The organism is Asticcacaulis sp. AC466 (assembly GCF_000495815.1).
In the GTDB taxonomy this organism is placed as follows: Bacteria; Pseudomonadota; Alphaproteobacteria; order Caulobacterales; family Caulobacteraceae; genus Asticcacaulis.
In genome coordinates, this window is the sequence record NZ_AWGE01000020.1 from 1 (window position 1) to 57,671 (window position 57,671).

The 57,671-nt window shown below is 57.5% G+C and carries 44 protein-coding genes (1 of these 44 running past the window's edge); 31 read left to right on the plus strand and 13 right to left on the minus strand.

Features of this window, described 5'->3' with window-relative positions; all coding sequences use genetic code 11:
* On the plus strand, positions 1–426 hold a 426-nt coding region (locus AEAC466_RS39940; protein WP_023459561.1), incomplete at its 5' end, for a response regulator.
* 139 nt (positions 427–565) lie between these two features.
* Here AEAC466_RS39940 and AEAC466_RS39945 read toward each other — a convergent pair.
* The 4 genes from AEAC466_RS39945 to AEAC466_RS39960 all read right to left on the minus strand — a co-directional run bounded on the left by AEAC466_RS39945 (position 566) and on the right by AEAC466_RS39960 (position 6,303).
* Positions 566–1,690, minus strand: a complete 1,125-nt coding sequence (locus tag AEAC466_RS39945) for a hypothetical protein (RefSeq protein WP_023459562.1) — start codon at positions 1,688–1,690, stop codon at positions 566–568.
* On the minus strand, positions 1,687–2,625 hold the full coding sequence (locus AEAC466_RS39950; RefSeq protein WP_023459563.1) for a hypothetical protein: 939 nt from the start codon (positions 2,623–2,625) through the stop codon (positions 1,687–1,689). Before AEAC466_RS39950 ends, AEAC466_RS39945 begins: the two co-directional genes overlap by 4 nt.
* Before the next feature lie 371 nt (positions 2,626–2,996).
* Entirely contained in the window at positions 2,997–4,646 is a 1,650-nt protein-coding gene (locus tag AEAC466_RS39955; protein ID WP_023459564.1) for an EAL domain-containing protein, read from the minus strand.
* A 184-nt stretch (positions 4,647–4,830) separates the two neighbouring features.
* Positions 4,831–6,303 carry a methyl-accepting chemotaxis protein gene (locus AEAC466_RS39960; protein WP_023459565.1) on the minus strand — a complete coding sequence of 491 codons (1,473 nt, stop codon included), beginning with the start codon at positions 6,301–6,303 and terminating at the stop codon, positions 4,831–4,833.
* Between the two features lie 420 nt (positions 6,304–6,723).
* On the opposite strand from AEAC466_RS39960, the gene AEAC466_RS39965 reads away from it, so the two are divergent.
* Together AEAC466_RS39965 and AEAC466_RS39970 are read left to right on the plus strand one after the other, a co-directional pair.
* Positions 6,724–8,910 carry a methyl-accepting chemotaxis protein gene (locus tag AEAC466_RS39965; RefSeq protein ID WP_023459566.1) on the plus strand — a complete coding sequence of 729 codons (2,187 nt, stop codon included), beginning with the start codon at positions 6,724–6,726 and terminating at the stop codon, positions 8,908–8,910.
* 271 nt (positions 8,911–9,181) lie between these two features.
* A complete protein-coding gene (locus AEAC466_RS39970; RefSeq protein WP_023459567.1) occupies positions 9,182–9,706 on the plus strand; it encodes a response regulator in 525 nt (174 codons plus the stop codon).
* A gap of 34 nt (positions 9,707–9,740) precedes the next feature.
* Here AEAC466_RS39970 and AEAC466_RS45050 read toward each other — a convergent pair whose 3' ends face one another.
* The 5 genes from AEAC466_RS45050 to AEAC466_RS44635 all read right to left on the minus strand — a co-directional run bounded on the left by AEAC466_RS45050 (position 9,741) and on the right by AEAC466_RS44635 (position 12,742).
* Positions 9,741–9,884 (minus strand): hypothetical protein, encoded by a 144-nt coding sequence (locus AEAC466_RS45050; RefSeq protein WP_235074337.1) that lies wholly within the window; start codon positions 9,882–9,884, stop codon positions 9,741–9,743.
* Between the two features lie 469 nt (positions 9,885–10,353).
* A complete protein-coding gene (locus tag AEAC466_RS44625) occupies positions 10,354–10,743 on the minus strand; it encodes a hypothetical protein (RefSeq protein WP_155913799.1) in 390 nt (129 codons plus the stop codon).
* A gap of 13 nt (positions 10,744–10,756) precedes the next feature.
* Positions 10,757–11,623, minus strand: a complete 867-nt coding sequence (locus AEAC466_RS44630) for a hypothetical protein (RefSeq protein ID WP_155913801.1) — start codon at positions 11,621–11,623, stop codon at positions 10,757–10,759.
* 236 nt (positions 11,624–11,859) lie between these two features.
* Complete coding sequence (locus tag AEAC466_RS0122760; protein ID WP_023459571.1) at positions 11,860–12,345, minus strand: RcnB family protein; 486 nt, start codon at positions 12,343–12,345, stop codon at positions 11,860–11,862.
* A 238-nt stretch (positions 12,346–12,583) separates the two neighbouring features.
* Positions 12,584–12,742: a hypothetical protein gene (locus tag AEAC466_RS44635; RefSeq protein WP_155913803.1), complete on the minus strand. Its 159-nt coding sequence runs from the start codon at positions 12,740–12,742 to the stop codon at positions 12,584–12,586.
* Positions 12,743–12,838: 96 nt separating this feature from the next.
* Between AEAC466_RS44635 and AEAC466_RS39985 the strand changes: the two genes are divergently transcribed.
* The 6 genes from AEAC466_RS39985 to AEAC466_RS40010 all read left to right on the plus strand — a co-directional run bounded on the left by AEAC466_RS39985 (position 12,839) and on the right by AEAC466_RS40010 (position 19,674).
* Positions 12,839–13,522, plus strand: coding sequence for a response regulator transcription factor (locus AEAC466_RS39985; RefSeq protein WP_023459572.1), 684 nt, complete (start codon positions 12,839–12,841; stop codon positions 13,520–13,522).
* Positions 13,519–14,871, plus strand: coding sequence for a sensor histidine kinase (locus tag AEAC466_RS39990; RefSeq protein WP_081714709.1), 1,353 nt, complete (start codon positions 13,519–13,521; stop codon positions 14,869–14,871). Before AEAC466_RS39985 ends, AEAC466_RS39990 begins: the two co-directional genes overlap by 4 nt.
* A gap of 125 nt (positions 14,872–14,996) precedes the next feature.
* The gene (locus tag AEAC466_RS39995; RefSeq protein WP_023459574.1) at positions 14,997–16,034 is read left to right on the plus strand and encodes a serine hydrolase domain-containing protein; all 1,038 of its coding nucleotides are present in this window, start codon (positions 14,997–14,999) and stop codon (positions 16,032–16,034) included.
* Positions 16,035–16,056: 22 nt separating this feature from the next.
* On the plus strand, positions 16,057–16,893 hold the full coding sequence (locus AEAC466_RS40000; protein ID WP_023459575.1) for a pepsin/retropepsin-like aspartic protease family protein: 837 nt from the start codon (positions 16,057–16,059) through the stop codon (positions 16,891–16,893).
* Between the two features lie 110 nt (positions 16,894–17,003).
* Complete coding sequence (locus AEAC466_RS40005; protein WP_162148969.1) at positions 17,004–18,110, plus strand: AraC family transcriptional regulator; 1,107 nt, start codon at positions 17,004–17,006, stop codon at positions 18,108–18,110.
* A gap of 52 nt (positions 18,111–18,162) precedes the next feature.
* Positions 18,163–19,674, plus strand: coding sequence for a S41 family peptidase (locus AEAC466_RS40010; protein ID WP_023459577.1), 1,512 nt, complete (start codon positions 18,163–18,165; stop codon positions 19,672–19,674).
* A gap of 22 nt (positions 19,675–19,696) precedes the next feature.
* On the opposite strand, the gene AEAC466_RS0122765 is transcribed toward AEAC466_RS40010, so the two are convergent.
* Positions 19,697–21,580, minus strand: coding sequence for a putative bifunctional diguanylate cyclase/phosphodiesterase (locus AEAC466_RS0122765; protein WP_023459578.1), 1,884 nt, complete (start codon positions 21,578–21,580; stop codon positions 19,697–19,699).
* 449 nt (positions 21,581–22,029) lie between these two features.
* On the opposite strand from AEAC466_RS0122765, the gene AEAC466_RS40015 reads away from it, so the two are divergent.
* From AEAC466_RS40015 to AEAC466_RS40060, 10 genes are all read left to right on the plus strand, one after another.
* A complete protein-coding gene (locus tag AEAC466_RS40015; protein WP_023459579.1) occupies positions 22,030–23,040 on the plus strand; it encodes a zinc-binding alcohol dehydrogenase family protein in 1,011 nt (336 codons plus the stop codon).
* A gap of 44 nt (positions 23,041–23,084) precedes the next feature.
* On the plus strand, positions 23,085–24,407 hold the full coding sequence (gene fucP, locus AEAC466_RS40020) for an L-fucose:H+ symporter permease (protein WP_081714711.1): 1,323 nt from the start codon (positions 23,085–23,087) through the stop codon (positions 24,405–24,407).
* The gene (locus AEAC466_RS40025; protein WP_023459581.1) at positions 24,404–25,447 is read left to right on the plus strand and encodes an aldo/keto reductase; all 1,044 of its coding nucleotides are present in this window, start codon (positions 24,404–24,406) and stop codon (positions 25,445–25,447) included. The genes fucP and AEAC466_RS40025 overlap by 4 nt, the downstream gene beginning before the upstream one ends.
* A gap of 105 nt (positions 25,448–25,552) precedes the next feature.
* On the plus strand, positions 25,553–26,272 hold the full coding sequence (locus AEAC466_RS40030) for a hypothetical protein (protein ID WP_023459582.1): 720 nt from the start codon (positions 25,553–25,555) through the stop codon (positions 26,270–26,272).
* Positions 26,269–27,933, plus strand: coding sequence for a hypothetical protein (locus AEAC466_RS40035; protein ID WP_023459583.1), 1,665 nt, complete (start codon positions 26,269–26,271; stop codon positions 27,931–27,933). The genes AEAC466_RS40030 and AEAC466_RS40035 overlap by 4 nt, the downstream gene beginning before the upstream one ends.
* Positions 27,920–28,873 (plus strand): AAA family ATPase, encoded by a 954-nt coding sequence (locus AEAC466_RS40040; RefSeq protein WP_023459584.1) that lies wholly within the window; start codon positions 27,920–27,922, stop codon positions 28,871–28,873. The genes AEAC466_RS40035 and AEAC466_RS40040 overlap by 14 nt, the downstream gene beginning before the upstream one ends.
* Before the next feature lie 3 nt (positions 28,874–28,876).
* A complete protein-coding gene (locus tag AEAC466_RS40045; protein WP_023459585.1) occupies positions 28,877–30,193 on the plus strand; it encodes a DUF58 domain-containing protein in 1,317 nt (438 codons plus the stop codon).
* A gap of 13 nt (positions 30,194–30,206) precedes the next feature.
* Positions 30,207–31,274 carry a stage II sporulation protein M gene (locus AEAC466_RS40050; protein ID WP_023459586.1) on the plus strand — a complete coding sequence of 356 codons (1,068 nt, stop codon included), beginning with the start codon at positions 30,207–30,209 and terminating at the stop codon, positions 31,272–31,274.
* Positions 31,274–32,218, plus strand: a complete 945-nt coding sequence (locus tag AEAC466_RS40055; RefSeq protein ID WP_023459587.1) for an RDD family protein — start codon at positions 31,274–31,276, stop codon at positions 32,216–32,218. The genes AEAC466_RS40050 and AEAC466_RS40055 overlap by 1 nt, the downstream gene beginning before the upstream one ends.
* Before the next feature lie 131 nt (positions 32,219–32,349).
* Complete coding sequence (locus tag AEAC466_RS40060; protein WP_031239344.1) at positions 32,350–33,672, plus strand: UDP-glucose dehydrogenase family protein; 1,323 nt, start codon at positions 32,350–32,352, stop codon at positions 33,670–33,672.
* Between the two features lie 139 nt (positions 33,673–33,811).
* On the opposite strand, the gene AEAC466_RS40065 is transcribed toward AEAC466_RS40060, so the two are convergent.
* Both AEAC466_RS40065 and AEAC466_RS40070 read right to left on the minus strand, forming a co-directional pair.
* The gene (locus AEAC466_RS40065; RefSeq protein ID WP_162148970.1) at positions 33,812–35,959 is read right to left on the minus strand and encodes a TonB-dependent receptor; all 2,148 of its coding nucleotides are present in this window, start codon (positions 35,957–35,959) and stop codon (positions 33,812–33,814) included.
* Positions 35,960–36,021: 62 nt separating this feature from the next.
* Positions 36,022–36,372 (minus strand): hypothetical protein, encoded by a 351-nt coding sequence (locus tag AEAC466_RS40070; protein WP_023459590.1) that lies wholly within the window; start codon positions 36,370–36,372, stop codon positions 36,022–36,024.
* Between the two features lie 385 nt (positions 36,373–36,757).
* Between AEAC466_RS40070 and AEAC466_RS40075 the strand changes: the two genes are divergently transcribed.
* From AEAC466_RS40075 to AEAC466_RS40100, 6 genes are all read left to right on the plus strand, one after another.
* Positions 36,758–38,785: a TonB-dependent receptor gene (locus tag AEAC466_RS40075; RefSeq protein ID WP_023459591.1), complete on the plus strand. Its 2,028-nt coding sequence runs from the start codon at positions 36,758–36,760 to the stop codon at positions 38,783–38,785.
* Positions 38,786–39,348: 563 nt separating this feature from the next.
* On the plus strand, positions 39,349–42,021 hold the full coding sequence (locus tag AEAC466_RS40080; protein ID WP_162148971.1) for a TonB-dependent receptor: 2,673 nt from the start codon (positions 39,349–39,351) through the stop codon (positions 42,019–42,021).
* A gap of 112 nt (positions 42,022–42,133) precedes the next feature.
* Complete coding sequence (locus tag AEAC466_RS40085; RefSeq protein ID WP_023459593.1) at positions 42,134–42,655, plus strand: RNA polymerase sigma factor; 522 nt, start codon at positions 42,134–42,136, stop codon at positions 42,653–42,655.
* Positions 42,639–43,688, plus strand: coding sequence for a FecR family protein (locus AEAC466_RS40090; RefSeq protein WP_023459594.1), 1,050 nt, complete (start codon positions 42,639–42,641; stop codon positions 43,686–43,688). The genes AEAC466_RS40085 and AEAC466_RS40090 overlap by 17 nt, the downstream gene beginning before the upstream one ends.
* A gap of 344 nt (positions 43,689–44,032) precedes the next feature.
* On the plus strand, positions 44,033–46,723 hold the full coding sequence (locus AEAC466_RS40095; RefSeq protein WP_023459595.1) for a TonB-dependent receptor: 2,691 nt from the start codon (positions 44,033–44,035) through the stop codon (positions 46,721–46,723).
* A 97-nt stretch (positions 46,724–46,820) separates the two neighbouring features.
* A complete protein-coding gene (locus AEAC466_RS40100) occupies positions 46,821–48,452 on the plus strand; it encodes an FAD-dependent oxidoreductase (protein WP_023459596.1) in 1,632 nt (543 codons plus the stop codon).
* Here AEAC466_RS40100 and AEAC466_RS0122770 read toward each other — a convergent pair.
* Positions 48,444–49,061, minus strand: coding sequence for an FMN-binding negative transcriptional regulator (locus AEAC466_RS0122770; RefSeq protein ID WP_023459597.1), 618 nt, complete (start codon positions 49,059–49,061; stop codon positions 48,444–48,446). The two genes, AEAC466_RS40100 and AEAC466_RS0122770, sit on opposite strands and share 9 nt — an antisense overlap.
* Before the next feature lie 328 nt (positions 49,062–49,389).
* Between AEAC466_RS0122770 and AEAC466_RS40105 the strand changes: the two genes are divergently transcribed.
* From AEAC466_RS40105 to AEAC466_RS40130, 6 genes are all read left to right on the plus strand, one after another.
* Entirely contained in the window at positions 49,390–50,790 is a 1,401-nt protein-coding gene (locus AEAC466_RS40105) for a P1 family peptidase (RefSeq protein WP_023459598.1), read from the plus strand.
* A gap of 115 nt (positions 50,791–50,905) precedes the next feature.
* The gene (locus AEAC466_RS40110; RefSeq protein WP_081714714.1) at positions 50,906–53,071 is read left to right on the plus strand and encodes a TonB-dependent receptor; all 2,166 of its coding nucleotides are present in this window, start codon (positions 50,906–50,908) and stop codon (positions 53,069–53,071) included.
* Positions 53,072–53,131: 60 nt separating this feature from the next.
* On the plus strand, positions 53,132–54,469 hold the full coding sequence (locus AEAC466_RS40115; RefSeq protein ID WP_023459600.1) for a peptide MFS transporter: 1,338 nt from the start codon (positions 53,132–53,134) through the stop codon (positions 54,467–54,469).
* Between the two features lie 12 nt (positions 54,470–54,481).
* Complete coding sequence (locus AEAC466_RS40120; protein ID WP_023459601.1) at positions 54,482–55,471, plus strand: LysR substrate-binding domain-containing protein; 990 nt, start codon at positions 54,482–54,484, stop codon at positions 55,469–55,471.
* A gap of 183 nt (positions 55,472–55,654) precedes the next feature.
* Positions 55,655–56,824, plus strand: coding sequence for a serine hydrolase domain-containing protein (locus AEAC466_RS40125; RefSeq protein WP_031239350.1), 1,170 nt, complete (start codon positions 55,655–55,657; stop codon positions 56,822–56,824).
* Positions 56,824–57,671, plus strand: partial view of an aspartate aminotransferase family protein gene (locus AEAC466_RS40130; protein WP_023459603.1) — the 5' portion only. 541 nt of this gene lie beyond the right edge of the window; only the first 848 of its 1,389 coding nucleotides appear in the window; it begins with the start codon at positions 56,824–56,826; its stop codon lies beyond the right edge, outside the window. Before AEAC466_RS40125 ends, AEAC466_RS40130 begins: the two co-directional genes overlap by 1 nt.

Sequence of the window (57,671 nt, forward strand, 5' to 3'; positions counted from 1 at the left end):
ACAAAGAACATTTTGATCGTAGAAGACAGCAGCACCCAGGCACACGCGATTGGCGCGATGTTTCAAAAGCTTGGCGCACACGCCGAGAGTGTTGCCTCCCACGCGGAAGCCTATGAAAAACTAAGGACCTCCGTCTTCGATCTGCTTCTTCTGGATATTTTTCTGGAGGAGGATAATTCTTTGGATCACCTGCACGAGTATAAGGCGATGCAGCCGGATCTCAATATTGCTGTCATGACCGCAGGGGACTATTCAGATAATGGCAGCATTAGCGATGCCATTAATCGTGCCCGCAGGGCTCATGTCGATTACATACTCGCCAAACCCTTCAAGCTGATTGATCTGGAACATCTTTGCAAGGAGTTGGCCAGCAAGCAGATGAACGCCATGATCAGCATTGAAGCCGATACCGTCTTTATCCGATAGGCTGCTCAAGCCGACTATAGATGTTCAGGTCGCCGTCGAACGCCTCTATCGGGGTGGTACTGCGATATGCGTCACTATATGAAGAAAACGCTTTTTTGACGCTGGGCCATCAGGCAAAGCTGGCTGGCCCTGTCAGCGTCTATTTGTCGACGAATACGCAGGCAAGACTCTCTTCGAAATCGATCAGCAATTCCGCGAACTCAAGCAAAGAGAGGCGGTGCGTGCGGCTCGATCCCATGCGGTAGGACCAAAACGACGCGATGTGGCTTAGGACGCCGACGTTTTCGCCCAATTCGAAAAACATGGCCGGACCATTAATCAAAAAGGTTCGGAACGGTGTTGGGTTCAGGTCCTTCGTCAGCGCCGCAAAAGCGGAATCGTAGTTTTCCAGAATCTTGCCGACGCTGGTCAGTGTCGCCATGATATCTTTGGCAATGCGGGGCCGCGCTGTCGTGATATATTCCTTCAGGTCGGCGTCGGTAAACCCTCGGGGTTGATATTTGGCCAGCCCCTCGATCACCCGCCCCAATTCTTCCCGTAAGGCAATATATCGCCATTTGAAGTATAGAAATCCGCGCCAGGAGAACAGCCCTTCTGAGAATTCATTTGAATTAAGTCTCAGAGTGGCGCGCAAGGGATCAAGCTCGCTGTCCACGTTGTCCGACAGGATCTTGCTGGCAAACTGCATGGAGGCGGTACTCTGCGAGTCGCCGAATGCGATCCGCACAAGTTTGTCGATCTCGTCGTTGGCGAACGACATCATCGACGCAATGTCGCTTTTCGATATGACGAAATAGCAGCCGGCCGGATGGACGCCCTGTCGGGCGAGACACTCTTTGAGTATGAAGGGGTCAAGGGAGGGGAGGGCGTCGATCATCTTCAGAATGCGCAAATCACTCTGAATGTCCATCGCGCTTCCGCCACAAACCTCCCTTAGAATACGTTCGAAGCCGACCTGGTCGACAAACAACGCGCCTCCGCCCAATCTCAGATCGGTTGAATCAAAGGGCAGAATGACTTTTGTTGCGGTACGGCGATCCCGCGTGAAGGCTTCCAGTTCATTGGGCCTCAAGGTGTGTTTGACCAGTATCGCCTTATTTAGGGTCGGATGCTGAAAAAACGGATTTCTTTTGTATTCGGGCTCTTCGTTGGCGTGATGATGAACATAGGCGAGATTCAGTATGCGGGACGTGGACGCGGTCTCGGCGATATTGGCGAGGTTGCGGAATTCGCGCGTATTGCCTTTGGGCCGGTGACCGCTCATGTGTCGCCATCCAGGCTTGAGAGACTGTCCTCGAAGTCCATGAGGATATCGGCATAGTCTTCGACATGAAGGCGCGACTTTAGATCCGTCTGGCCCATGCGATACTGCCAGAACGATGCGATGTGGCCTAGGATGGCGATACTTTCGCCCAGGGCATAAAAGAGTTTGGGCCCATCCAGCAGAAAGGTCCTGAAACGTGACGGGTCGGCGCGATCGACCAGTCCGGCATAGGCCTGGTCATAGACGGCGAGGCTGCGGCCCACGTGGATCATGGTCTGGCCTATACTCCGCCCCAAGCGCGGTCGGGCTTCCTCCAGATAGGCTTTTACCGCGTCATCAGGCTTGCCCGCCGGTTGGTAGGTTGACAGGCCAGAAATCACGGTGCGCATCTCCTCCTGGAGCTCAAAGAACCGCCATTTGAAATACAGGAAGCCGCGCCACGAAAAAATGCCTTCGGAAAATTCGGCATCCGACAAACGCAGGGTGTGCTTTAGGGGCATCAGTTCCTGGTCAAGCTCGTTCGACAAAATCTTGGTGGCGAGTTTTAGGGAGGCCCCATTGATAGTGGAGCCGAATGCGCGTTTTACCAGCCTCTCGATTTCCGCATTGGCGAAGCCGATCATGCGCTGGATATCGGCAGGTGAAATCTTGAGGTAGCAATGGGCCGGCTTAAAACCGTTGCGCGCCAGCAGTTCCCTGACCAGGAAGGGATCGAGGGCGGGAATTGAGTCGAGCAGACCCAAAATTTGCACATCCGGATTCACCGCCACATCCGAATTCGAGGCGAGTTGCGATTTGCAGAAGGAGTCAAAGCCGCGTTGACCGACAAAAACCGATGCGCCCCCGAGTTTGAGATCGGTCGGATCAAATGGCAGAATGATTTTCGTCGCGGTGCGGCGTGGCCTCGGAAAAATCTCCAATTCGTTCGTGCGCAAGGTGTGTTTTATCAAGATCGCTTTGTTAAGCCGCGAGTCCCTAAAAAACGGCCGTCTTGCGTAGTCGGACTCATTTGCGGCGGCGAGGTGTATCTGGGACAGATTTAGAACGCGACTGGTTGAGGCAGTCTCTCCAAGGTTGACAAGACTGCGCAAGTCGCGCCCCAGCTTTCTGGGAGCTGCACTGGTCGCTGCTCTTGACCTGCTCATGGGTAGTCTCTCTTATATGAAGGTGCAGCGAAGCTGCGGGACAATGCCGCGCGCTGGCCACCTGGTTTCACAGCAATTAACGCTTACACGTACTATTGGGGCCGAACGCGCCCGTCGGAAAAGGCCTGTCCGAAAAGGCCGTCAGTAAAACTGTACCGCAGTCATCCCCACGTCTCTTTGTATCCCTGGCGCCTGGCCGGCGGAGCCATGGCCCGTGGGGGAATGACTTTCAGCGGCTTGCCCAGAAGATAGCCTTGCCCGTACCTGAGTCCCATCGACTTGGCCAATTGCAAGATCTCTTCCGTTTCGATCATCTCGCCTATTATGCTGGCGCCGAGGTCATCGCATAGGACCTTGATTGAGTGTATAAGGGCGCGCTGCCGCTCATTTCTGACGGCGGCTTGAAGGAAGTTGCCGTCGATTTTGACGTAGTCGACCTCGAGGGCGCGCAAATAGTTATAGCCGGCAGCTCCAGCGCCGAAATCATCGAGGCACAGGTTGAAGCCGCGGCGCCTTACGCCGCCAAGAAACGTAGCTGCCGTGTCCAGATCGGTAATCTGACTGGATTCGGTTATTTCGAACAGCAGCCGTTCGCTCAGCGCTCGCTCGCTTGCCAGCCGACTCATCAAGGCGTGCCTGAAGCCGTCGTTTTCGATCGATGCACCGGAGATATTTACCGCAAGGGATATGTCTGAGCGTCCCTCAAGAACCCTTATTGCCTGATCGATTGTGGCGAGATCGAGCTCCTGGACCAGGCCGATTTCTTCGCTGAACCGCACCGTCTCGTAAGCGGATTGGCCGTTGTCAAACCGTACCAGAGCTTCGAAGTGATGTACGGTGCGCGTTTGCAGGTCCTCGACCGGCTGGAAATGCAGTTCAAATTGGCGTTGCGTAATCAGGTCCCGGGTGTGACTGTACCGGCCGACCGTGGCTTCGAGGGCAGCGGACAGACCCGATTGAAATCTTTTGAGGTCGGCCTCATTACCGGTCGCAAAACTCTGCAGGGCGTAGGAAATGGCCTTGAACGCGCTTTCCGGCGTCAGGTCGCCGGCATCGATCTGGATATTCACAACGCGCGAGGTGACATTCTTTTTTGTGCCGGCCATTTTCAGGGCATCTGAGACACTGACATCCAGCCGCTGTTGAACGTCATCCGCTCGGGTCGTGCCGGACGTTACGACGGCAAACTGATCAGGGCCAAGTTGACCCGCCAGATTGCCGCTCAGCGCATTGGCGCGCAAAACGGCGCCGACTTCGGCCAACACCTGCGCCGATTTGGTTGCGGGCAGGCCTTCCAGGGCATTTGCCAGCCCCGGGAGGTCGATAAGCTGCATGGCCTTCGGAGAGGCGGCCTCATCGGCCGCTTGACCGACGACAACGGAAGCCAGGTCGCGAAATTCCTCAAGGGAGAGCAGGCTCGTGACGGGATCGATTTGAGGCACCAGCCGAGCGAGCAGGGCCGACAATAAGGTCAGAGTGATAAATAGGGTTTGCCCGTCGGGAAAATGACAGGCGCCGATATTCACCCGAATAGCGCTGCCGTTGGCCTGACGCAACCTGACGACGACAGGTTCGATGCGCCCTGACTCCCAGGCCTTGGCCAGCAAGCGGGCCACAAGGGGGCGGTCTTGCTCTACGAATAGATCCACGAAGGGTTCGCCTGCGCTCTCCCCCTGTAGCAGGGTCTGTGTGGCGCCAAAGGTCGACAGGGTTCTGGAGTCGCGGTCAACCTCTACCAATATATCCGCCGCAGCCATTGCGAAGGCCAGAAACCGGTCACGTTGTGCTTTAAGCTTCAACAGGTCTGACATACGGAGGTAGAGGTCCTGATAACGACGAAACGGCGGCCAAATGCCACCGTTCCTCAAAAATCGTATTATATAGTTAAATGGGGGTAAATTTTTCTGCCGTTATGCGAGCACTTCCCTATTTTTGAAGGAAGTGGGGGGCAGGTTTACGGTAATCACGCGCTGCGATTTAGACAGCTGACGCCGCCTATCCCAATGCGCGAGCCGACTCGCTCACGCTTCTGGTGGATTGATCGACTTGTGCAGCAGCGCTCGCAATGGTCGTGGCGTTATTTGTGATGGTTTCCACGCTGTCGGCTGCCAGCTGCATATTGGAGGCGATGTCGCGCACCACAGCCGACTGTTCGGTCATGGCGCCGGCGATCCCGGTTGAAATATTGTTGATCTGGCCAATGACGTCCGTGATCTGACTTATCGCATCTACCGCGTTCTGTGTGGAATTTTGGACGCCTGCGATCTGGCTGCGAATTTCGTCGGTCGCCTTTGAGGTCTGGGAAGCAAGAGTCTTGACTTCGGACGCGACGACCGCAAATCCCTTACCGGCCTCGCCGGCCCGGGCGGCTTCTATGGTGGCATTGAGGGCCAGGAGATTTGTTTGCGAAGCGATATGGTTGATGAGGACCACAAACTCCCCGATATTTTGCGTTGCTTCAAACAGGCCTGACACGATCTCGGTCGTGTCCGTAGCCTTCTGCACCGCCGCCTGCGATACCTGGAGTGCCAGGTGGACTTGTTGGTTAATCTCGGAAACCGAGGCCACGAGTTCCTCCGCCCCGGCGGCGACGACCTGTACGTTTGACGAGGTCTGTGTGGAGGCTGTAGCTGTTCCCGACGCGAGCTTGGCGACATCGGTAATGGCGACCGTTATTTCACCCAGATCCCGACTGATGCCCACCTGGATTTTTTCGCGGCGCATGCGCTCGTGAACCTGCGGGGTAATATCGGTGGCGAATTTAACGACTTTGAACGGAACGCCCTTGGCGTCAAATATGGGGTTGTACGAGGCCTGAATCCAGACCTCCCTACCGTTCTTGCCAATGCGCAGATACTCCGCAGCCTGGAACTCTCCGCGCCTCAAAGCATCCCAAAATTGCTTGTATTCGGCGCTGTCGCGATAGGCAGCGTCAACGAACATTGAATGGGGTCGGCCCTTGATCTCCGATAGATCGTATCCCAAGGCTGTGAGAAAGTTCTGGTTCGCGTCCAAAACGACCCCGTTTAAATCGAAATGGATGACCGCCTGCGCCTTGTTTATGGCAGCAATCTGGCCTTCGAATTCGGCCGTCTTCAGCTTTTGTGTTGTCACATCGGTGGCAATCTTGACGACCTTGAACGGTTTGCCGTGCCTGTCGAGAACCGGATTGTAGGAGGCCTGGATCCAGACTTCTTTTCCATTCTTGCCGATGCGCAAATATTCAGCCGTGTCGAACGTGCCTTGGTTCAATCTACGCCAGAACTGCTTGTAGTCTTCCGTCTGGGCATAGGCGCTGGAAACGAACAGGCTATGATGTTTGCCTTTGATTTCATCAAGCCTGTACCCCATGGCCGTCAGGAAATTGTCGTTGGCCGTCAGGATGGTGCCGTCCATGGCAAACTCGATCAGCGCCTGCGACTTAGAAAAGGCCGACAATGTCGCCTCGGCCTGCGAATTCTTAAACATGCTCAATACCTCAAACTCATTAGCCGGCTAACAATGTTATGGAAAAGCTAACAATTCATTTCTTTTGAAAACGTAGTGAAGACGAGATCTGTTTTTCTTAGTTGACACTGGTTTTCACGGATAAATTCCAATTGTATTGAATTGATACATATCGATATGTTTAAAGTATTTAATGGTATTATATTAAATTCGCGGTTGAATTCTTTCTTGAAAGATATAATATAAATTCCATACATATATACTTGTATCATATTTTAACGTATCTGATATTTCGTAACATGTCGCAAATTGCGTCAATCCGGCATTTTTGTAAGTATTTTGGCCATTTTTATTATGGCTGAATAGGTTTCCCTTAAGGCCATATTAATTTTGTGGGATTGATGGTTCCTCCACGCCATTGCCAGGCGGCTGGAGGAGCAAATGAATATTCACTCTGTTAAAACCAAGATCGTGGCCTTGTCGGCGCTGTGCCTGTTAACGGCGACGGGGGCATTGGTCGGCTATGGTGTCTTTTCGTCAGGGAAAACGACACATTTTGTAAATGAAAACGTCCAGGGATTGCTGGACCGCAGCAGTAGCGAGTCCCTTACCCGGCTGGCCTCTGCTCAGGCGGGAATGGTCAGAACGGAAGTCGACACAGCCTTCTCCTCGGCTCGAAATATGGCGCGCAGTCTTGAGGTTGTCGCGGGTCCCGACGGTGCCCCAAAAGGCGAGAGGCGTCGCCAACTGAATGACATTCTGGTCGGCGTCCTAAAGGACAACCCGCGCTTTAACGGGACCTATAGTGCGTGGATGCCAAACGCGATCGACGGTGCAGATGCCGCATATGTTAATCGAAAAGATGTGGGTTCGGACGCAACGGGGCGGGCTTTGCCGTATTGGACCCGAAACGGCCAAGGTCTGGTCGCCATCCAGCCCTTGGTGGAATATGACAGTCACGACCTCCACTCTAATGGATTGGTGAAGGGCGGGTGGTTTATCGGGCCGCAAACGACCGGACATGAAAGCATCCTCGCGCCCCTGCCTTACATCGTGCAAGGCCGTAACGTCTTCTTGGCAACCATGTCGGTCCCCATCACGATCGGGGGCCAATTTAAGGGTGTGGCCGGCGCCGATTTTGACCTGTCTTTCGTTCAGGCCTTGGCCTTGGATGTCAAGAAGTCGATCTACGACGGCAAGGGCAATGTTACGATTGTTACATCAGATGGTCTTGTCGTAGCGTCCAGCGCTTTTCCGGATGCGATAGGTAAGTCCATTCAAAGCTATGATCCCCTGGCCTGGAACGCCATAGATGGCATAAAGGCTGGCAAATCCACCGTGAACTATGACAAACAGCACGACGATATGCGGGTCTATGCCCCGGTGCAGCTGGGGCGCAGCGGGCAATATTGGTCCGTCATTATTTCGGTTCCGCGCACCGTCGTCATGGCGGATGCCGACAGGCTGTCGAATTCGCTCAAAAAACGTGGTGGCAGCGATGTGATGTGGGAGCTGATTTGCGCGGCCGTTGTCGCGGTGCTGGGTGTGATCGTTATTGCTATTATGGCAAATAACGTCGCAAACCCCATCGCGCGCCTGACGGAAGCGCTTGGACGGCTGGCAATGGGTGAAAAGCTGCGTGAAATCGTAGGCGCCGAGCGTCGTGACGAAATTGGCGACATTTCACGCGCGGTGGATCGTATTCGCGTCGTGACGGAAGAGGAAGCCCTGCAGAAAGCCGCGGGCGCCGAGGCTGAGCGTATAAAGCAAGATCAGGATCGGCGCGAGATCATGCTGAAGCTGGCGAATGACTTCGAGCGTTCCGTGGGTGGCATTGTGACCCTGGTGTCGAGCGCGGCCACCGAAATGCAGGCCTCGGCTCAACAGCTGTCCACAACCGCGCAACAGGCATCGGCTCAGTCGATCGCGGTTTCGGCGGCGGCGGAAGAGGCGGGGGCAAATGTCACCTCCGTGGCGTCCTCGGCTGAGGAGCTTGGCGCGTCGGTCAACGAAATCAGCCGCCAGGTCGAGACGTCGGCGACCATTTCATCTGAAGCCGTGCGAGAAGCGAGCGGCGCCGTCAAAATCGTGGAGGAATTGAACGAAGTGACGGCCAGTATCGGCGGCGTGGTCGACCTGATCGCAGGGCTGGCCAGCCAGACAAACCTGCTGGCCCTAAACGCCACCATAGAGTCGGCGCGCGCGGGAGAGGCTGGAAAGGGCTTTGCCGTTGTCGCGTCCGAAGTCAAGGCTCTGGCCGGGCAGACAGCGAGTGCGACAACCGAGATATCGGCCAAGATAGCGCATATCCAGGAAGCGACCGCCAAGGCCGCCTCGGCTATCGCCAATATTTCAGGCACGATCCAGAATATCAATCAGACCAACACGATAATCGCTTCGGCCGTCGAGCAACAGACGGCGGCAACGCAGGAAATCGTTCAAGCCGTCAACCAGGCGTCAATTGGCACGCAGGAAGTGACCTCCAACATTACCGGCGTTGCCTTGGCGGCGGAGCAGACCGGCACCTCGGCCACCGAGGTATTGAATGCGTCGGCTGAACTGGCTCAGCAGGCGGAACGGCTGCATCATGAAATGGACAAGTTCCTCGCAACAGTGAGGGCGGCATAAGGGTGAACCGCCGGCGCTCACGCGCCGGCATTAGCCTCGGTTTGCGCGCCAAGGCGCGTCGGCCATCATCCGCGAAGGGGGCACGGAAATGAACCCGCCTCGCCGTCTTAACCTTCCATGAAGAGTCAGGGTTCAGTCTGGGTAACGTGCAAGCGATTTGGAACCGCTGGACAACAGGCTTTGGTCGAGTATTACGCTGTCTCGTCTATGTCCGCACCCTGGCCTGCCTGAGAGGACTACCAGTAGTTAGAAGCGTTCGGGGATTAAATTAATGAAAAAGACTGAAACGGAAACGGCCGGTCCTGTAGATTTGTCGCTCCTGAATGTTCTGGTCGTGGATGACAGTCACAATATCAGGAAAATCGTCTCGGAAATCCTTCGAACCATGGGGGTGAGAAACGTCAAACAGTCTTCGAGCGGCATCGAGGCTTTTGAAATTCTGAAAACGTCTCCCATTGATTTGATGATCCTAGACCTGGTTATGGACCAACTGGATGGTATAGAGACGGCGAAACTTTTGCGCCAGAGCTCCGATAGCCCCAACAGAACCCTGCCGATCATCATGATTACCGGGCACACGGTCCGCAGCAATGTCACCAAGGCGCGCGATGCGGGCGTGAACGAAATCATCGCTAAGCCCTTTACAGCCCAAGTTCTTATGGACCATGTTCAGCGCGTCATGAGGAGCAAGCGGGAGTGGATTAGTATTCCGAGCTTTACCGGTCCTGACCGGCGACGCGGAACCCGGCCGGGCTATGCCGGACCGTTCCGAAGGTCGACAGATCAGACCGAATAGGGCGTTGCGTCGCAAAGATCACAACATGCTCTAATTAGGCCAGACAGGGGGGCGGTGTGCTCGCCGTCGCGTGAGCCTGTCTTGACGGGACATACACAAACAGGCCGCTCGATCCGCGCAGGATGGCTGCCTGATCGCGAAGCACCGCGCCTTCCAGTTGCCCGACGGGCGGCTTCATAAGGCCGCGCATCGATCTGCGCCAGAAACTGTACCTTGGTGACCATCTGCCCTTCGGTAAAGGCGACGGATCGCAGAATACCGCTGATTTGGGTGTGGACCACGACCGTTGCGGCAGGTGTGACGGTGCCCAGGGCGTTCAGATAGACGGGCAGATCGCCCTTAGCCGCAACATAATCGCCGACAGTGGGCTTGCCGCTGCGCGTAGATTTAGGCGAGGCCGTTGGTGCATTATGAGACGTAATGTAGTCTACGCCGCAATAGCGACCAGGAGGATGATCACCGGCTACAGCCAGGTGCCCAAAGTCGTTTTCCGATCCAGACTCGGAAGGGTATGAGGCGTAGGGGTCGAATGAGACGCGTTGTCTTGTTGAAGGTCGTTATCGATCACGTCTTCGTACCCCTAAAAAGGACGATATGTCGTCACATCACCTGCTTCGACGGATTATCGAGATTGGCGCCATGTCAGCTTACGGCATATTATTTTCGCTAAATGGCTTATCCGCCCGAGGCGGCTGAAATTGAGACTGAAAGCCAACCTTTCGGAGGACTGGTAAGTCCGACAGTCTAAAAAACGGCGTCTGATGCTTGAGACTGAGACCGACGACTGTCAGGAACAGGGCGCAAAGCGTGAGAAATGTTCCCGGAAAGTAAGGCAGGATATTGATGCCTATCAGACTGATCAGGAAATCGCAGATCATGACGGTGATGAAAAGGCCCTGAAGCCAGGCGAATACCCGGACGTTGAGGTCTTTCGCGACCATGACGACCAGGGCCATGGCCGGGTAGAGCAGGTAAAGGTCATAATCGTATTCGTACAGGCGCGGATTGATAAGTTGTACGAGGCCGAGAGCGAGCAAGACGCGTTCGCTGTCACAAAGCTTCGCCGTCTCCGCGAGGACGAGGCCCGCACCGACCATAAGGCTTGCGAAGAGACCGTAAGCCAGAATAACAAGGGGCGTGTCCGGACGCAGACCCAAATACCATACGCAGGCCAAAAAGCCCCGGCCAGGCTGCGCCTGAAAGACGGTGGTGTGGAGCGCTTCCTGCCATTGCGCGCCATACGCGCCACCGGTCAAAATAAGCGCTGTCAGAGCCGCGACACCAAAAACAAGCGCCGGAACAAAGGCCGTCAGACGCGTTTTCAGGGGGGCGTTCTTCGAACAACAGGACGATCAGGGCTGCCAGGAAGAAAGGTTTGACGAGGGCACAACCAATGACAACGATGATAAAAAGCCAGCGGTATGTCTTGAGCCTGAGTATGGCCGCGATGATCAGGCCGTGCAAAATCGCTCCCACGTTTCCGCTGGCCAGGGGGCTGCCGCGAACCGCCATAAGCGCGAAAAGCTTCATGGTCATGGGCACGCGCGGCGTAGGTTTCAGGACGGCATACCACAAAATAAGCAGGGTAAAGGGAATGAACAGCGCCATCCCGGCTAGGCGCGCCCCGTCGGGGCCGAGCGCTTGCACTACCGGCGCGACCGCATATCCGATTTGGGGGGCGTAGACGAAGCGCGCGGGCACAAGACCGCTGCACACTGGCGTGAGGCTGTACGGAGAGTGACCTGCCGCGATTCTGGTCGCGCCGCATAGAAGCGCGTCAAAATCACCGAACCACCAGCCGCCTTTGGCAAGACGCCCTAAAATGGCACTTAAAGCCGGTTCGAGACTGAGAAGGGCTAAGACACCGAAGGCAATTTTGTCGGAACTCCACCTAAAGGCAGTCTTGGTGTTTGGCATGCGGTGCGGCGCTCCTGAACGGGGCTGAACTGGGGTCAATCAAGGCCGGCAAGACACAGCATCGCACCTGTCCGGCCCCTCTGTATTTCTTTAAGGCTCGCACTCAGGCCGGGTGACCATAATGTGCCTTTTGACAACGTCTTGCTGAACGATGCCAATATTGGTGTCATCCATGACAGGTAAATGACACACGTGGTGTTCGGTCATGCGCCCACAATCGTCACCACCAGAAAGTGCTAGCGGAACGTATCGTAGACCACCTGGACAATTTCGCCCGTATGGATGTCTACAAGAATGGCATCGGGACCGTACCTGACCCACTCGTAGCCGATAGGGGGTACATCCAGGGCGAAAAGCCAGTAATCTGCGAGCCAATACTCTTCCGCCCAGTATGTCCGAGGCAATATTTGACCGTAATAGAAGCGGCTATATTTCCACCCGGCGGGCGCATGGTATGGGCCTATGTGAAAATTATGGACGGCTTGGAAATTGTGTGTGTAGCCGGGACGGTCGAAGGTTCGCGGGCGTACGTCGATGCCGTGGGGACGGTCCAGGCGCGAATAACCCATGGGGTCGCGTTGGCTTTCAACATGCCGCTGTGCCTGGCCGTCCATGTGGCGGTGTTCCTGTGCTTCGCTGGTTCCCGCTTGGGCGGTCAGAGCCAAGGCGATGGCAAGGCCGAGGGAAGAGGCTGTTTTTTTCCCCTTAGGCGACAGTATCATAACACTTCTCCTTATTACGGTGAGGCGCGGAGTGTGACGCGCCTGTAGCGATGTCGAACAAGGTTAGACCGCCGCATCTCTCGCAGAACTCGCGTGAATTTTAATTTTATGAAAGGTTCGGGCAACGGAGGAAAATGTTACTCCGGCATTGCACTGGCGGTAAGATGTAGCGATGGTCGAATACACTCTGGAACAGAGCGGCGAGCGCCGTTCCGGTTCAGTCAAATCGGGATAGGGTCTAGAACAGGGTGCGCCAGATCATCCGGCTGAAAGCGGCAATGGCTGCTACTAGGACAATGACGGCGGCTGCCCGTGGCGCGTTAAAACACACACCGACTGCCGTACCGGCAGCGAGTCCCAGTAAACAGATGGCCAGTTCGGTTCGAAGCGGTCGCAATGTGCAATTCCTGGGTCAAGTCTTGCACCTTAATCAACCAGACTATCAAATCCTTGGGATATGCCTTACATTTGTGTAAAGTCGCGGAAATGATGAATGCCCTACCGAATACTTGTTGTCGATGACGATCCAAACGGCGCGGAATTCGTTACCAAGGGTTTGCGTCAGGCCGGATATACGGTCGAACAGGTCGGAAATGGCCCGGATGCCCTCCATATGGCCATTTCCGAGCCCTTTGATGCGATTGTTCTGGACCGTAACCTGCCGGGCCTCGACGGCCTGTCGGTGCTTCGGGCGCTGCGGGCTGCGCACAAGGATATACCGGTTCTTATTCTCTCCGCCCTGGCCCATGCGGATGAGCGGGTGAATGGTCTTCGTGCCGGCGCCAATGACTATCTGGGCAAGCCGTTTTCCTTTCTGGAATTCGAACTCAGACTCGAAAACCTTCTGAAATCGAAGGGCAATGGCACCGCAGAGACCTCGCTGACATGTGCCGACCTGGAAATGGACTTGCTGTCACGGCGCGTATCGCGCGGCGGCAAGGTCATTGACCTTTTGCAGCGCGAATTTCAGATCCTGGAACAGCTGTTGCGGCACAAGAATAAGATCGTGACGCGTACCATGCTGCTCGAACAGGTGTGGGATTATCGCTATGACCCACATACGAGTCTGATCGACACGCACATAAGTCGTCTCAGAAAAAAAGTCGACGATGGTCATCCTGTGCCGCTATTGCACACCGTGCGCAGCGTTGGATATCGCCTGGCGGACACACCATGATGTCGCGACTTACCAGAGCGTGGCCTTTGCGGGGGCTACTGCTCATCTTCGCGATCATTCTGGCTGTTGGTCTGGCCTATAGTGTTGCCGTCGAATTTGTCGATGCCAGGGGAAAGGCCCTGATTTCGCTTCAAGAGAGGAACGCAGCTAAGGATGAACTGGACCTCTTCTCGATCGTCGACCGCGCCGAAGGCCGGCATGGACTGATCCTCGAAGTATCGCAGCAGGCGGAGTTGAACGGAAGAACCAGTGTATTTGCGCTCAAGGATGCAAATGGCGCTCTTATTGCCGGCAATCTGAAAGCCTGGCCCGCCTCACTCGAAAATAATGCATTCTGGCTTGCCCGTCGGAATGTCGAAGGGCGTAGTGAACTGCGTATATCAACCCGTCGCCTGTCCGATGGCATGGTCGTATTGGTCGGTCATGACAATCAGGCGCTTGAAAGCTTTCAAGATACGGTCATCGGGTCGGTATGGGTCGCCATCGCCATCGTTGCCGTGACATGCATTCTTATAGCTATGGCCATCACATCGCTGATAATGGCGAGGGTCCGGGAATTGTCGGCGACTGCGCAAAAAGTGTCGTCTGGAGATTTTCAGGCCCGGGCAAGGGATAGAAGGGGGCACGGTCCTTTCGATCAGATCGCGCGTGCGCAGAACATGATGCTCGCACGAATCGAAGACTTGATAACCGGTTTGCGTATCGTCACCGACAGCCTGGCGCATGATCTGCGCACCCCCCTGGCGCAGACCCGCAAATATATAGAAGACGGAGTCCTGAGCGGTGGCCTGCAAGACAAGCAGAACGCCCTTGAAGCCGCGCTGACCGAGGTGGACCGGACCATCTCGACCTTTTCCAGCCTTATCGATATTGCCCGAGCAGAAGGCGGGTTATCACGCAACGCCATGGAGGCGGTAGCGCTCTCGCCTCTCGCCCAAGGTGTCTATGACCTCTTTCAGCCCTTGGCCGAAGAGCGCGCCATCCACTTCAATTTGCAGGTCACAGCGGTGCATATCCACGGACATCGCACCTTGTTGATGCAGGCCGTTTCTAATCTGGTCCATAATGCGATAAAATACGCTCCTGATGGGGGACAGGTTGATCTGGAAATCAGTGCCTACGGTGACGGTGCTCAAATTTTGGTCGCCGACAATGGTCCCGGCATAGCGCCGGAGGAACGGGATGATGCCGTGCGACGGTTCACGCAGGTCGGTGTCGACACCCGGCCCAAAGGCCTGGGTTTGGGGCTGGCCATTGTAGAGGCGGCCGCGCGTCTGCATAATGGAAAGTTAATCCTTGAAGACAACGCCCCGGGGCTCAGGGCCTGCATCATTCTGGCGGGACATTAAACCGGAGGAGGGGGCGGATCTGGTGATCGGTGTTCGGCGGTTGAAAATTACCGAATGTTAAATTGACGGCGGATCAGATGGAGGCGCTATTCGTCCCTGAGCGATAATAGGGATCGGACAAAGCCATGAAGTCGCTGATTGCCGTGGTGTTCCTATCGGTGGTGGCAAGCCTTACGCCCGCCGTGTCTATGAGCGAGCCCACATTCGACGGCGTGCTGGTGCGCTTCGATCAGGACGCGCACCCCGACCTGAAGGGTGTAGTGGTCTTGCGCGACGGACACGTCGTCGCTGAACGCTATTACAACGGCGAAACGCCAGACTCGCTGCATGACATCCGTTCGGCGGGCAAGAGCATCACCTCGCTTCTGGTGGGTATCGCCATCGATCGCAAGGCAGTCCACGGCATAGACGATTCGGTCGCCATGTACTGGCCTGAGGCGAAGGGTAGCCCGGTGGGAGAGGTGCCGCTCCGGGACATTCTGACCATGCGCTCAGGCCTGGCTGCGTTCGATGAAGACCCGGCGTCGCCGGGTAACGAAGACAGGATGGATGACGCCGCCGACCCGCTTGCCTTCGTCCTGTCCGTCCCGCGTGCCGATCAACCGGGGATGCGTTATCGCTACAATTCCGTCACCGCATACACAGCCGGCGTGGTGGTCGCCAAAGCCACAGGCAGATCATTGGAGACCTTCGCCAGTACCGCCTTGTTCGCGCCGCTTGGCATCACGCGCTGGCACTGGGCGTCGGATGCGTCCGGCTATACGAAAGGACAGGGCAATCTGTCGCTGACGACACGCGATCTTGCCAAGATCGGGGAGATGGTGCGCGCAGGGGGCGTTTATAAAGGCCGCCGCATTGTCAGCGCAGCCTGGCTTACTGATGCCTTGTCGCCCAAGGTCAGCATTTCGGATACCGATCCTTATGCGGATGGCTACGGCTATTTCTGGTACGCCAAGAGCCAGCAAATCAACGGCCAACCGGTCACCGTCTCATTTGCGTCAGGGAACGGCGGGAACAAGATCTATATTGTGCCCAGTCGGCACATGGTCGTCGCCATCACATCGAGCGCCTACGGAAAAGGCTACGGGCAGAAGCGCTCAGAAGCCATTCTGAAAGCAATCCTCGCCGAACCGGATTCGACCTGGATAAAGGTCGCGAAATAAGCACACATGGGACCCAGAAAAAATGCTTGATACAATTCCTTTTGAATATGCGTCTGCCCAGGCGCCCTTACTAGTCGTCAAGGGCCAACTCGGTGAGAGCCGAGCCCCGGTGTCGGTTGTGCTCGACACGGGCGCGGCTGCGCCCTTTTCGCTATTCTTAAGCACAAGGGCGGCGAAATCGCTGTCGCTTGAAATGTCCGATGAAATAGTTCCGGAGACATCGACCGCGGTCGGAAGCAAACGCCAGAGCTACAGAACGGCTGACCTGCCATTTTTTTCACTTGGGCCTGTGAAACTGGTTCATACCCCAGTTGCCGTCTTGCCTATGATCGACAACATGGCGGGCCAGATCGGGCATCCGGTCGATGCCATCATCGGCTACCAATTCCTTCGTGATCGCAGATTTTCAATCAACTACCCCACGCGCAAGATCGATCTGTCGGCGCCCGCGCCGTCTGAGGGTGAGGCCCTCACCTTCACCCTCGCGGCAAAAAAGCCGATCATTCTCGTCCAGGCAAAGGTCAACGGGGAGGGGCCATTCACTTTTGAGATAGACACCGGCGCCACTGTGACCAGCCTGTCGCCAGAGACCGCCGCCCGCGCCCACATTACGCCCACAGGAGAAGGTGTCCTCGGTGGAGCAGGCGGGGCGGTGACCGTTAAGCGCGCGGATGCAAACCTGGCTGTGGGAGCGGTCAAATTCGATCTGAAAAACGTGACTGTAACGGACAGTCTGGCCGGCATCAGCGCCGCCGCCGGCAGCCAGATAGATGGTATTGTGGGGTTGGACTATTTTTACCGCACCACCCTGACAATCGACTACCCCAATGCAAAGGTTTGGGTCACCTTACCGAAGTAGACGGCGATTTATATCACTTTGCGTATGCACGGTCCGTCCGAATTTCAGAATTTGACGCGTGGGGTTAGGTGTGGGTCTATAATCCGTAAGCGGCGTCACGGATGGGTGCGATGACTCTCTATTCTGTAATTCTCTCTATCGGCGCGGCAAACGGCGCGGTCTTGGCGGCGCTCATCCTGCGGAGTCGCCACAACCGTTTCGCCAATGCTGCGCTGTCAATGCTTCTGGGCGCGGTTCTGCTGAGCGTACTCGTCTACATTATTGGCTACGCTGGCGCCTATGACAGATGGCCATGGCTCACCTTTTGCCCGCTCGATTGGTCACTCTCGTTCGGCCCCTTGCTTTGGATCTATGTTGTTTGCCTGACGACGGGTATTCGTCCAAACGGCCTCGGTTATCATTTTGCGCCGTTGGGTGCGCATTTGGCATATCAGGTGGTGTGTTTCGCGTTGCCCATGTCTGAAAAGTGGGCTTGGTTTACGGGAGCGGACCGACATATGGTCGCCCCCTGCGTGCAGGGATTTTATTTCATTCAATTGGGCATCTACCTGGCTCTGTCAGGTCGTGCCTACCTCGCCTATAGCGCGTGGCTGGTCCAACGGTTCGGAGACGCGCGGCCACGCACCGCCTGGCTTGGTGCCATATTAGGCACTATCGGGCTGTATTGGCTGACGGCTGTCGGATTTTCCGCGTGGCATTGGTGGGTTCATCCCCTCGATTATTTCCAACGCTTTCCCGTGATGATCGCGTTTTGCCTGCTCGTCTATATCCTGGGACTCATGGGATGGCGCTACAGCGGTTTGAACTGGCCACATGCCTGCACGACGCCTGAGCCGGCACCGCGAACAGACTACACGGCTCTGGTGAGAGACTGGCGCGTCCGTATTGAGGCAGAGGGATGGTGGCGGGAGGAAGATCTGTCATTGGCCGGTCTGGCCAAACGTCTGGCCGTGTCTGAGCGCACCCTGTCGCGTGGCCTGAAGGAGGGATTGGGAGAAACGTTCAGCCATTTCATCAATGCCTATCGGGTGCGGGCGGTTGCCCGTGGGTTGGATGCGGGATCAAACAGCGACTTGCTTACCTTGGCGACGGAGGTAGGCTTTGCCTCCAAGGCCAATTTCAATCGTGCTTTCAAAGCCGTCACGGGAATGACGCCCTCCGCCTACAAGGCCAGAGCGTCTCATATTCCGCCAATCGCGCATTTAGGCGGCGAATGAGGCGACAATCCTCCGGATTTGCGGTGTGTGGCCGGGCGTCAGGAGGTATGACATGCACAACATTAATCGTCGGGCCTGGTTAGCCGGTATGGCAGCGCTAGGGGTTAGCCCAGCCTTGCCCGCCCTTGCGGGGGAGGTAGATCCGGCCGCTTTGCGCGCTGACCTGCCCACCCTGCGGCGAGCCTACACCCTTCTGCATCCCGGTCTTTATCGCTACCAGACGCCGGCGCAATTCAATGCGAGGCTGGACGCGTTAGCGAAGGCGCTTGAGGCGAAGGCCTCCTTGGATACGCAATATTTGCACATCGCCCGGCTGACAGCGGCGATCAAATGCGGACACACCTACGGCAATTTCTACAATCAGTCGGATGGTGTCGCAGCCCAGCTTTTTGAGCGCAGGACACGGCTACCGTTCTTCTTCACCTGGACAGGCGCGCGTATGGTCGTGACGGACAATCCGCTCGGTGTCGATGGAATAGTCCGAGGCAGCGAAATCCTGTCGATCGACGGTGTCCCCGTCGCCGACATTCAAAGCAAACTGATGCCCTACCTGAGAGCTGACGGCGCAAACGACGCAAAGCGACGTAAACTGCTGGATGTACAGGGCGCCGATGCCTTCGAAACCTTCGATATTTTCCATAGCCTGCTCTATCCGCCTAGCCGCTCCACACGTGCGCTGACTGTCCGCATGCGTCCGGACGGTGGCGTTCGAACTCTGCGCGTCGAACCCATCGACCGCGCCGCACGCCTGAAGGCATCACCGCAAAAAACAACACGTGATAGCCCCGACTATTGGACGCTCTCATTCCCGGTGCTTGGCGTTGCCGTCATCAAAATGCCCGGCTGGGCGCTTTACGACACCAAGTGGGATTGGCGGGCAAAAATTGCAGACATGTTCCAGAAGATTGCTGAGACATCTGTCACGGGACTGATTATCGACATCCGGGAAAACGAAGGCGGTCTGGACTGCGGCCGTGAAATCCTGGCCCACCTGATCGACCAACCGGTATCACCGGCTGCTGATATTGATCGGCTGGTTCGCTTCCGCTCGACTCCGGAGGACTTGCGGCCCTGTCTGGATACTTGGGACCGCAGCTTCCACCATCTGGGCGAAGGCGGGACATATCTCGGAAACGGTTATTTCGCCCTGGCTGAGGACAGTGACGCAATACAGCCGATCCAGCCCAAAGGGCCGCGGTTCAAGGGCAAGGTCATCGTGCTGAGCAGCGCACAAAATAGCTCCGCCACCTTTCAGTTTATCCAGGTCATGCGCGATTTGAAGCTGGCGTCTATCTACGGCGAGCCTACCGGTGGAAATCGGCGCGGTATAAATGGGGGCTGTTTCTTTTTTCTGCGCCTGAAGAACTCAGGATTGGAGGTCGATCTGCCATTGATCGGTCAATACCCCAAAACGCCGCAACCGGACACCGGACTCTTACCCGACGTTTTTGTTTCCTCGACGATTGAGGATATCGCTGGGGGGCGGGATGCGGTTTTGGCGCGCGCCATCAAGGACTTGAGGGGGGAGGGGGCTTTGACGCGGGATGATCGGTTGCAGCTTTAGATATATTAGACCGCCGCCTGTCCTAACCGGCCATATCGGACACAAGGTCTTGGAGACGCTTCGGGGCCAGGGACTCGCATTTCTGGGGGGTACGCTCTGATAGATAGGCAGCAATGTCCTCCGCTGGCATCGGTTTTCCAAATATAAAGCCTTGAATCATTGTGGCGCCAACCGATTTGACCTCGCTGAGTTCTTCGTTGGTTTCCACGCCTTCCACGACGTGTTCCATGCCCAGATTGCTGGCGAGCTCTATCATCGACTTGATGATTTTTTTGGCATGCGTATTGCGACCAAGCGCCAAAACAAATGAGCGGTCGATTTTTACCGTGTCGACCTTGATGCGGTTCAAGTAGCTGAAGTTGGTGTACCCGGAGCCAAAATCGTCCAGCGCGATACGGCAGCCGATACTGTTGAGCCGAGTGGTTGCTCTCAGGGCTTGGGTAAAATCGGTGAGCATCGCGGTCTCAGTGATTTCTAGCTCAATCCGGTGCGCCGCAACGCCGGATGCCCCAACGACCTCTAGTATTCTATCGACGGACTTTGGCGACAGCAGGTCGCGCGCCGACAGGTTGAAACATATCCGGATATTGTCTGGCCAGGTGACAGCGACCCGCAGGGCTTTCTCCAGCAGGGTAGGTGTCAGGCTTGTAATCAAGCCGGACCGCTCGGCTGCGCGAATGAACACATCTGGCGCCACTCGCCCCAGTTTGTCGCTATGCCACCGCGCCAGGGCTTCGAATCCAACGATGCAGTTTTTGTTTAGGTCGTATTGCGGCTGGAAGGCGAGGGTGAGTTCTCTCTCGCGGTCAATGCCGCGCAGCGCTTGCTCGACAGCCTTCGTCGATCGGATGAGTTCTTCGTGGCCGCGGTCAAACAACACGGCGATCCCGCGACTGCGCTCCTTGGCTTCATAGAGAGCGTAATCTGACCGCTCCAGAAGCTTGGAGGTATTGCGCTCGCCAGAGCTCCGTTCGGTGAAGCCCGCCGATGCCGACAGGTAGGCGGTTTCGTTATTCAGCGTGTAAGGCTCGGCCAAAGCGGCACAAATGGCGTCACCCAGTGTCCTTAACCCGGCCTCGTCTAGTCCGGGCAGGATAACCGCGAACTCGTCGCCGCCCAGACGGGCGACGGTTGACGCCTCGCCGCAGGCCAAGCTCAGGCGTCTGGCGACTTCGATGAGAACTTGGTCGCCAGCGTTGTGTCCGTAGATGTCATTGATCGGCTTGAACCCGTCCAGATCAACGAGGCCCAGATAGAAGGTGGCGTCGTGGGACAAGTGCTTGTCCAGGGCCTTGAGGAATGCCCGCCGATTTGGAAGACCTGTCAGGGTATCATAGGTGGCGAGCGACATAGCCTGATCGCGGTTAAGGTCTGAGTCGATTTTGGCTTTGACAGCTCGCAGCATAGCCGATCGTGTTACTCGCGACAAACCGACAGCAATAACCAGGCTGGTGAACGAAACCCAGCAGCAGTTTAAGAACTGACCCGGATCAAGCCAGTAGGCCGCCGCGAGAAGCCCGGAGATCGAAGCCAGCGAGGTTGTGTAGACGACGCGGGGACGTACACCAGACACAGCGAAGGCTGGGACCAGCAACACCAGATACATCAGCTTGATCGGCTGATACCCGGCAAAGATATCGAGAAGCGCGTTCCCTATAAACGAAAAGCCTACGACATGGCCGGTGATTTCCAAACGGACGGCCGATGCGCGCTGGCGGTTGTATGCCCAGAAGGCCACGCACATGAACAGGGTAATCAAGGAGACCGCCGGAACGAAACCGGGGTCGCCCTCTACACGGTAAAAAAGTGTATTAATCAGAAAATAGAAAGCAGCAAAGACGAGGAAGTAACACATGCTGGTGCGCATCGCCGCAGCAAAGGCATTTGCAACTGTGCTGTTTTTCATCGACACGTTCGTGCCTGATGGTTCAGCGCCTGTCAGATAGGTGCTTAAGCGGGAGTAAAAACGCGATAGCCCCATCGCAAACACCTATTACTACTAAGTCGACAAAGCGCAAGTTCATCGGGATAGTATCAATTCATGAATTTGCTAATAAGGTAAGTGGTTAACTTGGTATGGATTGACCAAGCAGTCCCCGGGCCGCCGATTCAGGTTAAGCGTAGTATTGGACAGTTGTTTATTGCTTTTCTTTTACATCAAGGGCCGGCGCTACGTCTGACCATAAAAGAAGTCACCGAAACACTGGCGGGGAATGCCGGCGCACATTTATGACGGCTTCAACCACCGTACTTACATATTTGGCCGTCTGCCCAATCTGGCTTGCGTGTAAAGTGTTATATATGATAGTCATTGCCACAGATGATATTTAATTCCTAATTCTGAAGTGACTCTCTATGAAAGCCATCGTCTGCGACAAACCGTTTTCTATAGGCATTGAAGACAGGCCCGCGCCAGTCCGCAAGCCCGGTGAGGTGATGATCCGTATTCGGCGTGTCGGACTGTGTGGTACGGACTACCATATCTTTTCGGGCAATCAGCCGTTTCTGGCCTACCCACGCGTCATGGGGCATGAACTGGCTGGAGAGGTTGCCGAGGTCGATGCGGGGGCACCGCTTCAGATCGGGCAGCTTGTTACCATAAATCCCTATATCCCATGTGGCACTTGCGTCGCCTGCCGTAAGCAAAAGCCAAACTGCTGCGTCAACATCAAGGTTCTCGGTGTTCATGTCGATGGCGGCATGACCGAATTTATCTGCGTTCCAGCCCATGCCGTGATCGCGGTTGATGGTCTGTCACCCGATCAGGCGGCTATGGTGGAGTTCCTGTCCGTTGGCGCGCACGCTGTGCGGCGCGGTCAGGTGACGAAGGCGGACAGGGCGCTGGTTGTCGGCGCCGGACCTATCGGCGTCGGCGTTGCGTTGTTTTGCACCTTCGCCGGGGCAGCGGTTACATTGATCGACACCAGTCAGGAACGCCTGGCCTATGCGCGTGACAAGGTCGGTATCGAGCACGTGAAACAGGTGGGGGAGGAACTACAAGCGTTTCTCGAAGCCCGTTCGGACGGTGAATATTTTGACGTCGTGTTCGACGCAACCGGCAACGGCAAGGCTATCGAGAAGGGCTTTTCCTATGTTGCGCATGGCGGCCGGTACGTCCTGGTCAGCGTCGTGAAGGACACCATAGCGTTCTCGGATCCTGAATTCCATAAGCGGGAAACAACCCTTTTGGGCAGCCGCAACGCGACGCGTGAGGATTTCGAATATGTGATCGAGAATCTGCGCTCCGGCGCGATCCCCAGCGACATGCTGCGAACCCACAATTTTGATCTCATGGATACACCGACCATGATCAAGGACCTCATCGCAAACCAGGGTTCGGTACTAAAGGCGATCGCCACATTCTGATCACAAAAAAATAAGCGGCAAAGCCGCACATACAGGAGGACAAAATGGTGGATCTATCAGGCTCGTCCGGTCAATCCGGGCGGACTGGCCCAGTGACGGGCAGTTTTATCACCCGCGGTTACACCGCCGGGTTTGTCTTGGTGACGTCGTTGTTTTTCTTGTGGGCGATCGCCAACAATTTCAACGACATCCTTATTCGACAGTTTCAGAAAGCCCTCGACCTGACCCGCGCGCAGGCGGGTTTGATCCAGTTTGCCTTCTATCTGGCCTATTTTCTGATGGCCCTGCCTGCCGGATTCCTGATGAAGCGATTTGGTTATCGGGCGGGCATATTGGCAGGCCTCACGCTTTATGCCTGCGGTGCCTTGCTGTTCTTTCCGGCGGCTATGGTGCGCGAATACAGTGTTTTCCTGGCCGCCCTGTTCGTCCTGGCCTCCGGCGCGGCTTTCCTGGAAACGGCCGCCAATCCGTACATCGTAGCGTTTGGTGATCCGGGGCGTGCCTCGCAACGGCTGAACCTGGCGCAGGCCTTTAACGGCTTTGGCGGCGTACTTGCGCCGATCCTGGGTGGCCTATTCATATTTTCCGGTGTCGAGCATAGCCATGACACCTTGAAAACCATGACTGCCGCCGAGGTTTTGGCCTTCCGCGTCAGCGAAGCCCGGATGGTTCAAGTCCCTTACCTTGTGCTGGCCGCAGTCGTTATAACACTTGCCCTGGCAATTGCCTTCGTCAAGCTGCCCAAGGTGTCGCAAAGTGATCATGCAAGCGGCGACATCGCCGCGCCGGGCAAGACCAACCTGCTTGGCGCCGTTATCGCTCAGTTCTTCTATGTTGGCGCGCAGGTGGGAATTTGGAGTTTCTTTGTCGATTTCGTCAAGGAAATGACACCTCAGTTTTCTGAAAAACAGGCCGCCTTCATGCTGTCGGCCAGCCTGGCCCTGTTCATGATCGGGCGCTTCATTGGGACCGCGCTCATGACTCGCATCAGCCCGACACGCATGCTGCTTGTCTATGCGCTGTTCAATATCGGGCTCTGTCTCGCTGTCACCGTGTCGCCTGGAATAGTAGCGGTCATCGCGCTGGGGCTGACGAGCTTCTTTATGTCGATCATGTTCCCGACCATTTTTGCAACCGGCATCAAGGGACTGGGGCCCAAGACCTCGATTGGCGCCTCCTACATAATCATGGCGATTATCGGCGGGGCTGTTTTCCCGCCCGCAATGGGATGGCTGGGTCAGACTACCGGTCACCTGCAATATGCGTTCGTGTTGCCGGTGGTTTGCTTTGCCGTGATAGCGATTTACGCCCGTAAAGCCGGTGTTCCGTCGGGATCGATCGATGAGGTATCGGAGGCGGGGCAATGACACATATCCCCGCCAATCGGATTGGATTGACCAATGCCACCGTATCGGAAATCGGCTTCGGCGGTGGCGGAATAGGCAATCTCTATCGGGCTGTGTCTGATGATGACGCGGCGGCGACGGTGCAATGTGCCCTGGACCTGGGGATTCGCTATTTCGACACCGCTCCCCGATACGGCCACGGCCTCAGCGAACGACGCCTTGGAACGTTCCTGCCAGACGACGTGGTGATCTCTACGAAGGTGGGCAGGCGTCTCACACCAATTGCCCGCCCGCCGGTGGGGACCTTGCGCCACGGCTTTATGGATGCAGATCCATTTGAGGAGTACTTCGACTACAGCTATGACGGTGTCATGCGCGCCTTTGACGCCAGTCTTGCGCGGTTGAAGCGGGATCGGGTGGACATAATATATGCCCACGATATCGGTGCACTCACGCACGGTGATGAGGCGCCCCGCCATTTCCGTGAGTTTATCGACGGCGGCTTGAAGGCGATGCACGCGTTGAAGGCAGCCGGGCGGGTGAGGGCGATCGGACTGGGGGTGAACGAAGAGGCCGTCTGCCACGAGGTGCTGGATCATGCAGACATCGACGTTGTCCTGCTGGCTGGCCGCTACACGCTTCTAGAACAGGCGCCCGCAAACAGCCTCTTGCCGCGGTGCGTCTCGCGCAATGTCTCCATCGTGCTGGGTGGGCCCTATAACTCAGGCATCTTGATCAAAGGCGTTGGAAACGGGCCCGCAAATTATGACTATGGCCCCGCGCCGGCTGAAATCGTTGCACGTGTTGCCCGGATTGAAGACATTTGCCGCGCGCATCGGGTGCCAATGGCTGCCGCCGCTTTACAATTCCCGCTGGCGCACCCCGTCGTGGTCAGCGTTATTCCGGGCATGGGCAGGCCAGACACCGTCACCTCGAACCTGGCCTATTATCGCACCCAAATTCCATCCGGTCTGTGGAATGACCTAAGGCTGGCCGGACTTATTGAGCCGTCGGCGCCGACACCGGCGGTCGTGAGCGGTGACATATGCTTACACACTTGACCATAGTGTGTTTTGCACCCTAAGGTCCGACAAGCACCGCTTAAGATCGAGCGGTGTGTGGATGTGGGGGCATCCACCGGCCGGCAATTTTGGGGGTGTACGCATTTGACGCAGACAGGGGCCGCCGCAAGCACCTTGCCACTGGCTGCGCACTCTGCGGGCAAGGTTGACCCGAATGCGCCCTTGACCTCTGAGGAGGCGCAAAAGCTGATTGCCGAGGTCAATTCCCGGCATGATTTGCAAACGGCCTTCACTGCGGCGCCCAAACCGGATCTGGAAGCGCTGAAATTCTGGAAAAAAGTCGCCGATGCGGTGGGTGAATTTTTCCAAAACCTGGCGCACCTGTTCAAACCCCTCGGACCGTTCATGCCGTGGATATTGGGCGCCTTGGCCATTGCCCTGCTGGCGCTGCTTTTGTCGCCGGTGGTGCGGCTGCTGATCACGTCACGGTTCCAGCGCTTGTTTGCCCGCGATCACTTGCGTGGCGAAACGCCGTGGCGCCCCACGAAAGACGCCGTCGTGGCGCTCCTGGCTGATATCGATGCCCTGGCCGAAAAAGGTGCGTATGACGAGGCCGTTCACCTTCTCCTCGTCCGCTCGGTCGCCGATATCAATAATTTCCGTCGCGATCTGGTGCGCAAACATTATTCCGCCCGCGACATTCTCACCCATTCCCTCCTGCCGGAAGCCGCCCGTCCGGCCTTCGCTGAAATCGTGCGATGGGTGGAACAAAGCTATTTCGCGGGCATCCCGGTCGGCAAGGCTGGTTTCGACGCCTGCCGCGCGGCCTATGTCGCCTTCCTGGCCGCGGAGGGGATCGCATGACGGCGGTGAAGAAGACACTGGGCGAGCGTCTGGGCAAGGCATCGGGCTGGCTGCCCGCGATTGCGGCCTTCCTGTGCCTCGGCCTGTTCGCTATGGCGGCGATTGCCCTGTTGGACGTCAACGCGGAGCCGAAAGGTGGACAGTCGGCCAATATCACCGCCGTGTCCGCCCAAGGGTTTTCCGGCCTGCGACGGCTGCTGGAGGCGAGGGGACACACCGTCACGGTCAATCGGATGGAGGACGGACCGCTACTGGACAAGGCCGACATCGAAATCATCACGTTGGATGACGACGGTGGCACCTTGACCTATGCCTATAATTTCGAGGATGAGGACACCGCTTCGGCCAGCGCGTCGGCGTCAGCTTCAGCTTCAACCTCCGTCGGTCCTGCGCTGTCCAGTGCCGATGGTGCCACCTCGGATTCGGCCGCCAGCGCCGACACATCCTCGGCCGACCCGCAATATGGCGCGGTTCAAATCCCCGATCCCCGGCGATCTCGCCACGTCCTGCAATCGCCGCTCGGGCGGGCGGTGCTGATCGTCGCGCCCAAGTGGCAGGCCGGACCCGACCGGCTCAATCCACGCTGGGCCATGGGTCAAAGCCTGATCGGGACGAGCACGATATCCGACGCTTTGAAGATACTGGCGCCCATGACGGACACACCGGCGCCGGACGACAAAACGGCCGCCAGGGTCCCGAGCGAGGACGCGTTCACACGGACAGTGCGTAGTGGGGATCGCCTGGTGACCTTCGACAAGGCGGACTATGCCGTCAAACGTGACATGCAGGCGGTTGTCACCACGGGCAAGGCCGGCAAGCGCACCACCATGCACGAAGGCGTGTCCCGCGCCGTCACCCTGACACCGGCCTCCGGACAGTCCCTATTCAAAGCTCCGCTAACCGCCAGCCGTATTACGGCCCTTCAGTCGATCGAAGGGCCCAACCTGCAACCCATCCTGACCGGACCGGAAGGCCAGCCCGTGCTGTCGCGGGTGATCGTTACGCGTGGCCGCCCCCAGCCCAAGGTGCCGGTCTATCTGCTCAGCGATCCCGACCTGCTCAATAATCTCATCCTGGCCGACCCGCAGAAGGTGGTCGCCGCCCTCAATCTGGTTGACGCGGTGACACCGGCTGTAACGCCTGCGGGGGCGAAAAGCCACATCGTGTTCAACCTGACCTTTAACGGGATCAGCTTCGATCATGACCTGCTTCACGCCCTGGCGCGCCCCCCCTTCATTGGGGTACCGCTGTGCCTGCTGATCGCGGGGCTTGGCCTCATGTGGGCCGCCTTCGCCCGCTTCGGACCAGCGCGCGAGGCGCCCCTGAACGCGCCGTTGGGTCGCGGTGTGCAAACCCTGGCGGACAATGCGGCCCGTCTGATGGCCATCACACTAAAAGAAACCCGCCTCGGTCCGGCCTATGCCGATCTGATTCGCGATAGCGTCATTCGTGAGCGCGGCTACGTCGCCGGTCGCCATACCGGTCCCCTGGCCGAAGCCCCCGACGATCTGGCTGAACGCATTGGCCAGGCGCATAAGACGACCGATTCATTCACCGACCTCAAGGCCCGCTCGGCCAAGGTCCTCACCGTGCACCAACTCATCGGCATCACGCTCAAACTGCACGCCTGGAAGACGGAGATACAACGTGCTCATTCCTGATATTCAAGCCCTGGCCGCGCGCCTGCGCGCCGAAATCGGCAAGGTCATTATAGGCCAGCACGATACGGTCGATCTGCTTCTCACGGCCTTGTTTTCCGGCGGCCATGTCCTCCTGGAAGGCCCGCCGGGGACGGCCAAGACCCTTCTGGCCCGCGTGTTCTGCCAGTCGTTGAGCCTTAAATTGGGGCGCATCCAGTTCACGCCCGACATGCTGCCCGGCGATGTGCTCGGCTCCAACCTGTTCAATTTCCAGACCTCAAGCTTCACCCTAACCAAGGGTCCTATTTTCTGCGACCTCCTTCTGGCCGACGAAATCAACCGTACGCCGCCGAAAACTCAGGCGGCTCTCCTGGAAGCCATGCAAGAGCGGTCGGTCACGCTCGACGGTGTCAAACATGATCTGGGGCCGCATTTCACGGTTATCGCCACCCAGAACCCGATTGAGCAGCAAGGCACTTATCCGCTGCCCGAAGCGCAGCTCGATCGCTTTCTCTTCAAGCATATCCTGGGGTATCCGTCGATCGAGGACGAAAAGCGCATCGTTGACAGTGCCGGCAATGCGGCGACGACGGATCCCGTTCTGGCCGGTGTCTCGCCGGTGCTGAGCGCCGCGTCACTAAAGGAAGCCATAGAGGTGGTGTCGACGGTCAAGCTCAATGACGCCAATCTCAACTACATCGTGGCCCTGATCCGCGCCACGCGTGAGACGCCGCAATTGTCGGTTGGGGCATCGCCGCGGGCGGGCGCATTGCTGGCCCGCGCCGTCCGCGCCCGTGCCGTACTTGATGGTCGCGACTACGTCCTGCCCGACGACATCAAGGCGCTATATCCCGCCACCATGCGTCACCGTGTCCTTCTGTCGCCATCGGCCGAGATCGAGGGGGAAAACGTCGACCGCGTCCTTCAGGGTCTGCTCGAGCGTATCGAAATCCCACGGTAACTCATGCCCATTTACCCCACCCCCCGCCTGCTGGTGCTGCTGGGCCTGAGCGTTATCGTCGCGCTCGGGGTAGGCATATTCGCGCCCGGTATCTGGGTTTGGGTCCCTCTGGTGGCCGTCCTGCTGTTCGTGCTGGCCGTGCTCGATGGCGTCTTCGCGCCGGTGGGGCAGGGGATTGTCATTGACCTGAAGGCGCCGCCTATTCTGGGAGTTGGGCGCACCAGTGACGTGCCGTTCAGCGTGCAGTTTACCAAATGGCGTCAGCCGGCCGTGATCGAACTGCGGCTGGGTCTTCATCCTCGCCTGGCGGCTTCCGTCTACGAACGCAGGCTGGCCCGCGACGGGGAAGCCTTCCATGGCCGCCTGAGTCTCAAGGCGAACGCCCGGGGGGTAGGTGGCATCGATGCCGCTTGGCTGCGCTGGCAGGGTGCTCTGGGTCTTGTCTATGTCCAGGCGAAGCTGCCTCTTAATATCTCAATCGTGGTGACGCCTGATATACAGGGCGTGCAGCAAGACGCCGCCGATCTGTTTTCGCTCGATAGCATTTATGGCGTGCGGGTGCAGAACCAGCTGTACAATGGCTCGGAATACCATGCCTTGCGCGAATACGATGCGTCTCAGGACCATCGCCGCATAGACTGGCGCTCGTCCGCGCGCCACATGAAGCTGTTTTCGCGCGAGTACCAGGCCGAACGCAATCACCACATCGTCCTGGCCTATGACACCGGCCGCCTGATGGGCGAGCCACTGGGCGGGCTGAAACGGCTCGACCGCGCCATCTATGCCGGTCTCTTGCTGGGCTACACGGCACTCAAGGTCGGGGACAATGTGCGCACCTTTGCTTTCGCGGCGAAGCCCTATCATTCGGCCCCGCCAATCACTGGGACGAACGGCTTCCATACCCTGTCTTACCAATTGTCCGCCCTGGACGATTCACCCGAGGAATCGAACCATACCTTGGCGTTGGCCGACCTCAACGCCAAGGTCGCGCGACGGTCGCTTATTATTCTGTTCTCCGATTTCATCGATGAAATCAGCGCCGACCTGATGGTCGAAAGCCTCAATCGCCTGTCGAAAAAGCATCTGGTGCTATTCGTCGCATTCAAGGACGAGGTGGTCGAAACCCTGATGGCGAAGACGCCCGTGGCGCCCGAGGACGTGACGCGCGCCGTTTTCGCCCGCCGACTGGCGGCCCAGCGCGAAAAGGTTTTCGCCCAACTGCGCCGTCAGGGCGTCGAGGTGTTGGAAACCCCGACAGAGCACATGGCGACCGAAATCGTCAGCAAATATCTGGCGCTCAAACGCGCCGACCGGTTGTAGGAGAGGATGCCCCATGGTTGATCGTCCCGGCCCGTCCGATGCCCCCAGGCCCGCCCTGCGCCTGAAAAGCCAGAAGTTTCGCGAAGCCCGCCAAGGGGAATGGCGCGCCCTGTCCGGTCAACTCGACAAGGCTGAGCGCCAGGGATTGGGCAGCTTTTCCGTTGATGAACTGCTGAACCTGCCGGTGCTTTACCGTTCTACCATGTCGTCCCTGTCGATGGCACAGTCGATTTCGCTCGACCGTAACATGATCACCTATCTGCAGGCCCTGTGCGTGCGGGCCTATGTCTACATCTATGGCCCGCAGACCCGGCTGAAGGACGTATTGAGCGGCTTTTTCATCCATGCCTGGCCCAATGCGGTGCGCAAGCTGGCGCGTGAAATGCTGTTGACCTTCCTGGTTCTCATAGTGGGTGGCGTTGCCGGCTGGCTGTTGTGCGCCTTTGATTCGAACTGGTACAATGTTCTGATGCCGCCGGATCAGGCGCAAGGGCGCGATCTGGGCGCATCGGTGGAGTCCCTGCGCAAAAGCATGGGGGGGGCGGAAGGCCACGCCCTGTCGCCGTTTGCCGTCTTCCTGATGACGCACAATGTCCGCGTTGCCATCATGACCTTCGCCATGGGGGCTATATTCGGACTGCCGACCTTCGCCATCACTCTCTATACCGGCATCACGGCCGGCGCCATGATCTGGCTGTTTGCCTCCAAGGGACTGGGCTACGAATTCGTGGCCTGGCTGACCATCCACGGTACAACGGAGTTTTTCGCCCTCATCATCGCCGCGGCATGCGGCTTTCATATCGCCCGGCGCCTCATGTTCCCCGGCGACGCCACCCGGCGGACCGCTTTGGCTGAGGCAGGCCTGCTCAGCGGTACGGCCATGATCGGTGTCGCCATCATGCTGACGGTGGCGGGCTGTCTCGAAGGCATTGGCCGCCAGACCATTACCGACAGCCTGTGGCGTATCCTCATCGGCCTCGTCATGCTGACCGTATGGTCTTGCTACTTCCTGGGCGTCGGGCGCAAGGCGCCGGCCGATGCTTTTACCGGCCTTGCGCCCGCGACGGGGGAGGGGGGCTGATGGCACGCGCCGCGAAAGCTGCCAAGGCGGCCCCAAAGCGCGATCTGGTCGCCAATGCCTCCTATGGCGAAATCGGTCGCACCACGTCCGATATTCTGACACCTGAGGGCGTGGTCCTGCCGTTCATCAATGCGACCTTCGGCGAACGGATTGGCGCGCTGCTGATCGACATGCTGATCATTGTCTTCGTTCCGATCATCGTTTTTATCATCTGGATCGCGCTGCCCATCCACGTCGATTTTGACAAGACACACAAGGCGCTTAGTTCCTTTGTCGAGATCCTGCTGCTGTTCTTCATGTTTTTCATCCGTTCGGGCTATTTCATCTTCTTCGAGATGGGGCCGAAGGCGGCGACGCCCGGAAAGCGTCTCATGAAACTACGGGTCATCTCCCACGACGGCGGACGTCTCACACCGGCGGCGATTTTCACGCGTAATGCCTTGCGGGAAGTCGAACTGTATCTCCCCGTGACCTTGATCGGGGTGTTTCTGGCGGGAGAAAAGAGCGGGTCTGCCGCCTTGGCTGCGCTTTGGGCATTGGCTCTTTTGCTACTGCCGCTATTCAACAAACAGCACGCCCGTTTGGGCGACTTCCTGGCGGGCACACGCGTCGTCCATATGCCAAAGGCCGCATTAAGCTATGACCTGGCTGACCTGGATGGCGACCGAGGCCTAGGGATAAGCTTCACGACCGAACAACTGGCCTATGGCGAGATGGAACTGAGTGTGCTCGAACAAGTCCTGCGCGAGCGCAAGCCGGCGGTGATGAAGGCGGTCGCCGACAAGATCAAGACGCGTATCGGCTGGGTGGAGCCTCAAAACCCTGAAGACGTCCCCAATGATGAAAACTTCCTGCGTGCCTATTATGGTGCTTTGCGGGCCCACCTGGAAAGCCGGATGTTGCTCGGCCGACGCCGAAAGGACAAGCATGACGGCGCCGTATAGGGCGACGGCAGGGCTAACACTTGTAACCTAAAGTGTTCAATTAACCCATTTTTTGGGAGAAAGCGCTTGCCTTGGGGTAAAAATCCGGGTTTTGGTGCGATGCAATAGTTTACGGCAAAGAGGGCCTTACGATGAAAATTACAATGATCGGTTCCGGCTATGTCGGCCTGGTTTCGGGTGTATGTTTCGCCGAATTCGGCCATGACGTAATCTGCATGGACCTCAATGCTGAGAAGATCGAAGGTCTGAAAAAAGGCATTATACCGATTTTCGAGCCGGGTCTGGAGGAAATGACCCTCGATAACGTCAAGGCCGGCCGCTTAAGCTTTACGACTGACATCAAGGCCGCCGTGGCCAGTTCCGATGTCGTCTTCATCGGCGTGGGTACGCCGACGAATAAGGAAACCGGTCATGCTGACCTGAAGTATGTCTACGCCGCTGCCCGCGACATCGCGCAGGCGGTCGATGGCTTCACCGTTGTCGTCACAAAGTCGACCGTGCCCGTTGGCACCGGCGACGAGGTCGAGCGCATTATTCGCGAAACCAACCCCGACGCTGATGTCGCGGTCGTCTCCAATCCGGAATTCCTGCGTGAAGGTGCGGCGATCAAGGATTTCATGATTCCCAACCGCATCGTGGTCGGTATCGAAGATGAACGCGCCCGTCCGGTGATGACCGAGGTCTACCGTCCGCTGTTCATCAACCAGTCGCCGCTGATGTTCACCACGCGCCGCACCTCGGAACTGATCAAATATGCCGCCAATGCCTTCCTGGCGATGAAGATCACCTATATTAACGAAATGGCTGACCTCTGCGAAGCCGTCGGCGCCAATGTGCAGGAAGTGGCACGCGGCATAGGCCTAGACAACCGTATCGGCACCAAGTTCCTGCACGCGGGCCCTGGCTATGGTGGTTCGTGCTTCCCCAAGGATACCCTGGCGCTCGTGAAAACAGCTCAGGATTTCGGTGCACCCATCACCCTTATCGAAACCACGGTGGCTGTTAACGACGCCCGCAAATCCAAGATGACCGATAAGATCATTAAGGCTTTGGGCGGAGATGCCAAGGGCAAGACCGTCTCCATACTGGGCCTGACGTTCAAGCCGGAAACCGACGATATGCGTGATTCACCGTCGATTACCATCGTTTCGGAACTGACCCAGGCAGGCGCTACGATCCGCGCCTTTGATCCGGAAGGTATGGAGCAGGCTAAATCGGTCCTGCCGCCGATCACCTATTGCGAAGGCACATACGACGCTGTAGCGGGTGCCGATGCTGTTGTCATCGTCACCGAATGGAATGAATTCCGCGGCATTGATCTCAAGCGGGTAAGGACTCTGGTCAGGACGCCGGTCCTGGTCGACCTGCGCAACGTGTACCGCAAGGAAGAAGTGGCGCGGCACGGCTTTACCTACACCTCGATCGGCCGTCCCTCGGAAGATATCACGGCCTGATCCGTCGACAGTCTACGATTGCAGCTATCGCATCCGACCAAAAAGATATGGGCGGCGTTGCAAATGATGGAAGCGGAAGGCAAAATGGCGGCGACAGGGCGTTGTCTCCAGCCACGCCCTGTCGCCGCCTACCTACACGTCAAAATGACCGGGCGATACTGAGATTGATCGATCGTCCCATGCCCCGCACCGGCGCGAAGGCCGCTGTTCCGTTCGAAGCCAGGTAGTTGTCGACGCTCACGCCGCCAAGCGGAAGGGCGTATGACGTGTCAAACAGGTTATTGACCGACAACGAAATCCGCGTCGTCTTGAACTGATATGCGCTGCGGATATTGATGAGGGCATAAGCCTTGGTTTCGGGCTCACGGCGTTGCGGATCGACGCGCGTCTTGTCGCTGATGGCTTCCAGCTCCAGCCCGTTCGTCCAGTTGCCCGCCGTCTGCTCCAGCTCAATCTGGGCGTTGAATGGCATCATGTGGTAGAGCGGCGTGTTATCGCGCGTGTTTTCGCCGTGGACATAGCTCGACGAGACGTGCAGGCGGCCATTGCCGAAGCGCGCGGAGGTCCAAAGGGGGCCTTCTGCATGGAGGTCAACACCATAAAGGCGTGCGGTTTCGTTGACGAATTGCAACTGGTTAAGCACGGCGTCGCCACTGGACAGGCTTTGCAGGAGACGCACGTCGATGAAGTCATCGACCTGCGTCAGGTAGGGGGCCAGCTTGACGGTCCAGCCATCCTTCCCCTGATGCCACAGGACCGACGCACTGAGTGTATGCGCGACCTCGGGTTTGAGGTTCTGGTTGCCGGTATAGGCATTGCCGTCGCCGGCCCAGTTGATCATCAGCGACGACATCCAATCGGTGCCCCAGGCATAGCGTTCGTAAAGGTTGGGGGCCCGCGACTTGCGGGCCAGGCCCAGTTCGAACGTGGTCGTCTCTGTGGGCGAATAGCGGCCGATTAGAGTGGCGTCCCAGTTGGTGTCGGTGCGCTTATGTTCGACCGCATTGAAGGTCATGGCCGCATGATCGTACATCATGTTGTAGCCGACCACATCGTGCGTATCGGTCACCACCTGGTCTGTACGGATACCGGCCAGATAGCCCCACTTGCCGGCGTCGGTCTTTTCCAGCTCGGCATAGAGGCTGGTACGGTCGCGGCGGCCCCCATTGATGTTCAGGAAGGTTTCGGGCGCCATCATCATCGTCCCGGCGACCGGCGGCCACCAATCGTCAAGCCCGAAATGGCGGTATTCGGCGCCGAAGCGGGCCGTGCCGACATCGGTCGGGATTTCGGCACGCAGGCTGGCGCCGGTATCGATACCGCGCGTGTTCATGGGCATGTCCGGCATCATCATTGTGCCGGGCAGGGTCAATTTGTCCTTGCCGATGTTCATCAAATGGTGAACGGCCTGGCCATAAACCTGGGCGTCTAGCTTGCCCCAGTCGTAGGTGCCTTCGTAGGTCAGATTGCCGAAGGTGGACGTGTTTTTGATCATATCCATCTGTTGGTTCGTGAAACCCTGTCCCGGAATCGAACGAGCGCCAATGCTGAGGCTGAACAGATGGTTGCCGTGGCGCCAGGCGCCGAGCGCGCTAATATCTCGCGTCTTGTAAAAGGTCGAGGTGACCGTGTCCCCGTTGCCGTCCTTATAGTCGGATGCATCCTCTGCCGCGACGTTTAAGCGTAGGCTTAAGGTATCGGACGCTACGGTCGCGGTGGCACTACCATAAGCAGCTTCAGCGTTGCTGCGGTAGCCGGCGGTGATTTGCCCGGTGGTCAGCACCTCACCTGATTTGGCGAAAAGGGGCGCGGCGGTGCGGATCGAGATGGTGCCCCCCAGGCTGTCGCCACCATTGCTGACCGGTGTGATGCCTGCCTGCACGCCAATGGTATCGACAAAGGTGGCGGGTACATAGCCAAGAACCGGATTCATATGATTGGCGCAGGCCGAGGTCAGGTCCATGCCGTCAACCGTGATCCGGACGCGTTCGTCGTCAAGGCCATGAATGACGGGGCGGCTGGACGCGCCGCCGGCTGTTTGAACCGCAACGCCGGCAACACCTGACAACAGCTTGCCGGTATCGCCGGTCTTGTCCTTGCCAGTTGTCAGGGCAACGTCAGATGGGCGCTGTCCGGTCACGACAACCTCGGTGGGGTCGGCATCATCGGCGGCCGCCACTAACGGGGCGCTAAACAAGGTTATGATGGATAAAATGGAAATGGAGTTTATCAGGCGCCAGCGGGTAGCGTAAGTGATACCCTGGCGGGATTTTGAATAGGTTTTCATGGAAGATCCGAAAAGAAAGCACAGAAAAACGCACGACATCCGGTCGTGCGCGATGAACGGGCTTAAATTTCGGACGGCGGGCCGCAGGAAAATGGACGCGGCGGTGCACGGGCGCCGACGGGCTGTCGGGCACGGTCGATCGCGAGCGTAACGACCGTTAACAGGTAGCTGACGGGTATGGCCACCTGCTCCGGCGAGGCTACGGCGGTTATCGAGGCGAGTACGCAGTCTGCACATTTAAGGCCTTGATAGCGCTTTGACGTCTCGTGGGAGGTGATCAGCTTTTCGGCGGCAACATCGACCGTGGGCGTCGCACCTGGGGAATCCATACACAGGAAGACACGATAGTCTCCCTGTCTTGTTCCTGCCGTTGCCTGCACGGGAAACAGGGCTTGGGACAGCAGCGCAAACATGACGGCAAAGCATGCCCAGAACCTGAGTTCTGCGCGCAATCTTTCATCCGTTTGCTTCGCTACCGCCACTCGCCATCCATAATTTACGATTATTCCGTTTCGACCACGGGCCGGCAAAGAAAGTCAAGATTGTGTCGGTGCGGCATCATGACGCCGGGGCGTAGTTTTGGCCCGTAGTGGTCGCCGGCGCCTGCACCAAAGACCCGCGGGCGATAGGGGCCTTACCAAGGTCAAAGATGACTGGGGCCTCTCGAACGAGATATTGCGGGCAAAATATTGCACACAAATATTTCAGGATTGCAATTCCGTGGCGATTTTGCGGTTGACCTATCGTATGTTATTACATAACAGATGTGGCAACGCAGCATTTTCTGAGGATTCCGCCATGTCTTTCCCTTCTCGCAATCGCCCGCTTACCAAAGCCGCACTTCTGGCGGGGTTATCGTCTTTGGCGGCGGCATTTGGCGCGCAGGCTCAGGATGTCCCTCCAGCCACAGAAAGCGGCGCAACGGTCGTTGTTGTTACAGGTACCGGTTACCGGATTCCCAAAGACGCTCTGATGTCCCATGTCGATATCTTGACGCGCGATGAAATTGACCAGAGGCCCCCCACAGGACTAGGCGACATGCTGGCCTATTTGCCCGGCATCCGCTCGTCCAGCTTCTCGCCCGGCGCCAGCCGTCCGATTATACGGGGTCTGGAAGGTTTCCGTGTCCTGGTCCTCAACAACGGCATGGGTATGGTCGATGTCTCGGCCTTGTCGCAAGATCATGCGGTGCCGAGCGATCCGACAGAAGCGCGCCGTATTGAAGTTTTGCGTGGCCCGTCCGCTCTGGCTTACGGCGGCAACGCAATTGGCGGTGTGATTAATGTCATAGACGACCGCATTCCGTCTCAGGCGCCGGCCAAGGGGTACGAGGGCACGCTGGCCTTGCAAGGCACGACAGTGGACCAAGGCTTGCAAGGCGCTTTCAATATCAAGGTAGGGAAGGGGCCGTGGATATTCACCTTTGACGCCTTCGACCACAAGACCAAGGACTATGCCACGCCGGTCCCGCCGCAACTCTTGTCCTTTAGTGAAGCGGAAGGTGAAGCACCCGATATGCGTCACAAGCAGACCAATTCCGCTCAGGACATGCGCAATATCGGCGCCGGGGTCTCTTATGTCGGTGATCAAGGGTTTGTTGGCCTGAGCTACAAGAATACCGACTACACCTACGGCACGGCGATCGAGCAGGATGTGCACATCGATCTGCATCAGGAACGCTGGGACGCGCGTGGCGCGCTTAACCTGAACTGGGGCGGTTTCAATCGTCTGGACGCTTCGGCTGGCTATTCCGACTATAATCACGCCGAGGTCGAGGGCGGAGAACTTGGGACGCAATTCCTCTCCAAGGGTAGCGAATTTCGCGCCGCCCTAGTTAGAGACGGGCTTGGCAAGATCAGCGGGACGGTGGGCGTCAACGCTTTAAAACGCGACTTCGAAGCCATTGGCGAAGAAGCCTTTGTGCCCTCGACCACGACCAAACAGACGGGCGTTTTCACCCAGTATCGCTATGACAGCGGCGCGTGGGGTGTCGAGGGCGGCGCACGCCTTGACCAGACATCGATTGTTTCCAGCGCCTCCAATTTCGACCGCGATTTCAATACGGTGTCGGCCTCTCTGGGCAGCTTCTATCGGCCCTCGCAACACACCTTCGTCGGTTTGAGCCTGACACGCTCAGAACGGGCGCCGGCGGATGTCGAAGTCCTGGCCAACGGTCCTCATGCCGCCACTGGCCAATACATCGTCGGCAATCCGAACTTCAAAACCGAAGTGGGTTACAGTCTTGAACTCACCGGTCATTTGGCATCGTTCGAAAACCAGCGGTTCAGTGTTGACGCCCATATCTATACAAGCCACTTCGACAACTTCATCGATCTTCGCGACACCGGCGGAAACGACGACGAAGGCATGCCAATCTTCGAGTATGTGCAGACCAATGCCGACATCTACGGCTTGGAAATCGAGGCCAATGCCCGTCTTGGCGAGGCGTTTGGCCAAGCCTTCAGCTTGAATGCGGCCTATGATTACACGCACGGCAACACCGATATCGGTCCGGTTGTTCGCATTCCGCCCCAAGCCCTGACGCTTCGACTGGAAAGCAAGGGCGGCGGGTGGGAGTCCTATGCAGAAGTGCGGACCGTCGATGCGCGTAAATCGCGTCTTGCCACTTTTGAGACTCCGACAAACGGTTACACGACCGTCAATATCTTCACCTCATATAAGCTGCCGCAGTCGCCGAACGTCTCCCTGTTCGCGGAGGTACGCAACCTTGGGGATGTTGAGATGCGCGAGGCGACGTCTTCGACCAAGGATGCGGTGGTCGAGCCTGGCCGAAATCTGCGTCTTGGCTTGATCTACAATTTCTAGACGCCGGCCGTAAACCAGCCTGCCAAAAGCCGTTCACCTCCTTGGGTGGGCGGCTTTTTTCTATTGGCAGGGCAAATACGGTAAGCGCTCCAGGGAAGTCGATAATGTATAAAATGAGGCGGAGTCACCGATACTACTTCTGATCTTTTGGCTGGCTTCGTTGCTACCTCAAGGACGCAATCTGAACATCGATGCGCGAAACAAAAATAATTTTATAAACGGGGTTCGTGTTTTGCCACGAAAGCACTCTTACTATGAAATGGCCAAATAGTGCCGTGCGTAAACAGGAAGAGAGCATGGGGGCCAGACAAAGGAAAGGCCGCGTCTTGCGGCGCGTCTTCAGCGCATGCGTGTTCGCGTTTGTTTCGGCTCTGGGCGCCGGTGCCTGTTACGCTGACGAGATGCTGTTCGACTTCAGGATTTCTTCTCAACCTATTGCGCGCGCTTTACAATTCTATGCCCGGCAGTCGGGAACACAGATATCCTTAAATCCGGATATTCCCTCCAGCGCACGGAACCATTCTCTTCGTGGCAGTTACAGTGCTTCTGAGGCGCTCGAGATATTGCTAAAGGGCACCGACCTAGAGGCGGTAAACCTGCCGCGAGGCGTAGTCCTCATCCGTCCGCGCTCGGCACAGGTGCCACCAAAGCCACCGGATGTGGTCCCGATCCGTCCCAAAGTCTCCCAGGAGGAGCCGCTGGAAGTGACCGTAACGGGCATACGTCATTCAATGACTGAGGCGGTGATGGCAAAGCGCCGAGCCGGTCTGATTATCGATACGGTATCAGCGGAAGATATAGGAAAGCTTCCGGACCAGAATGTTGCCGAAAGTCTGAGCCGTATGCCGGGTGTCCAGATCACGCGTGTCGAAGGACAAGGGCAGTCGGTGACGGTTCGCGGTATCGGCCTTAACCGCCTTGAACTGAACGGAACGTCTTTCATTGGCAGCGGTGGTAATGGCGATCCCCGGCTGGCTGATATATCGCCAGAGTTCCTGTCGCGTATTGATGTTATAAAAACTCCGTCGGCAGATTTGCCGGAAGGCTGGCTCGGCGGCATCATAAATCTTCAGACAAAACGCCCATTTGAATTCAAGGTCCCGCTCATCTCGATTCAGAGCGAAGTCAACTATGCCGATCTGGCGCGAAAGGCGGGCGCAAAGTCGTCGGCGCTTTATACCCGCACATTCTTTGGGCGGCGACTAGGTATTCTTCTGTCCGGTTCGGTGTCCGAGTTGGCGGGGCGAAGCGATACCTACAGTTCGGGTGGTTGGACGGGTACCAATATCATTACGGATGGTGGGACGGAGGTGGTATATAGGCCTTTGCGCGTGCAGGAGTGGTTGACAGACTATGTAAGCCGTCGGGCTGCTTTGACGGGCACGGTGCAATGGCGCCCAACCGCGGACAGCGAGTTCAGTCTCGACCTATATGAATCGGTTCGACGGGATCGACGCATGCGCAATGCGAACCAGATCATATTGGGAGATGTCATAGACTCAGCCGTCGTATCAAAGTCCCACACCCTGTTGGCTGGCCGCTTCGACAATGTCATCGTCCGACCGCTGATTTACGACGGGTCAAGTCAGGCCAAGACAAGTGCGACAACAGTCGCAGGGCGTTTTGGCAATGCGCGTAGTCAATGGCGCTTTAAGGCCTCAGCCAGCAACGGCTATAGCCAGGGCGATGGGGGCGATATGAATAATTATCCCGGCAATGATGAGGTTGTCGTGCTGCGCCAAAAGGAAGGGAGCAGCGCTGCCCTTACATTGAACACATTCAGTGTGTCCAGGCCACCGGACTCTCGTCTCGATACAAATTTTGACAGATTCGACCTTCGGTCGTACGACGCCTATACCTATTTCGACAGACTTTATGTCAACAAGAACGTTGGACGCGATGGAGAAATCTCCAATGTCCGCACGATGAATGCCAAAGGGGACAAGCTCAGTTGGGGCGTTCGCCTTGAAAATGTGCGTATTTTTCAGGGCAATGCGGTTACCGTCGTGCCTGCAGACCTGTTTTCGATGACGGGAGGCACTCTCAATGCGCTGGACGTACCGGGCCTCAGCTTCACCGGCCCGGTTGACACCTTCATGGCGGGGCAATCGGGTGGGTTCGAACGGCGCGTGATGACCGGATATTTCTCGCCGGCTATCTTCCGGGCAGCCTATGGATTGCCTGCGCCCAGCCTGGACAATCCGTCGGCACAGCAGACAATTAACCGAGTCATGCAGGAAACCGCGGCCATATATATAAAATACGCCTTCACAGGTCGGTGGCTTGGGATGCCGGTTTCGGGCGATATTGGTGCGCGATCAGTCGGAGTCAGCCGGCTGTCAGAAGGGTTTGTCTATGACGGTGTAACGGCGAATCCGCTGTCAGTATCAAAGACCTACCGCGATCTTTTACCAAGCCTGAACCTGTGTGTGAAACTGACCCGCCTGACCCAGATGCGGATTGCGGCGGCCGATGTCATTGCCCGCCCGCCTTTAAGCCAGACCGGTGTTGGCATTGTTCTGTTTCCCGTCAGCAATACCGGTACGGCGGGCAATCCCGACCTCAATCCTTACAAGGCTAAACAGTTTGATGTTGCGTTCGAACACTATGGCGCCGCTGGCGATCTGGTGTCACTCGGGGTTTTCGCCAAGCAGGTCTCAGCGTTTACCCGTCTCGTCCAGACGACGGAAGATCATCCGGAAGCGCCAAACAACACCACGGGCTCGACCCAATATTCCATGATCCGTCCGGAAAATGGGACGAACGGGAAAATATATGGCGCGGAAGTAAATCTGCAAAAGTCCCTTCATATCCTCCCCGCCGGTTTCGGCAAGGTCGGATATGCACTCACCTACACTTATGCCTGGTCGGAAACGCCAAATTCGGACGAACTTACAGGTGTCAGATTGCCCATGCCGTTCATGTCGAGGGACAGTGGAAACCTGACCGTGTTTTGGGAAAACACTCTGTTATCCATACGCGCCACCTACAATTACCGAGGTCGCTATCTGGAGGCCCAACAGGCGGCTGCTGCCGGTGGTAGCATTTTCATGCGGTCGCGGGGACAAATGGATATATTCGGTTCTTTGGCGCTAAACGATCGCGCCCGCCTGACCTTTGAGGCCATCAATGTGATGCGGTCCCTGTCCTCCAGCTATGTCGGGCTGCCGGAGAGGCTCAACAATGCCTGGCAGGATGATCGGCGTATATTTGTCGGTCTTACCGTAACTTACTGAAAGGCAGGGTAAGACGTATGCGGGTCATCAATTTTTTCGTTGAGATATGCGCGCGTCGGTACGTGTTTGTCGCGCCCGATTGTCTTACTGTATATTAGGTGAGGCAAAAAACGTGACGGCCAGGACGAACTCCGACTTATCCGGACTGAATGAGCGGTATCGCCGTCCACTCATTGCCTTCTTTGTGCGTCATCGTGTCGGCCGCTCGGATGCGGAGGACATGACGCAGGAAGTCTTTTTGCGGTTGATGTCTTCGGCTATTGGTGAACTGCGCAGCCCGGATGCCTACATCTTTCAGGTTGCCGCCAATCTGTTGCGCAACAAGATGTCGACGCTGCGCCATCGAGCCACCCAGGCGGAGGCGATGTATCTCGCCCTGGACGATCGTGCTGATTTTGTCGATCCGCAAAGATTGCTGTCCGGGAGGGAGGAACTGGCCAGAATCGTGTTGGCGTTGAAGGAATTGCCGGAACGGACCCGGGAGATTTTCATACTGGATCGGTTGGATAGCGTGCCGCAGTTGGATATTGCCAAGGCATACGGGATTTCGGTACGTGCCGTGCAAAAGCACATTGTCAAGGCGCTTAGCCACCTGACTCTGACGGCCGGACGGGAGCATGACCGTCATGTATAATCTGGATGCAGAGAACACCGTTAAGGAAACAGCAGCCGAGTGGGCGCTGCGGCTCAATGCCGGCCATGTGGTGGGTGCCGAACATTTGAAACTGCAGGCCTGGCTTGACGCCAACGCAGCAAATGCGGAGACCCTTCGGCGGGCGCTGTCCGTTTTGCAGACCCTTGATCAAGACAGCAGCGACGAACTGGATGTCCTGAGAGGTCAGGCCTGGTCCAGCTTCGCCCGCCGGAACCGGACGGCCGCTTTGCGGCAAACCTTGCAGCGTTTTGGTGCTGTGGTGGCCTGCGCCGTTCTGGGTATGGGGCTGTATCTGGCCACACCGTCCATCCGCTCAAATCTGTTTTCGACCACCTATCGGACGATCGGCAATGAATGGCGAACCGTTGAACTGAGCGATGGTTCGCGGGTGGCCCTCGATGCCAATTCTGCCATCAAGGTGCATTTCGAGGATGGGCGGCGGCAGATATGGCTGACCTCGGGGCGGGCGAATTTCAATGTCGCCAAGGACGCGCTGCGGCCGTTTACTGTGGCGGCTGGCGACCGGACCGTTATTGCGACAGGCACGGAATTTTCCGTTGATCGCCAACGCGGTGATGGTCGTGTCATCCTCTATGAGGGCCGCGTCTCTGTCATGGCGAATGATGAAGGTATGAGCCAATGGCTGGGCGGCTGGCCTCGTCCGAAGAAAACGGTGGCTCTGCTGGCGCCGGGGCAGGCCTTTAGCGGTGAATCCGCTGCAAACGGTCGCACGGACACTTTGAGCGCGAATGATCTGCAAGATAGTATGGCATGGCGTGACGGCCAGCTTGTCTTTGACGGCACGCCGCTTCGGACCGCCATAGATGAGGCCAAGCGTTACGCGGACATTTCCATCGAGCTGCAAAATCCTGACGGCCGCGATATCCGGGTATCTGGTATATATCGTGCCGGGGACGCCGCCGCTTTTATCACCGGTGTAACAGCGGCCTATCCTGTGAGCGCCGTTAAAACTTCAAACGGATACGTTCTGAAGGTCAGGCCAGAAAAATAGGCCAGGAAAAAATTTTCATCTTCTGGTTCGTGTTTTTCACGCATACGACTCTTACTAAAGGACAGACCTGAAATCAGGTAGGTCAATAATAATGATCTCTACATCACGTACAGGGCGGGATTGAAAAGCATATTGGTTTAAATAGAAGCGCGCTGAATTCAGCACGGTATATATATTCCATTTTAATTCTGATCGTCTTCAAAATATTTCTTTCCACCTATCGACTAATAGTCGAAAGGCCTGGCTCGAATGCTATCTGCATTCTGAGCTTGAGAAAGATTTTGTCGATATACGTGTGAAGGGGTTGGCACTTCGCCGCAGCAGCGGCGCTAAGGGGAACGCTCATGCAACACGCATATAAAATGAAATTCGGCCTGGTTTCGCTGCTGGCTCTGACCGCGGGTAGTGGTTTTGCCATTCCGGCCGGGGCCCAGACTGAGGCCGCTGCGGCGCCTTCAGAGGAAACCGTCGTCGTTGTTACCGGGATCCGACGCTCTATCGCCGACTCGATCAATCTGAAACGCAAGTCATCTGTCATCATGGATTCGATTACAGCGGACGACATCGGCAAATTGCCCGATCAGAATATCGCGGAAACACTGGCTCGCATTCCGGGTGTGCAAATTACGCGCGTCGAAGGGCAGGGTGGCTCGTTTACGGTGCGCGGCATCCAGTTGAACACGTTGCTGGTCAACGGGCAAAGCTTCGTGGGCAGCGAGCGCAATGGCAACCCCAACCTGGGAGATGTCTCGCCGGAACTCCTGGCTGGCGTCGACGTGATCAAGGCGCCGTCGGCGGACCTTGTGGAAGGGTGGTTGGGCGGCATGGTGAACCTGCGCACCCGCAGACCGCTTGACCTCAAAAAACCCCTGTTTGGCTTGCGGGCGGAAGGCTCTTACGCCGATCAGGCAGACAAGATGGGCTATAAGGCATCCGCCTTTTTCGGCAACAAGTTTGACGGCGGCAAGTTGGGGGCGCTGTTGGCGGCAACTTATTCGACATCCTACGGCCGCAGCGATCTCTATCAGTCCGGTGGCTGGACCCAAGTGACTGGCGTGGACGTCACAGGTGACGGCGTGGCTGATACGTTTTACCGACCGCTGCGCTTGCAGACCTGGTCTAACGCTTACGAAGATGACCGGTGGGCGCTGAACGGTACGCTGCAGTGGCGCCCGGTCGAAAACCTGACCGTGACCGTTGATGGCCTTAAGTCGCGTCGTGATGTCGACCGGACACGTACGGCGCAACAGGTCATCCTCACCAACAGTATAACCAAAGGCGTCATACTTTCCGACGGCACGCTCGCTTCCGGCAATTTTGCCAATCAAACGCTTCGGCCTCTGCTTTATGCCGGCAATTCATATTCGGAAAATTCGTTCACCAGCGTGACCGCGCACTATTTTGTGGGCCGCTGGACGCTGGATTTCAGGGCGTCTAACAGCGACGGCAAAGGCACCGGGCTTCAGGGAGACGGTGGCAACAACAATGCAGGCAACGACAATGTCCTTGTCGCGCGCCAGATATCCGGTGACGTGGTCAATGTCGGTTACAGCTATGCCGACGGCTCGAAGGTTTCTCCCAACTACAATCTGGCGACCAATTTCAACGTGCTGGATCCGGCGCAGTACGAAATCTACGCCACTTTCGACCAAGATTATATCCACCGCAACAGCGGCCGCGACGCCGCTTTTGATGCCGAATACACCCTGGACAGCGGCTTCCTGTCGTCTGTCAAGGTGGGTGCGCGTACCGAGACGGTCGAGGTATTCAACGGCAACGCCGCCGCCAGTTATCCGGCTCTGAGCCTGAACGATCCCACACCGGCAACCAGTCTACGCGCCAACGAAATCCTTGGCCTAAACTACGGTTCGGTCGTCAACAACCTGTTTGACGGTCAGACGGGGGCATTCCCGCGAACGATTCTTTCCGGAACTGTCGACATGACTGCCGCGCGCAATTTCCTTGGTGCAACGGCGCCTTCGTTCGATTCCAATGGCGCAAAAGCGACCATCAACCAGGTCGAACAGAAGACCGATGCCGTTTATGCCAAGTTCAATTACAAGGGCGACGCGTTCGGAATGCCCTATCACGGTGACGTGGGCGTGCGTCAGGTCAAGATGCAGCGTCATATCTTCGGCTACACGCTCGTCGGTTCCAATGCCCTGCCGACAACCGCCGATCGGGATTTCAATTCGACCTTGCCGAATCTCAACCTGATCGTCGAGCCAACCTCAAAGATCAACTTGCGCTTCTCAGCCGCCAAGGTTGTTGCCCGGCCCGATCTCAGCTCGACAGGCGTCGGTATCTCGCTGGCACCGGTCAGCATGACAGGTAGCGCCGGCAATCCGGACCTAAAGCCCTATTCAGCCACCCAATACGATCTGACGGCGGAATGGTATTTTGCGCCGGCCAGCATGGTATCGTTGGGGCTGTTCAAGAAGGATGTCTCTGCGTTCACAATCAACATGCAGACCACGGAAGAACACCCCGAGGCGCCGAACAATACCCTGACCGGCTCGGCCGCCTACACCTATCAAGTGACGCGCCCGACCAACGGCACGAACGGCGAGGTGCAGGGCTTTGAATTCAATTATCAGCACGCTCTGTCTTTCCTGCCCGCCCCCTTTGACGGACTGGGCTACGCCATTACCTATACCCATTCGGACAGCAAGACGCCAAGCATTGACGGTATTACAGGGAAGGCATTGCCATTGCCCTATTCGTCGAAGGATAGCGGCAATATCATTGCCTATTACGAGAAGGGGGCATTCAGCGGTCGTATCGGATATGGATATCGTAGCGCGTACCTCCTCTACCAGGGCGGTGCATCCAGCGGCGGCAGCGGCTGGGCGGCTGGGCGCGGTCAGTGGGATGCTTCGGCCTCATACAAGCTCACTGACGTCTTCAAGCTGAACTTTGAGGCTGTCAATATCGGCAAGGATCTCAACAGCTTCTATGCTGGTGACAAGTCCCGCCTGTTAAGCTCCTATCTCGACGACCGGCGTATTTATCTCGGCGTTTCCGCTGCCTTCTAGTTCTCCCGACGGCGTGGATCTCATTCCTCGGCCCTAACTCCGATGGTGCTCTTTTGCCCGTAGCACCATCGGCCTTTTTCTGTTTTGGAGATGACTTATGCGACAGTTCCTGGTTATCACGGTTTTGGGTCTTGCGATGGCGCAGGGCGCCAGTAGTCAGGCCTATTCCGCTACCTCCTCTGATGTCCTGATCTATGGATGTACGCCCGCAGGCATAACCGCAGCCCTCGAAGTGCGGCGTCATGGTCACAGCGTACAGCTGCTGTGTCCCGGGAGCCATATCGGTGGTCTTAGCGCCAATGGGCTGGGTTTTGCCGACGCAGGCGATCATGATGCAGTTGGCGGACAGGCACTTCAATTTTACCGCGATGTGAAGGCGTACTACACCGCCAAGGGATATACGGGATCGACGCGCGGACAGACGGCCGAGTCGCAATCGCCTGTGGATCGGGAAACAATGTGGATTTTTGAGCCCCATGTCGCGGAAGCGATCTATACGCGGTGGCTCAGCGATGCCGGCGTGAAACCTGTGTTCAGGCAGGCGCTACTGCTCGACACCAAAAAAGGCGTCGAAAAAGACGGCGCGCGTATCCGCAAGATCCACACGGTTGACGGACATACCTACGCGGGCCGCGTATTTATCGACGCGACCTATGAAGGCGACCTGCTGGCCATGGCAGGGGTTTCCTACACGATTGGCCGAGAAGCCAATGCTGTATATGGCGAAACTCTGAATGGCATACAGGCCGCGAATTCAACCAATCACCAGTTTGTCAAAGATATCGACCCCTATGTGGTGCCTGGCAATCCCGCAAGCGGGCTATTGCCGCGCATATCTGCCGAACCGCCTGGGCAGGACGGGGACGGTGACCAACGCATCCAAGCCTATAATTACCGCCTGTGCATGACGAAGGATCCTGGCAATCGTGTGGCTTTCCGCAAGCCGGATAATTACGATCCTCAGCAGTACGAAGTTCTGGGACGTTATCTGGATGCCGGTTTTCGGGGGCCTTTTGGTATCTTCGCGGCGATCCCGCATGGCAAGACCGATACGAACAACTACGGTGCATTCTCCACCGATGATATCGGCATGAACTATAGCTACCCGACGGGAAGCTATGCGGAACGGGAGAAAATTGCAGCCGAGCATCGCTCGTATCAGGAAGGCTTTTTCTGGTTCCTGCAACATGACCCACGCGTGCCGATGGACGTGCGCGAAGCCACGTCCGCCTGGGGACTTTGTGCCGATGAATTTACCGACAATGGCAATTGGCCGCACGAATTATACATTCGCGAAGGACGCAGAATGGTTTCGGATTTCGTGATGACCGAAAACCATTTGCGCGGATCGACGCCGACACCGGAGCCCGTCGGTCTTGGGTCGTATAATCTCGATTCTCACAATAGCCGCCGCTATGTGGATGCTAAGGGTCATGTTCGTAACGAAGGCAACATCGAAGTCTCTCCGGGCAGAGTTTACGAGATTAGCTATCGTGCCATTGTGCCGAAAGAAAACGAGGCATCCAACCTGCTGGTGCCCGTGGCGGTATCGGCCAGCCATATCGCTTACGGGTCCATCCGCATGGAACCCGTTTTTATGATCCTGGGCCAATCAGCCGGTGCTGCCGCTTCGTTGTCTCTTGAAGAGGGTGTGCCGGTACAAGCGATCAGCTATGACAAGCTCCGCGGGCTTCTTTTGGATGAGGGACAGCATCTGACGTCAAAGTAGCGGCTTATCCCGAACGACCGACATCAAATCGGAGATATCCGAACTAGACCTTTCTTTGAGCCCGGCGATGATGCGATGTCGATCGCCATCCGGATGGGTTTGGCTGAGCTTGGTCGTGCCTTCGATGGTGTCGATATGGATGCGGAAGGACCGTATTTTGGGCAGCAGAAAGGCCACTCGCCCTTCGGCGGCCATGTCGATCGTCCACGGATCGTCAAATCCATTTTCGGCGACTTCAATTGTTCGGCGCAAGACTTCGGTTTGGCCAGCGTCGTCCTCAATGACTTCCAGCTTGCCGCGCACATGGGCGGCGACATAGTTCCAGGTCGGCACCTCTGGTTTTTCGACATACCAGCGCGGTGAAATATAGGCGTGCGGGCCAGCAAAGATGACCAGTACCTTGTCGCCGGTCTGCATGGCCCTGGCCTGTGGATTGCGCCCAGCCATATGCCCTATCAAGGTTTTGGTGCTGTCATCCGTCTCGAAAACGATGGCTGTGGTAGTGGCAGACAGGTTTGGCAGGATCAGGGTGGCGAAGGGATAGTCGCGCACTATGGTGGCTGGGTCCGCGGCTATATAGGGTTCGGCGCGGAAAAGGCTGGGGCTCATATTTCTTCCTGACTGTTCGGCGTGCTGAAAAGACACAGACGGCCGGTAATCATACCCATACCTCCCTGCCGGACAACATTCATAAAAAGCGGAGCGGGTGGTGAGCCTGCGTCACCGCTGCCTCCGGTCTTTGCATCCTGACAGTCACAAATCCTTGATCTAGCTTGACTTCATCGGCCATGAGGCCAGACGCATTTTCGGCTCTATCGCCAATAGTGCCTGCGCGCGTGGTTTTAGTGGTGACTCTGGCGCACCACACGCGACATTTTTTGCAATGCGGCATAGTCTGCTGCTGGCCCCAGTCTGATCAGTCCACGAGGATATACACATGACCAAGTCTTTTCTGCTTCTTGTCTCAGCCTCGGCTTTTGCTTTGGCGCTGACCGTCGGCCCCGTCGTGGCCCAGACCCCAGCACCGACCCCACCGGACAGCCAGGCCAATCTGAAACCCTTAATCAACGCTGGCGGTACGGAACTGAAATTTGACTGGCCGATGCTAAAGATAGGCACGGGCGAATATAGCGAAGGACCCACCGGCGTCACGGTTTTCAGCTTCGACAAGAAGGTCATGGCGGCCGTGGATGTGCGAGGTGGCGCACCTGGCACGGTCAATACCGATCTGGCGCGGCTGGGCTATCCGACCTCGGATTTCGACGCGGTCGTTTTTGCCGGCGGTTCGGCCTACGGCCTGGAAAGCACCACGGCGGTGGCCAGCGCGCTCAAGGATGACGGCAGGAATACCGGCAACTGGGATTCCATCGCGGTGGCACTGGGCGCGATCATTTTCGACTATGGCGACCGTCGTCTCAACGAAATCTATCCAGACAAAAAACTGGCTCAAGCGGCCTATCGCGCCGCTCAGCCGGGTGTTTTCCGCAATGGCGCGGCTGGGGCCGGACGCATGACCATGTCGGGTTACTTCTTCGGTTGCAAGGCGCACTCCGGGCAGGGCGGCGCGTTTCGCCAGATTGGCGACCTGAAGGTCGCTGTCTTTACCGTAGCCAACCCTTACGGCGTGGTGGTTAACCGGGACGGCAAGTTGGCCGCCTGTTACAACGATGCCGGCTGGCCAGCCGATATCACGGTCAATGATTTGATGCATAACCTGCCGGAAAGCCGCAAGGCCGGATGGGCCACGCCGAGCGGGCCGATGCATAACACGACGATCAGCCTAGTGGTCGTAAATCAAAAGATGGATGCGGCGGAACTTCAACGTCTGGCGATCCAGGTTCATACCTCCATGGCGCGTGGCATCCAGCCCTTCTCGACGATGAATGACGGCGACGCGCTCTACGCCGTATCCACCGGCGAGATCGAGGCCGACAAGGGGATTGCCGACAGCACCGAAATCGGCGCCATCGCTTCCGATCTGATGTGGGACGCTATCCTCAATTCTGTGCCCCCACAGGACCCGTTGCCGGTTATCACACCGCAGCCGGCTGTTTCTGCAAAAGCCTTGGCGGGTTACGCGGGCGACTACCGGTTCTCAAACTTTGTCACCGTCTCGGTCACCGAAAAGGACGGTAAGCTGTTTGGCCGGGCTACCGGTGTGCGCAAGGCGTTCAATGTGCCGCTCGATCAGGCGGTGGAATTGGTGCCGTCGGGGCCCGGCACCTTCGCTGTGCCCGGCCGTTATCCAACGGTGCTCGATTTCAACCAGTCCGGCACGCTTGTCATCAATCCTGGTCTGTGGAAACAGACGGGGATCAAGCAGAAAGCGAAAAAGTAAGACGTTCGGTGCGTGGCGCGCACCGGTCTGGACCGGCTACGCGCCTAGTCACAGGAGCGTCACAAAAACAATCTGATGCCGTGGATACCCACACACGCGAAGGGGATAACAAGAAATGACATCGAGATTTTTCAAGACGGTTAAAGGGAGTGTGTCGGCACGCGCACTCCTGTCGGCCATGCTGGTAAGTGGTGTGCTGAGTGGAATTGGGGCGGTGGCGCAGGCGCAGGCTCAGGAAGCGACCAAGGAAACGGCCGCTCCGACGGCGGATGAGGTCATCGAAGTGGTGGTTACCTCGCAGAAGCGCCGGCAGCGCCAGATCGACGTGCCGGTAGCGGTCAATGTATTGAGCGCCGATACGCTGGAAAAGCGCAATATCCAGACGGTCCAGGACCTGTCCTATTCGGTGCCGGGTCTGATCCTGCGTTACGACGGTCCGGGCTCCTCGCAGATCTTCCTGCGCGGCGCCACCAATATTCGGGGTTCGGATGCCCTGGTCTCGTCTTATATGGATGATGTACCGGTGACCCTGACCGGCGGCTTCCGCCAGGTCGATCTGCGCGCGCTCGATCTCGAACGGGTGGAAGTCCTGAAGGGGCCGCAGGGCACGCTCTACGGACAGGGCGCCATGGCGGGCACCGTGCGGTTTATCACCAAGAGTCCGAACCTCAACCGCGTGGATGGCTTTTTCAAGGGCGATGTCTCTTCGATCGACAAGGGCGACACCAATACCAAGGTATCCGGCGCCGTCAGCCTGCCGTTGATTAAGGGCACGCTCGGCCTGCGTCTGGCTGGCGACTATGAAAGCGGCGGCGGTTGGATCGACCAGCCCGGCCTCGGCATCAAGGACGGCAACAACCAGGACATATACAATTTACGCGCCAAACTGCTGTGGAAGCCGACCGAAGATTTCGACCTGACAGCCACGGCCACAACCTATTCGATGAAGAGCAAATTTGGTCTCGATTACGAAAATCCGGACCGTACCCGACCTGTGCCAGTCAGCCCGGATTATGACCTGCTACCGCCGCGCCATGATCGCTCGCAAATCCTGAACGTCACAGCCAATTATAAGACGGGCATCGGCCGCCTGACCAGCTCAACCAGCTTTGTCGAGCTCGACCGCAACTACGCCACCACCTATATCGCCGGGCCGAAGACGACCTCGGCGGCTGTTCAGAACGAAGGCTTCGACGGCATCACCGATCGCGCCCAGCAGTTCACCCAGGAAATTCGTCTGACCTCAGAAGGCACGGGGCCATGGCAATATACGGTGGGTGCCTTTTACAAGGATGCTGAAGGTAATCTCGACGACCAGGGCATCTCCTACTATGCAGGCGGGACCTATCCGTTTACTTACCGCAAATATGACACGTCGAAATCGGTCTCGGCCTTTGCCGACATCGGCTACAAGATCACCGACAAACTGCTGATCGGCGCCGGCATTCGGTCCTTCAAGGATGATGAAACGGCGACCGATCTGGCGGGCACGGTGCAGAAGGCGACCTTTGATTCGACCGATCCGCGTGTCTATTTCACCTATGCTCTGACGCCGAAGTGGAACCTCTATGGCAATATTTCCAAGGGTTTCCGGTCGGGCGGTTTCAATGGTGCCGGTCTGCCGCCCTACAATCCTGAAAAGCTCATGAACTACGAACTGGGTACTAAGGGTATTGTCGCCGACGGCAAGGTGCGCTTCGACATCGCGGCCTATTACAGCAAATATGACGATGCCCTGCGCACCGGCCAGTTCTTCAACTTCCCGGCCGGCTATATCAGCTATACCCGCAATATCGGCGAGATGGAGATCAAGGGATTGGAGGGCACGATCGACTGGCGTGTCACCCCCGCCCTGACGCTGTCGGCCAATGCTGCCTATATCGACGGCGAGGTCACCAAGATCAATCTGGCAGCCGGGGAAACGACCAACTTCCAGGTCGGTGACGGTCTGGATTATGCGCCGAAATTCTCCTCCACCATCGCGGCGGATTACAGCTTCGACTGGGCGGCCAATATGCCGGGTTTTGTCCACGTCGACTATGTCTATCGCGACAAGACCTACGCCACGGATGACTCGATCCTCGTCCCGCGCACTCAGGCCTCCGACCGGATAAGCCTGCTCAATGCCCGGATTGGCGTGACCTGGTCCGATATCACAGCGGAACTTTACGTCACCAACCTGACGAATGAGAACCTGCTGGTCGATCCTTACGACGCCTGGAAACAGTCGTCGCGCACCAAGCCGCGCACCATCGGTGTCAGCCTGTCGCGTACCTTCTGATAACTGTACCGGCCCGCCGCTTTTATCGTGGCGGGCCAATTTCATTTTGTGGAGTGCCTGATGAGCAAAGACGATTTTATGGGTCATCCCAAAGGCCTGGCCTATATCGCCTTTACCGAAGCGTGGGAGCGGTTCTCCTTCTACGGCATGCAGGCGTTACTTATGCTCTATATGACCGGCCGCCTGCTGACGCCGGGCGTGGTTGATCACGTCTGGGGGTTCAATGCATTCCGGTCGTTGGTCGAAAGCGTCACCGGACCGTTGTCAGTGCAGGCGCTGGCCGCGCAAATATTCGGCATCTATGTCGCCCTGGTCTATTTTGGTCCGGTGGTGGGCGGGTTGATCGGCGACCGGCTGATAGGCCGCACACCGGCCGTGCTGACCGGCGCATTGCTACTGGCCGCCGGGCATTTCCTAATGGCCTTCGAACCGGCCTTCCTGCCGGCACTGGGTTGCATTATCTGTGGCGCGGGACTGCTGAAAGGCAATCTGGCGGCGCAGGTCGGCGCGCTCTATCCAGACGGCGATCGGCGGATCGACGACGGCTATACCCTGTATGTTACGTCGGTGGTGGTCGGGGCTTTTGTCTCGCCGCTCGTCTGTGGCACGCTCGGCGAGCTTTACGGTTGGCACTATGGCTTCGGGGCCGCAGGTATAGGCATGCTGGTCGGAATTGGCATTTATTTACGTGGCCTGAAACATTTCAAGGCGCCCGCGAAGAAAACAGAAGCGCAGTCGGCACGGATGACTAGTGCCGAGTGGGGACGAATTGGGGTGCTGTGTGGACTGATCCTGATCACCTCGCTGTTCTGGACCGTACAATCGCAGATATGGAACACCTATCCGGTATGGCTGCGTGACGACGTCAGCCTCGGTATCGGCTTTGGCCTCAGCATACCTGTCACATGGTTTCAGTCGCTCGACGCCTTCGCCGTATTGGCCCTGACGCCTGTGACCATGGCTATGTGGAAAGCGCTGGGAAAGCGTGGGCTGGAGCCCAGCGATATCGCCAAGCTTGCCATTGGCTGCGCTCTGTTTGGCGGTGGTTGTCTATTGCTCAGCATAGGCCAGTGGGTGGCCGGGAGTGGCAAGGTTGCCGTGATCTGGCCGCTGGTCTTTCACTTTGTTATCGGCGCGGGATATTTGCTGTGTTCACCCGTTGCTCTGGCGTTGGTCGCCCGCAGCGCGCCCGTTCAGGTGAAATCGATGATGGTCGGCGGTCACTATATTGGCTTGTTCATTGCCGGCATTTTTTCCGGCTGGCTCGGCCGTTTTTACGAGCCCTTGCATCCACCGCTATTCTGGTTGTTACATGCAGGGATTGGTTTGGCGGGTACGCTTATATTGCTCGCACTTTATGCGCCGTTGTGCCGAATCTTGTTGCCGAAGCCCGTATAGTTGGAGTGCCGGATGGATACGCATGAAGAGGATCGCGGCGCCGCCTACAACCCGCCGTCACGCAAGACCATTCCGCCTTTCGAGGCTTTGCGCGCCTTCGATGCCGTGGCGCGTCTCGGCGGTGTACGCCAAGCAGCCAGGAGCCTCGGCCGTGACCATGCGGTCATCAGTCGCCACCTGAAAACGTTGGAACAATGGACCGGCGCGCGCTTGATCGAACGCACGGCGCGCGGCGTGGTCCTGACCGAGGATGCCCGGCGCTACCATAAGGATATCGCCAACGCGATGGACGCTATTGCCGCCTCCACCATCGATCTGATGCGGCGGGGCTATCACAATCATCTCAACATTGCCTGTTCGCCCGGCTTTGCACTGCACTGGATGTCGCGCCGGGTCGGCATGTTCGAGAAGCTGCATCCGGATGTCGATATCGAGCTGCGTTCGCTCGACCGCAACGCCTTGGCGGGACTCAACGAGTCCGACATCGAGATCCGTTTTGTTCCTGCCTACCGCGTCACGGTCAAGTTGCCGGCGGACATGCGCGCCCAGGAGGTGGCCAGTGTCGCAGTCATGGCCGTCGCCTCGCCGGAATATCTCGCCCAGGCAGGACCGATCGAGACGCCGCGCGACCTAATCCACCAGCGCATGCTGCATGAGATGGACTTCGACAGCTGGGCGCACTGGCTGGCCGCTCACGGGGTCTATGACGAACTAGACCTGACCGGCCCGCGCTTGTGGCAGGGGCACCTGACACTCGATGCCGCCCTGCACGGACGCGGGGTGGCGCTGGTCAATGCGCTGGTCGGGCAGGCGTTTTTCAAGTCTGGTCAACTGGTGGAAATTGGCCGCGGTAATCCGGCTTTCCAGCCCTATACCGAGGGAAAATACCTCATCATCGGTCGCGCCGATCGTTGGGAGACACCACTGATACGGCGCTACCGGCGTTGGCTGATCGATGAACTGAACCGGGAATTGGCCAGTTTCCGCCGCCCGGCAGCCTGACTGTCTGAGATAGACTAAGTCATTGTACTGTATGGCATATTTCCAGTCATGGTGTTTTGGACGCACCGCCTTTTCCGTGGTACGCACCTTCGCCGGAAGGGGTTTCGAGCGTAGAGGTTGAGCGTCAACTTACACACTGAGGGATTGCCTTTGTCACGCTTGCAGACGCCGGGGATGCCGGCAATGGTTTCCCCGATCGAGGACGGTTTCTCCGATAATGATGTCGGCGACATGACCGAGCTCTATGCCGGCCAACTGATGCCGGATTTCCAGGTCCATACCCTGAAAAATACCCATCGCGCCTTCGCCACGCGTGTCATCCGCCGCGGCGGTCCGGTCAAGCCGTTGGCCTATGCGTCGCGCACGCTCGAGGACTTTCCGATCCACGCCAACGGCCCAAAAAGTGAAGCCGTTTATGATCTCTACGACTATGTCTCGCGCAATCGCGTGGCCGGTCTGCTGATCATGAAGAACGGCGAAATCGTTCACGAACGCTACGAGCTAGGCAATGCGCCTTCTGAACACTGGGTATCGATGTCGATGGCCAAGTCGGTGGCCACCACGCTTGTCGGCTGCGCCATCCGCGACGGCTATATCCAGAGCGTGGAAGAGCCGCTGACGGCCTATCTTCCGGAACTGACCGGCTCGGCCTATGAGGGTGTCTCCATCCGCCAGCTGATGCAAATGACATCGGGGGTCAAGTGGGACGACACCCAGGTCAATGCAGCCTCCGAACGCCGGCAGATGCTGGCTCTACAGGTAGCGCAGAAGCCGGGCGAGATCATGCGTTTAATGGCGTCTCTGCCACGCGTCGCCGAGCCCGGCACCCGGTGGAACTATTCGACCGGCGAGACCCATGTGGTCGGCGCCCTGGTCCACGCTGCCACCGGCAAGTGGCTGTCCGACTACCTCTCCGAGCGCATCTGGTCGCGGCTCGGTATGGAAGCCGATGCCTATTGGTGGCTGGAGTCGCCGGGCGGCTTGGAAGTGGCCGGTTCCGGGTTATGCGCACCCTTGCGGGACTATGCTCGTTTTGGCCGGTTCATCATGAACGGCGGCGTGATCGACGGCGAATCTGTCCTGCCCGAAGGCTGGATGGCCGAGGCCGGAGTGTCGCGCATGGTCGGCGGTGAACGGCTCGACTATGGCTATATGTGGTGGACCGTCCCTGACATCAACGGATCCCTGGCCGATGGCGCCTATGCGGCGCGCGGCATCTTCGGCCAGTACATGTACCTCAATCCGGCGCAGGATGTGCTGATCGCGGTGCTCAGTTCGCGTGCCAAGCCGCGCGGCGCCGAGGCCATTCTCGACAACGATTTCTTCAATTCCACCGTAGAGGCGCTGCGCTGATGGACACCTATCCAAGAAATGAATTCGAGCGTTCCACGTCTGATTGGCAGGCAGCCGACCGCGCCCACCATCTGCATTCCTTCACCGATCCGGCCGTCATTCGCGACAAGGGCTCGCGTATTATTACCGGTGCGGAGGGATGCTATGTATTAGACAGCGACGGTCGCCGTATTCTCGACGGCATGGCCGGCTTGTGGTGCGTCAATGTCGGCTATGGTCGCCCTGAGCTGGCCGATGCGGCCCAGGCTCAGATGACGGCCTTGCCCTATTATAACAACCACTTCCAGAGCGCCACGCCGACGATGATCGAATTGGCGGAGACCCTGGCGGAACTGACACCGGACGGCATCAACCACTTCACCTTCGCCAATTCGGGCTCGGAGGCCAATGAGGTTATTATCCGGCTCGTGCGCTACTACTGGCAACTGATGGGTAAGCCTGAAAAGCGCACCCTTATCAGCCGCACGCTGGCCTATCACGGCTCGACGGTAGCGACCTCAAGCCTGGGCGGTATGCCCCTGATGCATGCCAATGACGGCGGCGTGCTGCCGCAGATCACCCATATCGAGCATCCGCATTGGTATGTGAATGGCGGCGGGCTCTCACCGGCTGAATACGGTCTGAAGGCGGCGCAGGCACTGGAAGCGCGCATCCTTGAACTAGGCGCCGACACAGTGGCGGCCTTTATCGGTGAGCCTGTACAGGGGGCGGGCGGCGTAATTGTGCCGCCGGAAACCTACTGGCCGGAAATCCAGCGTATTTGCCGCAAGTATGACGTATTGCTTATCGCCGACGAAGTCATTTGCGGTTTCGGGCGTACCGGTTCCTGGTTCGGGTCGCAAACCTT

Excerpts from the sequence above, each read along its gene's own strand:
- AEAC466_RS39945 (WP_023459562.1), bottom strand. The coding sequence starts at position 1,690 with ATGAGCGGTCACCGGCCCAAAGGCAATACGCGCGAATTCCGCAACCTC.
- AEAC466_RS39955 (WP_023459564.1), bottom strand. The coding sequence starts at position 4,646 with ATGTCAGACCTGTTGAAGCTTAAAGCACAACGTGACCGGTTTCTGGCC.
- AEAC466_RS39960 (WP_023459565.1), bottom strand. The coding sequence starts at position 6,303 with ATGTTTAAGAATTCGCAGGCCGAGGCGACATTGTCGGCCTTTTCTAAG.
- AEAC466_RS39965 (WP_023459566.1), top strand. The coding sequence starts at position 6,724 with ATGAATATTCACTCTGTTAAAACCAAGATCGTGGCCTTGTCGGCGCTG.
- AEAC466_RS39970 (WP_023459567.1), top strand. The coding sequence starts at position 9,182 with ATGAAAAAGACTGAAACGGAAACGGCCGGTCCTGTAGATTTGTCGCTC.
- AEAC466_RS45050 (WP_235074337.1), bottom strand. The coding sequence starts at position 9,884 with ATGAAGCCGCCCGTCGGGCAACTGGAAGGCGCGGTGCTTCGCGATCAG.
- AEAC466_RS44630 (WP_155913801.1), bottom strand. The coding sequence starts at position 11,623 with ATGCCAAACACCAAGACTGCCTTTAGGTGGAGTTCCGACAAAATTGCC.
- AEAC466_RS0122760 (WP_023459571.1), bottom strand. The coding sequence starts at position 12,345 with ATGATACTGTCGCCTAAGGGGAAAAAAACAGCCTCTTCCCTCGGCCTT.
- AEAC466_RS39985 (WP_023459572.1), top strand. The coding sequence starts at position 12,839 with ATGCCCTACCGAATACTTGTTGTCGATGACGATCCAAACGGCGCGGAA.
- AEAC466_RS39990 (WP_081714709.1), top strand. The coding sequence starts at position 13,519 with ATGATGTCGCGACTTACCAGAGCGTGGCCTTTGCGGGGGCTACTGCTC.
- AEAC466_RS39995 (WP_023459574.1), top strand. The coding sequence starts at position 14,997 with ATGAAGTCGCTGATTGCCGTGGTGTTCCTATCGGTGGTGGCAAGCCTT.
- AEAC466_RS40000 (WP_023459575.1), top strand. The coding sequence starts at position 16,057 with ATGCTTGATACAATTCCTTTTGAATATGCGTCTGCCCAGGCGCCCTTA.
- AEAC466_RS40005 (WP_162148969.1), top strand. The coding sequence starts at position 17,004 with ATGACTCTCTATTCTGTAATTCTCTCTATCGGCGCGGCAAACGGCGCG.
- AEAC466_RS40010 (WP_023459577.1), top strand. The coding sequence starts at position 18,163 with ATGCACAACATTAATCGTCGGGCCTGGTTAGCCGGTATGGCAGCGCTA.
- AEAC466_RS0122765 (WP_023459578.1), bottom strand. The coding sequence starts at position 21,580 with ATGAAAAACAGCACAGTTGCAAATGCCTTTGCTGCGGCGATGCGCACC.
- AEAC466_RS40015 (WP_023459579.1), top strand. The coding sequence starts at position 22,030 with ATGAAAGCCATCGTCTGCGACAAACCGTTTTCTATAGGCATTGAAGAC.
- fucP (WP_081714711.1), top strand. The coding sequence starts at position 23,085 with ATGGTGGATCTATCAGGCTCGTCCGGTCAATCCGGGCGGACTGGCCCA.
- AEAC466_RS40025 (WP_023459581.1), top strand. The coding sequence starts at position 24,404 with ATGACACATATCCCCGCCAATCGGATTGGATTGACCAATGCCACCGTA.
- AEAC466_RS40035 (WP_023459583.1), top strand. The coding sequence starts at position 26,269 with ATGACGGCGGTGAAGAAGACACTGGGCGAGCGTCTGGGCAAGGCATCG.
- AEAC466_RS40045 (WP_023459585.1), top strand. The coding sequence starts at position 28,877 with ATGCCCATTTACCCCACCCCCCGCCTGCTGGTGCTGCTGGGCCTGAGC.
- AEAC466_RS40050 (WP_023459586.1), top strand. The coding sequence starts at position 30,207 with ATGGTTGATCGTCCCGGCCCGTCCGATGCCCCCAGGCCCGCCCTGCGC.
- AEAC466_RS40055 (WP_023459587.1), top strand. The coding sequence starts at position 31,274 with ATGGCACGCGCCGCGAAAGCTGCCAAGGCGGCCCCAAAGCGCGATCTG.
- AEAC466_RS40060 (WP_031239344.1), top strand. The coding sequence starts at position 32,350 with ATGAAAATTACAATGATCGGTTCCGGCTATGTCGGCCTGGTTTCGGGT.
- AEAC466_RS40065 (WP_162148970.1), bottom strand. The coding sequence starts at position 35,959 with ATGAAAACCTATTCAAAATCCCGCCAGGGTATCACTTACGCTACCCGC.
- AEAC466_RS40070 (WP_023459590.1), bottom strand. The coding sequence starts at position 36,372 with ATGTTTGCGCTGCTGTCCCAAGCCCTGTTTCCCGTGCAGGCAACGGCA.
- AEAC466_RS40075 (WP_023459591.1), top strand. The coding sequence starts at position 36,758 with ATGTCTTTCCCTTCTCGCAATCGCCCGCTTACCAAAGCCGCACTTCTG.
- AEAC466_RS40090 (WP_023459594.1), top strand. The coding sequence starts at position 42,639 with ATGACCGTCATGTATAATCTGGATGCAGAGAACACCGTTAAGGAAACA.
- AEAC466_RS40095 (WP_023459595.1), top strand. The coding sequence starts at position 44,033 with ATGCAACACGCATATAAAATGAAATTCGGCCTGGTTTCGCTGCTGGCT.
- AEAC466_RS40100 (WP_023459596.1), top strand. The coding sequence starts at position 46,821 with ATGCGACAGTTCCTGGTTATCACGGTTTTGGGTCTTGCGATGGCGCAG.
- AEAC466_RS0122770 (WP_023459597.1), bottom strand. The coding sequence starts at position 49,061 with ATGAGCCCCAGCCTTTTCCGCGCCGAACCCTATATAGCCGCGGACCCA.
- AEAC466_RS40105 (WP_023459598.1), top strand. The coding sequence starts at position 49,390 with ATGACCAAGTCTTTTCTGCTTCTTGTCTCAGCCTCGGCTTTTGCTTTG.
- AEAC466_RS40110 (WP_081714714.1), top strand. The coding sequence starts at position 50,906 with ATGACATCGAGATTTTTCAAGACGGTTAAAGGGAGTGTGTCGGCACGC.
- AEAC466_RS40115 (WP_023459600.1), top strand. The coding sequence starts at position 53,132 with ATGAGCAAAGACGATTTTATGGGTCATCCCAAAGGCCTGGCCTATATC.
- AEAC466_RS40120 (WP_023459601.1), top strand. The coding sequence starts at position 54,482 with ATGGATACGCATGAAGAGGATCGCGGCGCCGCCTACAACCCGCCGTCA.
- AEAC466_RS40125 (WP_031239350.1), top strand. The coding sequence starts at position 55,655 with ATGGTTTCCCCGATCGAGGACGGTTTCTCCGATAATGATGTCGGCGAC.